Here is a 44,106-nt window from a genome sequence, read left to right on the forward strand (position 1 = left end):
CGCCGTGGCCGCGGTAGGGGCTGGGGTTGTGCCCGGCACGCGACCGCCGGGCTTAGGGCCGGGCGCTTCCGGCGACGCTCACTGCGTGGCGTTCGCGCGCAGCACCTCCAGGCGCGCGCGGTACTCGGTCTCGTCGATGTCGCCCTTGGCGAAGCGTTCGGCGAGCGTCGTCTCGGCCTGGCGGGCCGGCGTGCGCCCGTACGGCCCGTAGCCGCCGTCCGCGGCCGCGCGGCGCCAGCGTCGGCCGAAGACGGCGAACAGCACGACGATCAGCGTGATCCAGAACAGGGGGATCAGCAGGAACCACCAGCCGAACCCCCACGGTCCGACGAAGTGTGCGGCCACGATTCCCGTGGCGAGTGCAGCGGACATGCGGAATCCTCTCTCGGAGCCGGTCGCACCGGGATGGGCGAACGGATGCCTCCAGTCAAGGCAGGGCGAGGCATCCGCGAATCCGACCGGCGGTGTGTTCCGGACTGCTCCCCGAGGTGTACGCGCGGCACTCGCCCGACGGGCGGGCTACGACCCGACGAGGCCCGACTCGTACGCGATGATGACGAGGCGGACGCGGTCGCGCGCGTGGAGCTTCTGCATGATGCGCGACACGTGGGTCTTGGCCGTGAGCGGCGACAGGTACAGCCGTGCGCCGATCTCGTCGTTCGTGAGGCCTTCGGCGACCAGCCGCAGCACGTCCACCTCGCGTTCGGTGAGCGTCTGCAGCAGCTGCGCATCGGGCACCTGGCGCAGTCCCGAGGCCGCGCGGTCGAGCAGGGTGCGCGTCACGCCCGGCGACAGCAGCGCGTCGCCATCGGCGACCGCGCGCACCGCGCGGATCAGGTCCGCCGGCTCGGTGTCCTTGACGAGGAAGCCGCTGGCGCCCGCGAGCACCGCACGCACGACGTACTCGTCGAGCTCGAACGTGGTGACGATGACGACACGCACGCCCGACAGCGCGGGGTCGGCGGAGATCTGCTCGGCGGCCCACAGGCCGTCGCCGTCCGGCATCCGGATGTCGACCAGCGCGACGTCCACCGGCATCCGTCGGAGCGCGCTGAGCAGCTCCTGACCGCCCGACGCCTCGGCGACGACCTCGATGCCGGGCTCGGAGTCCAGCAGCGCCCGGAACCCGGCGCGCACCAGCTGGTGGTCGTCGGCCAGCGCGACGCGGATCATGCGGCCCCCGCCCACGGGAGGCGGGCGACGACGGAGGTGCCCCGCGCCCCGCTGTCGACGGTCAGACGGCCGCCGGCCAGCTCTGCGCGCTCGCGCATGCCGCGCAGCCCGCCGCGCTCGGAGGCGGAGGCGGGGATCCCCGCGCCGTCGTCGGCGATGGTCACGACGAGATCGGCGGCCTCGTGCGCCACTGTGACGGTGGCGTGGGAGGCGGCGGAGTGGCGCACCACGTTCGTGAGCGCCTCCTGCGCGATGCGGTACGCGGTGGTCTGCACGGCGCTCGACGGCTCGTCGCCGCTGAGCCGGTCGTCGAGCGAGACCGTGAGCCCCAGACCGGAGCGGCCCGCCACGAGGCCCGGAAGCTGGGCGAGCTGCGGCTGCGGGGTCAGGGGAGCGGTGTCGGGCGCGGCGAGCTCGTCGCCGCGCAGGAACGCGAGGACGCCACGCACCTCGTCGAGGCCGGTGGCGCTGAGCGCCCGGATGTTGGCGAGCGCCTCGCGCGCCCGCTCGGGCTCGCGATCGAACAGGTGCAGCCCGACCCCCGACTGCACGGCGATCTGGCTGAGCGAGTGGGCGAGGACGTCGTGCAGCTCCCGCGCGATGCGCGTGCGCTCGTCCTGCTCGGCCGCGCGGCGGCGGGCGGTCAGCTGCGCGCGGCGCTCCTGCGCGCCCCGAAGCCGTGCGCGCACCCCCTCGCCGATGACGAAGCACAGCGCGAGGCCGACGGTGGCCAGCGCGATACCGGCAGGATGCCACTGTGCGATGCCGGCGGGCGACGCGGCGAGCACCGCGGTCGCGAGCTCGGGTCCGACGACGGCGACGAGCCACGCCGTCCCCACCGAGATCAGCGCCCACACCCGCGCACCTCGGACCACGGCGCCGATGATCGCGAAGACCAGCGCGATCGGCGGCGGCCCGCCGATCGGCGGGACGAACAGGTCGACGAGGGTGAGCGCGGCGACGACGGCGACCGTCGGGCCGGGGAACCGTGGTGCCGCCAACAGGGTGAGCGCGGACGCCGCCGCCAGCAGGGCGCTGGTCACCGCCGCCCACAGCGGCACGTGCTGCCACCACGAGAGCCCGATGGTGCCGGGCACCTGCACCAGCAGCGACACGAACACCGGTACGAGGAGCACCACGGCGCTCGGCGGGCGGAAGCGAGCGCCCGGGCCGTCGCCGTCGGCGAGACGCTGCGCGGAGGCGGTCGCGCTCACGCCGAAGTGCCCTGGGCCAAGCATGCGGTCGATGCTACGCCGGGGCCCTCTGTCAGGAGTCTGACCGCCGGAGCGGGCTGCCTACTCCCGTGGGAGTACGCAGCGGGTGTCAGACGGCGTCGAGCGCGTCGACGATGCGGGTGACCGCCGTGCCGAGCGACCACTTCTCGGCGAGGGCGGCGGCCTCCGCCTTCGCTGCGCCGTCGAGCGGGCGCAGCCGGTGGTCGGGCACCTCGAGAGGCAGGTCGCGGACGACCGCCACGACCTTCGGTGCGACAGCCAGGTAAGGAAGCCCCGCCAGCACCTTCGAGCGCACGCCGGCCGACATGCCTTCGCCGGCCTCGGCGGCCGCGATGATCCCATCCAGGTCGCCGTGCGTCGCCAGCAGGCCGGCGGCGGTCTTCTCGCCGATGCCCGCCACCCCGGGCAGGCCGTCAGACGAGTCGCCGCGCAGCGTCGCGAAGTCGGCGTACTGCGAGGGCAGCACGCTGTACTTGGCGACGACCGCCGCGTCCGTGAGGACCTCGAGGTTGCTCATGCCGCGTGCGGTGTACACGACGCGCACGTCACGCGCGTCGTCGACCAGCTGGAACAGGTCGCGGTCACCGGTGACGATGTCGACGGGCATCGTCGCGGTCGTGGCGAGCGTGCCGATGACGTCGTCGGCCTCGTGCTCGGCTGCGCCGACGATGCGGATGCCGAGGGCACCCAGCACCTCGCGGATGACGGGCACCTGCACCTCGAGGGGGTCGGGCACCTCCTCGACGTCGGGTCCGCCGGCGACCACCTCGGCGACGCGGTGGGTCTTGTAGGTGGGGATGAGGTCGACCCGCCACTGCGGCCGCCAGTCGTCGTCCCAGCACGCGACGAGGTGCGTCGGACGGTAGGTCGTCACGAGCCTCGTGATGATGTCGAGGAAACCGCGCACGGCGTTCACCGGCCTGCCGTCGGGCGCCCGCACCGTGTCGGGCACCCCGTAGAACGCGCGGAAGTAGAGGGACGCGGAGTCGAGCAGCATCAGGCGGTCGGTCACGCGTTCATCCTGGCACGCACGTCCGACGCCGCGCGCGGAGGCGGGGCCGTCCCCTCCCGGGGCGGACACCCGCCGTTCATCTGCGCGACGGATGCCGGTCGCCCGTCGGCACCCGTCGCGTTCACGTCTCCCGCTCACCGTGGGGAGACAGCCGGAAAGGGGTGACGCGATGGGCCGTGACGATGTGCTGGCATGGGTGGAGTCGCCGCTGCAGCTCGTCGGCGCCGCGGAGTGGGCCGCTGCCCACTCCACCACGGTGCCGGTGGCGGGCCGACTGACGCCGCAGATCTCGGCGACGGCCGACGCGCTGCTCGCGCGCGGCGCGCGCTTCGGCGCCCTCGAGCCGTACGTCGGCATCCCGTGGAGCCTCCTCGCCCGTCACGGCCACTGGCTCGTGGGCGACGGGTTCTCGGGCCAGTTCCGGCTCGCCGCCGCGGTGCTCCGGCCACGCCGCGTCACCTTCCTCGACGACGGCGCACACGCGGTCGCCTACGCGGACACGCTCCTCGGCCGGCGTCCGTATGAGCGGCCGAATGTGGACGAACGCGGGCTCACGACCCTCGTGGCGCCCTTCGCGGCCGAACTCGTCCACCGGCGCGCGGGCGCGCGCCGTGCCGGCATGTTCACGGCGTTCGACCTCGGCGCCGACCGCCTGGACGCCCTCGCCGACCAGGGGTTCGAGATCCGGCGCCACGACTTCTCGTGGACGCGGGCGACCGCGCCCACCGCTCCGGAGCTCGGCCGCCGCGTCGTGCTGGGCAGCGCCCTGCCCGTCGACGGCCGCATGCTGCTCCTCGACTACGTGCGCTGGGTGCGCGGCGCTGCTGCTGACGGTGCGGTCTACCTTCCGCATCGCCGTGAGACCGCGGAGCAGCTCGGCGCCGTCGCGACCGTGCCCGGCCTCCGCATCCACGAGACGGGTCTGCCCGTGGAGCTCGTGCTCGCCGGCGCCCGGGAGCCGCTGGAGGTGCTGACGCTGCCGTCGAGCACCACGACGACGCTGCCGCTCGTGCTCGCGGGCACGGGCGCGACCGTGCGCACGGTGCGCGCGACCTCCAGCAGCGCTCCTCGAGGACACCGGGCCGTGGCATGAGCGAGGCGGTGGCGATCATCCCCGCGCGCGGCGGGTCGAAGGGCGTCGTGCGCAAGAACCTGCAGCGTGTCGGGGGAGTGCCCCTCGTCGCGCGCGCCGTCGCGGCCGCGCAGCAGTGCGAGGCCATCCGCCGCGTCGTCGTGACCACCGACGACGCGGACATCGCCGCCGTCGCCGCAGAGTGGGGCGCCGAGATCGTCGATCGTCCGGCGGACCTCGCCGGCGACGAGGCGAGCTCCGAAGGCGCGCTGCTCCACGCGCTCGACGAGCTCGAGCGTCGCGGGATCGACGTCGGCGTCGTGGCCTTCCTGCAGGCGACCTCGCCGTTCATCGACGTCGACGCGCTCACGGACGCCGTGCACCTCGTGCGTTCGCGCCGGCGCGACAGCGTCTTCTCGGCCGTCGAGACGTACGGCTTCCTGTGGGAGAAGGGCGTCGGCGGCGCCGCGTCCGCGGTGAACCACGACCTCGAGTTCCGTCCGCGGCGGCAGGACCGCGACCCGCACCACCTGGAGACCGGCGCCTTCTACGTGATGCGCGCGGCAGGGTTCCGTGCGGCGCGACACCGCTTCTTCGGCAGCATCGGCATCGCGGAAGTGCCGGCGCGCACCGCGATCGAGATCGACACCGTCGATGAGCTGGAGCTCGCACGCGCGATCGCTCCGCTCGTCGACCGCGCGGCACCGATCGACGTGGATGCCGTCGTCACGGACTTCGACGGCGTCCACACGGACGACACCGTGCGCGTCGACGAGGACGGTGTCGAGTCGGTGGTCGTCAGCCGGTCGGACGGCATGGGGGTCTCGCTGCTGCGGGCTGCCGGCATCCCTCTCCTCATCCTCTCGACGGAGGCGAACCCCGTCGTCACCGCGCGGGCGCGCAAGCTCGGCGTCGACGTCATCCAGGCCACGAGCGACAAGGCCGCCGCACTGCGCGAGTGGGCGGGCGCCCATGGCGTCGCGCTGACCCGCATCGCCTACCTCGGCAACGACGTCAACGACCTGCCGTGCCTCGACCTCGTCGGCTGGCCTGTCGCCGTGCCCGACGCCCACCCGCTCGTCCTGTCCGCCGCGCGTGCCGTCCTCGACCGCCCCGGCGGCGCGGGCGCCGTGCGCGATCTGGCCGACCGCGTGCTGGCGGGCCGGGAGGCGGCATCCACTCTTCTCACCGCACCACACCCCACCAGCCCCCAGGAGGCATCATGACCGTCACGATCGGATCCCGCGTCGTCGGAGGCGGACGCCCCGCGTACGTGATCGCCGAGATCGGCCTCAACCACAACGGCGACGTCGAGATCGCCAAGCAGCTGATCGACGTGGCCGCCGACGCCGGCGCCGACGCGGTGAAGTTCCAGAAGCGCACGCCCGAGATCGCCACGCCGGAGCACATGCGCGACATTCCGCGCGAGACGCCGTGGGGCACCATGAGCTATCTCGACTACCGCCGTCGCGTCGAGTTCGACCGCGACCAGTACATCGAGATCTCGGATCACGCACTGCTGCGCGGCCTGGAGTGGTTCGCCTCGCCGTGGGATGTGCCGAGCGTGGCGTTCCTCGAGGACCTCGGCGTCGCCGCGCACAAGGTCGCGTCGGCTTCGCTGACCGACCGCGAGCTGCTGGAGGCGCTGCGGGATTCGGGCAAGCCGGTCATCCTGTCGACCGGGATGTCGACGATCGACCAGATCGACGCGGCCATCGACGTGCTGGGCACCGACCGCCTCGTGCTCATGCACGCCACCTCGACGTACCCGATGGAGCCCGAGGAGGCCAACCTGCGGATGATTCCGTCCCTGCGGGACCGCTATCCCGGTGTACCCGTCGGCTACTCGGGACACGAGCGCGGCCTGCAGATCTCGCTCGCCGCAGTGGCGCTCGGCGCGGTCGCGGTGGAGCGTCACATCACGCTCGACCGCACGATGTGGGGCTCGGACCACGCTGCATCGCTGGAGCCGGCGGGCCTCAAGAACCTCGTGCGCGACATCCGCGTCATCGAGGCGGCCCTCGGCGACGGCGTCAAGCGCGTGTATCCCGGCGAGCTCGCGCCCATGGCGAAGCTGCGCCGCGTCCCGGCGTGACCGGCAGGAGCGGGCGCGCGCCCCGTATCGTCGCCGTCGCCGACACCGACTCGTACGTCAAGTGGGCGGCCGCCCTCCTGGGTGCCGAGGGCGAGGGGGTGGATGCCGCACTCCTCGTGCTCGACACGCCCCTCGTGGTGAGCGACGGGCAGCTGAGAGCGGCGCTCGCGGGCAGCGGGCTGCCCGCAGAGCGCGTCGAGCGCATCGCGTACGCCGGGCTGGCGGCACGGCTGACGCAGCTGCGGCCGGATGCCGTGCTGCTGGGCGCCCGCGGACCGCTCGTGCGCGTGCTCGCCCGCGAGATCGCGCAGCTCGACCCGAGGCCCGTGCTCGTGTCAGGCCTGCCGGGGATCTCCATCCCGGCCACCCGCAAGGCCGTCGTGTACCGCATGCAGTGCGACCTGTTCGTGGTGCACTCGCGGCGCGAGGTGCGTGAGTTCGGCGCGCTGTCGGCCCGCACCGGGTACGCGCACCGCTACGCGCTGGCGACGCTGCCGTTCGCGCGGGGCGCCTCGGCCACCGCGGACGGGGCGCGGGGCACGGATCTCGTGTTCGCGACGCAGGCGAAAGTGCCGGCCGAGCGCGAGGACCGGCTGCGCATCGCGCGGCTGCTCGTCGCCGCCGCCGAGGCGGACTCGACCCGTCGCGTGGTCGTGAAGCTGCGCGCCGCGGCCGGCGAGCACCAGACGCACCTCGAGGAGGACGGCTACCCCGAACTGCTCGCGTCGCTCGGGCCGCTGCCGGCGAACCTCGTGACGTCGACGGAGCCGATGAGGCGGGCACTGGCGAGCGCCGAGGGGCTCGTGACCGTGAGCTCCACCGCGGCCATCGAGGCGATCGCCCAGGGGATCCCGGTGATCGCGCTCGACATGTTCGGGGTGTCGCCGAAGCTCATCAACGAGACGCTCGCCGACGCCGACCTGCTGGCGGGGGAGCGTGACGTGATCGGACGGCGGTTCCGGCATCCCGATCCGGAGTGGCTCGACGAGAACTACTTCCACCCGCCGGCCGACGACGACTGGACCGCAGCCGTCGCGCGGCTCGTCGCGCGGCGGGCGGACGGCTCGCTGCCGCCGCGGGAACCGCTCGTGCGTCGCGGCGGGGCGCTGCGCGACGCGTGGGAGCGCCGGGTCGCGCTCGGGCGGAGCGACACGTCGGCTGCCGGCGCCGTCGCCTACGCCATCGGGATGCCGTCACGCGCGGCCGTGCGTCTCGCGACCCGCGCGCGGCGAGCCCTTTCGAGGACGGCCGATGCTGGAACGGGCGCGATCGCGAACGCGACGGCCGAGCGGACGGAAGAAGCCGGCGATCACGTCCGGGGGGATGCGGATCGCCGGCTCCGGGCGGGTCGATGAGACCGCCCCTCGTGCCCTCCGGGGGTCGGGCACGAGGTGTGGTCCCGGGCGACGCGGCGCCCTGCGGGGGGAATCGCAGGGGGACCGGGGGTTGCCCCTCCGCGATGTCTTGATCACCCTCCCAACCGAGTCTGTGAGAAGGCTATGCCGTCGCCACATGAAGGCTCGACGCCGGCCGTGCACCTGCTGGGACCGCTCTCACGGTCCCGCCGCGGCGCGACCGATCGCGCGCGGCACCGACCGTCCGAGCTGTTGCGGGCGTAGTCTCATGCGATGACCTCCGCCGCCGGCCGCACCGAGCTGCGCGCGCTGCTCGAGGAGCTGCGCGAGTCGGCCGCCGTGCGCCTCGCCGCGAACGAGCAGACCCTCGCCGAGCTGCGCGCCGACCGCGGAGCCGACGTCGCCGACGACGAGCACGATCCCGAGGGCGTGACCCTGTCGGGCGAGTGGTCGCGGGCAGTGGCCTTCGCCGACGCCGAGCGGCGCGAGCTCGCCGAGATCGACGGGGCCGTCGCGCGCTGGGAGACCGGCGCCTATGGCGTGTGCGTCGATTGCGGTCGCGGCATCCCCATCGCACGCCTGCGCGTTCGCCCGTTCGCGACCCGCTGCGTCTCGTGCGCGGAGAAGGCCGGCGCCTGAATGTCGTTCGGCCCTGGTGCGACGCCGTCCCGCGCGCGCGGTGACGGTTTCGTGCGTCCCGCGGCGGGCGATCCGTGCCCGTGCGGCAGCGGCGACGCGTTCGAGGGATGCTGCCGCCCCGCGCTGCGCGGAACCCCCGCGCCGACCGCGGAGCGGCTGATGCGCTCCCGGTACACCGCGTTCGTCGTCGGCGACGACCGGTACCTCGCCGCGACGTGGCATCCGGGCACGCGTCCCGACGACCTCGACCTCGATCCCTCGCAGCGGTGGACGGGTCTGCAGATCCTCGACGTCGAGGCCGGTGGCGAGGAGGACGTGCGCGGCGTCGTCGAGTTCCGCGCTGCGTGGCGCCACGGCGCTGATCGCGGCGTGCTGCACGAGCGCAGCCGCTTCGTGCGCCAGAGCGGGCGCTGGTGGTACCTCGACGGGCGCCTCGATCCGTCCTGACCGGCCCTGGCCGCGCCGGCCGCCGCTAGCGTGAAAGTCATGACCACTCAGGCTGAGAAAGCACAGACCCTCGCGCGCCTCCACGCCGCACCCGAGATCCTCCGTGTCGTGAACGTGTGGGATGCCGTGTCGGCGCGCGCCGTCGCCGCGCTCCCCGAGACGCGGGCGATCGCGACCGCGGGCCACTCGATCGCGGCGACGTTCGGGTACCCCGACGGGGGCATCCCGCTGGAGGTGACGCTCGACATGCTGGGACGCATCGTCGAGGCCGCAGGGGACCTGCCGGTGAGCGCGGATCTCGACGGCGGGTACGGCGACGCGGGCGAGACCGTCCGCCGCGCGATCGGCAAGGGCATCGTCGGCGCCAACGTCGAGGACCGCCTGCGCCCGCTGGAGGAGGCGGTCGCCGCCGTCGAGGCCATCGTCGCCGCCGGCGCGGCCGAGGGCGTCCCCTTCGTGCTCAACGCCCGCACCGACGCCTTCGCCCGCGGCGGCGGCCGGCCCGTCGAGGAGTCGCTCGCGGATGCCGTCGAGCGCGGCCGTGCGTACCTCGCGGCGGGAGCCGACCTGGTGTTCGTGCCCGGCATCCTCGACGCCGACATCACGCGTCGTCTCGTCGAGGGGATCGGCGAGCGCAAGGTGAGCGTGATCGGGCTCCCGGGCGCGCTCTCCTCCACCGAGTACGAGGCGCTGGGCGTGGCCCGCATCTCGTACGGGCCGATGACGCAGCGCGTCGCGCTGACCGCCCTGCAGGACGTCGCCGCCGAGCTGTACGCCGGGGGAGTCGTGCCCGCCGGCACGCGCGCCCTCAACTGACGCGGAGCACCTGGACCGGCCCGCGGGGAATCTCCGCGGGCCGGTCGCTGTTGACGCAGGCATGGAGCAGGTACCCGTCGACGTCGTCGTGATCGGCGCCGGGCAGGCGGGGCTGTCGGCCGCCTACCACCTGCAGCGTCGGGGCTTCCGGCCGCTGGGCGCCGAGTCCGCCGACCGGACGTTCGTCGTCCTCGACGCGAACCCTGTGCCGGGTGGCGCATGGCAGCACCGCTGGGCGTCGTTGCGGATGGCCACCGTCAACGGCATCCACGAGCTCCCGGGGCACGTGGTGCCGCCCGCCGACCCGACGGCGGCGAGCCGCGACGTGCTGCCGGCGTACTTCGCCGGCTACGAGGAGCGGTTCGGCCTCGACGTGCGGCGCCCGGTCCGTGTCACCGCGGTCCGTCGCGCCGATGACGATCCCCGGGGCCGACTGCTCGTCGAGAGCGACGCCGGAACGTGGGCGGCGCGACACGTCATCAACGCGACGGGCACCTGGACCCGCCCGTTCTGGCCGCGCTACCCCGGCCAGGAGCGCTTCCGCGGCCGCCAGCTGCACGTCGCCGACTACGTGTCGGCGGAGGAGTTCGCGGGCACGCGCGTCGTGATCGTCGGGGCCGGAGTCTCGGGGGTCCAGTTGCTCGACGAGATCTCGCATGTCGCCGACACGTTCTGGGTCACGCGCCGCGAGCCCGACTGGCGCGAGGACGAGTTCGACATCCCCGCACGGGTGGCTGCCATCGCCGGGGTCGAGGACCGGGTGCGTCGCGGTCTGCCTCCCGGAAGCGTCATCTCGGTCACCGGGATGCACTGGACGCCGTGGGCGCGGGCCGCGCAGGCTCGCGGGGTGCTGGTGCGGCATCCGATGTTCGCGGCGATCGAGGAGGACGGCATCCGCATGCCCGACGGGACCTTCGAGCCCGCCGACGTGATCCTGTGGGCCACGGGCTTCCGCCCGGCCCTCGATCACCTGGCGCCGCTGCACCTGCGGACGCCCGAGGGCGGGTTCCGCGTCGAGAACGGTCGCTCGATCGACGAGCCGCGCCTGTTCCTCATCGGGTACGGGCCGTCGCAGTCGACGGTGGGCGCCAATCGGGCCGGTCGCGACGCGGTGCGCGCGATCGTCGCGGACGAGGTGGCGGACGACGCGCTCGTCGCCTGACGGACGCGGCCGACACGCGTAGCGTGAGACGAAAGACGGAGGAACGCCCATGGCTCGCATCCTGATCTTCGGCGGACACGGCAAGGTCGCCCTGCTCCTCGAGCCGCTGCTCGTGGCCCAGGGGCACACGGTCACCGCCGTCATCCGCAACGCCGCGCACGAGGCCGAGGTGGCAGCCACGGGTGCGCAGCCCCTCGTCGCCGACATCGAGACGCTCGACGTCGACCAGCTGGAGAACATCGTCGCCGGCAACGACGCGGTCGTCTGGTCGGCCGGCGCCGGCGGCGGCGATCCCGCCCGCACGTACGCCGTCGACCGCGACGCGGCCATCCGCTCGATGGACGCCGCGTCCGCCGCCGGCGTGCTGCGGTACGTCATGGTCTCCTGGATCGGCTCGCGGGCCGATCACGGAGTCGACCGCGACGACTCGTTCTTCGCGTACGCCGACGCCAAGTGGGCGGCGGACGCGCACCTCGCCGCGAGCGATCTCGACTGGACGATCCTGGCGCCCGGCACCCTGACGCTCGATCCGCCGACCGGTCGCATCGCGCGGGACCCGGCCGGCCGGGGCGCCGTGCCGCGAGCCGACGTCGCGGAGGTGATCGCCGCGACCCTTGCGGACGACGCCACGATCGCGCGCACCATCCGGTTCGGCGGGGGCGACGAGGTCATCGGCCACGCGATCGCGTGACGGCGCCGGCGCGCATAGGCTCGGACCATGCTCGCCACCGTCATCCACGCCGCCCGCGACATCCGCGTCGAGGACGTGCCCGATCCCGTGCTGTCCACCGGTGCCGACGCGATCGTCCGCGTCGTCGCCGCCTGCGTGTGCGGCTCCGATCTGTGGCCGTACCGCGGCGTCACGCCGACCAAGCAGCCCCACCGCATCGGGCACGAGTTCGTGGGCGTCGTAGAGGAGGTCGGCCCCGACGTCCGCACGGTGCGTGCGGGCGACTTCGTGATCGCGCCGTTCTACGTGTGCGACGGCACGTGCGTCAACTGCCGCAACGGGGTCAGCACGTCGTGCCTCCACGGGGGCTGGTGGGGGAGCGACGACCGCTTCGGCGGCTTCGCGGACGGCGGTCAGGGCGAGCGCGTTCGCGTGCCGCTCGCCGACGGCACCCTGGCGGTCGTGCCCGGCCCCGTGTCCGACGACGAGATCCCGGGCCTGCTCACGCTCAGCGACGTCATGGGCACCGGCCATCACGCCGCTGTCTCGGCCGGCGTCGCCCCCGGCGATTCCGTCGCCGTGGTGGGCGACGGCGCCGTCGGCCTGTGCGCGATCATCGCAGCCAAGCGGCTCGGAGCGACGACGATCATCGCGATGTCGCGGCATCCGCAGCGTCAGGCGCTCGCGCGCGAGTTCGGCGCGACCCACATCGTCGAGGAGCGCGGCGACGCGGGCGTCCAGGCGGTGCGGGCGCTCACCGGCGGGATCGGCGCCGATCGGGTGCTCGAGTGCGTCGGCACCAAGGAGTCCATGGACCAGGCGCTGCGCTCCACCCGCCCGGGCGGCATGGTCGGCTACGTGGGCGTTCCCAACGGCGGCCCCGAGCTGCCGGTGCGGCAGATGTTCGACCGCAACGTCGGCGTCAACGGCGGTGTGGCCCCGGTGCGCGGGTACATCGAGGAGCTCCTGCCGGACGTGCGGTCCGGTGCGATCCGCCCCGGCCGCGTGTTCGACCTCGAGCTGCCGCTGCAGGACGCCGCGAAGGCCTATGCTGCGATGGACGAGCGCCGCGCGACCAAGGTGCTGCTCCGGCCCTGACCCGCTTCGGCGACGCGCCCGCGCGCCTGCGCGCGTGCGGGCTCGTGTGCGGTAGAACTGCAGAAGTCGAAGGGACCCCCGTGAAGATCGTCAAGCGCATCGTTCTGGTGCTCGTCATCGCGTTCGCGGCGTTCTACCTCATCACCCGCCCGCAGGATGCCGCCAACGCGGTGCAGGGTGCGATCAACGCCGTCGTGGGCGCTGTGATGGCCGTCGTCGACTTCTTCGTGGCTCTCGCCGCGGGCTGACCGTGTTCGATCCGCGGATCGACAAGCACCTGATCTCGGATCAGGGCGAGTACGTCGTCGATGAGGTGCGCAAGCACTGGGCGGCGACCGTGTCGGCGGCACTCGAGCTCCTCGGCGGCATCGTCGTCTTCCTCCTGGGCTTCGTCGTGCCCCCGCAGGCGTGGTGGCTTCCGGTGCTCGTGGGCGCCGCCATCGCCGTGCACGCCACGTGGCGCATCTTCGAGCAGCGCATGGACCGCTTCGTCATCACGAACATGCGGGTGTTCCGCGTGCACGGCATCCTGTCGCAGCGCATCGCGACGATGCCCCTCGCCCGCATCCTCGACATCTCCGTCTACAAGCCGCTCATCGGCCGGATCTTCGGCTACGGCCACTTCGTGTTCGAGTCCGCCGCGCAGGAGCAGGGGCTTCGCGAGATCCGGTACGTCGGCGATCCCGACCGGCGCGGCCTCACCATCCAGCGCGTCATCGCCCAGGCGGGCCTGCGCGGCGCGGCCGGCAGGGGCGACCCGACGATGGTGCCGTCGCCGGTGCAGCCGCCGCCGCAGCCCGAGGCGCCGGCATCCGTCACGGTCACCGCTGCACCGTACGACGAGAGCCGCGCCACGGCGCCCGTGCCGGGCATCGAACGGGGCGGCTCGTCGACCGGATGGGACTGGCTGGCCGACGCCCAGCGGCGCGAGGACGAGCGCCTGGCAGCGTTGCGCGGGGAGCCCACGGGCGCACCTGTGCCGTTCGATCCGGACCGCACGAACACGGCCCCGATCGACCTGCCGCGATGACCGCGGAACCCCGTTCGGGAACATCGCGGGCGACCCTCGCGTTCTGATACCCTGGAGTGTCACTCGTGTGGCTGTTTCGCCACGCCTGGAGCCGATCACGGCCTGGGACGCACCCCGTAGGGGGCATGAGGGGCATCGCAATGAAATCCGCTTCGCTTCGGTCTGAGGCATCCGTCCGCGTCCGCGCGACGGAGCCGATGAGGTCCGGAGCCTGATATCCCAACCCAACAAGGACAACCCACTACATGACTAGCGCAACGACCGCCACGGCCACCAAGCAGGTCGCGATCAACGACATCGGATCTGCTGAGGACTTCCTGGCCGCGGTCGAACTGACGATCAAGTCCTTCAACGACGGAGACCTCATCGAAGGCACCGTGGTGAAGGTCGACCGCGACGAGGTCCTCCTCGACGTCGGCTTCAAGACCGAGGGCGTCATCCCCTCGCGTGAGCTTTCCATCAAGCACGACGTCGACCCCAACGAGGTCGTCAAGGTCGGCGACGAGGTCGAAGCCCTCGTTCTCCAGAAGGAGGACAAGGAAGGCCGCCTCATCCTGTCGAAGAAGCGCGCGCAGTACGAGCGCGCGTGGGGCGACGTCGAGAAGATCAAGGAGAACGACGGTGTCGTCACCGGCTCCGTGATCGAGGTCGTCAAGGGTGGCCTCATCGTCGACATCGGCCTCCGTGGCTTCCTCCCCGCCTCCCTCATCGAGCTGCGTCGCGTCCGCGACCTCACGCCGTACCTCGGCCAGGAGATCGAGGCGAAGATCCTCGAGCTCGACAAGAACCGCAACAACGTCGTGCTCTCGCGCCGCGCCCTGCTCGAGCAGACGCAGTCCGAGTCGCGCACCACGTTCCTCAACAACCTCCACAAGGGCCAGGTCCGCAAGGGCACGGTCTCGTCGATCGTCAACTTCGGTGCGTTCGTCGACCTCGGTGGCGTCGACGGTCTCGTCCACGTCTCGGAGCTCTCGTGGAAGCACATCGAGCACGCGTCCGAGGTCGTCGAGGTCGGCCAGGAGGTCACCGTCGAGATCCTCGAGGTCGACCTGGACCGCGAGCGCGTGTCGCTGTCGCTGAAGGCGACGCAGGAGGACCCGTGGCAGGTCTTCGCCCGGACCCACGCGATCGGTCAGGTCGCGCCGGGCAAGGTCACCAAGCTCGTTCCGTTCGGTGCGTTCGTGCGCGTCGCGGACGGCATCGAGGGCCTCGTGCACATCTCGGAGCTGTCGGGCAAGCACGTCGAGCTCGCCGAGCAGGTCGTGTCGGTCGGCGAAGAGGTCTTCGTCAAGATCATCGACATCGACCTCGAGCGTCGCCGCATCTCGCTGTCGCTCAAGCAGGCGAACGAGTCGGTCGACCCCTACGGCACCGAGTTCGACCCGGCCCTCTACGGCATGGTCACCGAGTACGACGAGAACGGGGAGTACAAGTACCCCGAGGGCTTCGACTCGGAGACCAACCAGTGGAAGGAAGGCTTCGACGAGCAGCGCGAGAAGTGGGAGCAGGAGTACGCCGCCGCCCACGCTCGCTGGGAGGCCCACAAGGCTGCCGTCATCAAGGCCCTCGAGGCCGAGGCCGCCGCTCCGGTCGAGACCGGCTCGTCCTCGTACTCGTCCGACAGCAGCCCGGTGGGCACGCTGGCAGACGACGAGGCCCTCGCCGCTCTGCGCGAGAAGCTCTCGGGTCGCTGATCCTGAGCTGACGCTCGCGGTTCGCTGAACCGTCTGGTCCGAAAGGGGCCGTCGCCGAAAGGCGGCGGCCCCTTTCGCGTACCCGGGTGATGTCGGTGGGCGGGCGTATCGTCGCAGCGTGCCTGTGAGACCTGCTTCGCGTGTCAGCGCGGCATCGTCGCGCTGCCTGATGGACGAGGGATGCCGCGGCCCTGTGCCGTCCGACGCGCCGGTGCCGCTGTGCGAGCGTCACCTCGCGGCGGTCGCCGAGTGGGGCGAGGGCGCGTACGGCGTCACGGATGTGCTGCCGTCGCCGTGCCGGCTGTGCGGGTCGCGGCTGGGCGTCCGCTACCCCTCCGGCTGGCTGTGCGCGGTGTGCGAGTGGCGCCACGGCGAGGTCCCCGACGGCGAGATCGCTCCGCCGCGTGTCGAGGTGGTCTACTACCTGCGCTACGCCGACCGCATCAAGATCGGCACGACGGGCAATCCCCGGCAGCGGTTCGCTGCGATCTGGCACGACGAACTGCTGGCGTTCGAGCGCGGCGGACGTGCGGTCGAGCAGGCCCGGCATGTGCAGTTCGCCGAGGACCGGCATCCCGGCACCGAGTGGTTCCGCATCTCGGAGCCCCTCGCGGCGCACGTCGCGGTGCTGGCGGCCGGTGTCGACGACCCGTGGCGGCTCCACGCGCGCTGGGTCAGCGAGGCCGTCGCGGCGCAGCTGTGACTCACGGAGAAGTCTCGACGGCCGGCGCCTCCGCGCACGGCGGGAACGCGTCGTCGCGCAGGCCCGCCGGGTCGCGCACGAATGTGTAGCGGATGCCGTCCGCGTCGGCCGGGAGCATGACCACGACGCCGTACCCCGGGGTCCACTGGTCCGAGATGAGGAAGTAGTGGCCTCCGGTGGCCTCGAGCAGCCGCAGACCCCGGTAGTGGTACCGCGGCTGCTCGCCGGCGCCCGCGCACGAGGTCTCGACGCCGGGCGCGACGATGTCGAGGGGACCGTCACTGTCGATCTCGACACCGGGGAGCGTGTGCACCTCGTCGACGAAGCCGTGCGCGAGCTCCGTGCCCTCGACGGTCGCGAAGTTGGTGGCCGTCCAGAACAGCCCGACGGCGACGAGCACGGCGACGGCCCCGCGCAGCACGCCCTCTGTGAGCGGCTCGAGGCGTGTCGATCCGGGCAGGTAGCCGCGCAGCGAGACGGCGTACAGCAGCAGGAGGATCGCTCCGGCGCACACCAGCGGCGCCGCGATGAAGGTCGTCGCGGCGCCGATCAGCCACAACCCGATGCCGAGGGCGAACGCTCCGAGGGCGAACGCCCACAGCCACCGCGCCACGAACGCGACGACGGGATCGCCCATGCCACGACGCACCCGGCGACGCTGCCACCACTGATCGAACACGACCCACGCGAGGCCCGCTGCGGCGGCGTAGACCGGGATCAGCACGACCGAGCGGACGCTGCGTCGCACGTAGTCGTCGACGGTCATGCCGAGGATCGCCTCGTCGAGCCCGAGCAGGTCGGCCATGCGCTCGCTGCGCACCCAGCCGAAGTACACGAGCAGGGCGGTGAGCACACCGACGTTCACGACGACCGCGAGGAGGGTCTTCACGAGGCCGCCGCGCAGCGCGGACGCCTCCTCGGATTCCGGCTCCGCGGGCGGGGCGGGCGCGGGTGCAGGGGGTCCGTCCGGCTCCGCTGGTGCGCCCGGGGCCTCGGGGGTGGGCGCACTCATCCGTCGACCCCGCTCCGGGCGGGCGTGTAGGTGGCGAGGAGCCCGGCCTGCTGCAGCGGAGCGCACACGCTGAGCGCAGGCTGCAGCCCGTCCTCGGGGACGATCTGCGACTCGTCGACGTCGAACGTGCACGGGTCGTCGGCGAGGGTGAGGGCGCCGTCGACCCCCGCGCCGAACACGATGCCCGACTCAGGGAACGGACCGTCGGCGTCGCACGGGATCGTGTCGGGCGAGACCTGGTCGCGGGCGCTGACGATCGCGCGGTACAGGTCGCACTCGGGCTCGCCGTACCCCGGCGGCCGCGGCGGGGAGTAAGGCTCACCGGTCGCGGGGTCGATCGGGTCGGTCGGGCGATCCAGTCCGCCCTGGCCGTAGCGCTCGAGGGCGCCGGCAGCCAGCGCGTCCGCGAGGGCGGGGTCGCCGTCGCAGACGCGCACGAGGGCGCTCATGTACAGCACGGCGTATCGCGGGTCGACGAGTCCCCACATGACGGGGTTGGGGTCGGTCGTGTTCCCGAAGTCGGTGGGCCCGCCTGTCGCGACGGCGTCGAGGTAGGACGTGGCAGCGGCGCAGCCGGCGAGCAGCGCGGCGTACGCCGGTCCGTCGTTGCCGTACACGCTGGGGTCGCTCGGGGGCAGCGAGAACGGGTACTGCGGGTCGGCCTCGCTCGTCTCCGTGCCGCCGCCGCTGTTGTTGCCGTTGCCGTTGTCGCTGCTGCCGCCGTTGCCGCCGTTGTTGCTGCTGCCGCCGTTGCCGCCTCCGGAGCCGTCAGGCGTGACCGGTGAGTACTGCCCGCACGCGGCGAGACCGAGCCCCAGCGTCACGGCGAGGGCGATCGCGACCCCGCGGCGCGCGAGGGCCGGCCGCCCGGCGCGGTACGGCTTGCGGCTCACGTTCTCCATGACGGGAAGAGCCGTCCGCGGGCGCGCCTGATACCCCGGAAGTCCCGCCGGATGCCGCGAACCGGAGCGATGGTGGATGCCGCCGGGTCGCGGCATCCATTACGTTCACAGTGTGAGCGCCGCGACGCCGGGGGAAGCAGGGAGGCCCGGACCTCGCGCGCGCACGCACGCATCGCCTGACGCCGCGGACCGCACGCGCGACCGAACGGCGACCCTCAACCAGCTGCTGCTGGCGGCCGTCGTGTTCGTGCTCGGCGTGCTCGTGGCGCTCGGACCGTTCCGCGGCGACACCGTCATGTTCTTCGTCGGTCTCGTCGTGGTGGTCATCGTGACGGCGGCGACGCTCGTCGTGCCGTGGAACCGGCTGCCCTACGGGTGGGTCGCCGTCGTCCCCGCCGTCGACATCCTCGCCATCACGATCATGCAGATTGCCGCGCCCGACTCGGTGCTGGGGCTGCTCTGGATCTTCCCGACGACGTGGCTCGCCGGCGGGTTCGGGCTGCTGGGACTGTTCGGCGTGATCGTCGCCATCGCCGGCGTCATCAGCGTGCTCACCGTCCAGAACGCCACCGAAGTCACCTACCGCACGTTCCTGCTGCCGCTCGTGCTGATCGCCGTCGCGACCACGAGCCACCTGAACTCGCGGCGATCCGACGCGCAGCGCACGCTCCTGGCGAAGCAGTCGCAGCTGCTGCGCAGCATCCTCGACCGCACCCGGCGGCAGGAGCAGATCGTGACCGAAGTGCTCGATGCCGTCGACTTCGGCGTCGTGCGCATCACCCCCGACGGCCGCGTCACCGTGACCAACGAGGCGCACGGGCGCCTGCAGCAGGGGATGGAGTCCGACGACCCCGCCGAGGTCGCCGCGTTCCGTGACGACGGGACGACACCCCTCCCACCGGCGGAGCTGCCGCTCGAGCGGGCGCGCCGCGGCGAGTCCTTCGACGGCCAGGTGGTGTGGTTCGGCGTCGAGCCCGGCCCGCGCCGCGCGCTGACCACTGCCGCCCGACGCCTCACCGATCCGGACGGCGAGGACGCCGGCGCCATCGTCGTCTCGCGGGACGTCACGGCCGAGCTCACGGCGCTGCGTGCCCGCGACGACCTGGTGGCGTCGGTGTCGCACGAGCTCCGCACCCCGCTCACATCGATCCTCGGCTACCTCGACCTCGCGATCGAGGATCCTGACACGCCCGCCACGGTGCGCGACGGCCTCGACATCGCCGAGCGCAACGCCGAGCGCCTGCTGCGGATCGTCGCCGACATCCTCGCGGCCTCCAGCTCGTCGCCGTCGACGGTCGAGGCGTCCCTCATCCCGCAGCTCCTCGACATCCAGGCCCTCGTGCGATCTGCGGCCGCCGACGCCGTGACGCGTGCCGCCGCGCGGGCGATCACGATCGACGTGACGGGGCTGGAGCCCGCGACCGCCTGGGCGGACGCGCTGCGGCTGCGTCAGGTGGTCGACAATCTGGTGTCGAACGCGATCGCCTACAACAAGGACGGCGGGACGGTGTTCGTGGGCACCACGAGCGACGGCGCGTCCAGCTGGATCCTCGTGCGCGACACCGGTGTCGGTATCTCGGAGGCCGATCGCTCGCGACTGTTCGAGCGCTACTACAAGGCCGGTGCCGACCGGCGCGCAGGGACGGGGCTCGGTCTCGCCATCACGCGCGACATCGTGCGCGCGCACGGCGGCGAGCTCGGCCTGCACAGCGCGGTCGGTGTGGGGTCGACGTTCATCGTGAAGCTGCCCGCGACACCCCCGGAAGGTGGCACCGCATGATCCTCGATCTGGCGAGCGTGCTGGTCGTGACCGCTCTCGTCGTCAACGTCAGCGGGGTGCTGTTCATCCTCGAGACGCTGCTGCGCCGCGACGAGGGCGCCGGCCGCGTCTGGTCCGTCGCGTTCCTCTCCGCCATGCTCACGACCTTGGCGTACACGGTGTGGGCGCAGACCGACGGCGCCTGGTGGGCGGTCGCGGTCGGGAACGCCGCGTTCGTCGCGGGGACCGGTTGCATGTGGCTCGGGTGCCGTCGCTTCAACGCGCGCCGGATGGACTGGCCGTCCGCGCTCGTCGTGATCGCGGTTCTGGCCGCCGGGATCGCGGTGGCGGTGGAGGGTGAAGCCGGCGGCGACTGGGCCGGGGCGCTGTGGATGTTCGTGCCGCTCATCCTCTTCGCCGGGGCGGGGGCGGTCGAGTGCCTGCGCGGTGCGATGCGCGACTCGCGCACGGCATGGGTGCTGGGCGCCGTGCTGGGGTTCCAGTCGCTCTACTACGTCTCGCGGACGACGGCGTTCGTCACGTCCGGGCCCGACAGTGCGCTGTTCGAGACGGCGTTCGGCACGCTCACGACGAGCTACCTCACCGTGACGCTCACGATCGTGGCGGTGGTGGTCACGTCGGTGCTGCGCGCCTCGCGCGCGCCGGTGCGCGGCTATGTCCGCCGCCTCGACGACGCCGCCGGCGAGGACGGCGTGCTCAGCGCCGAGACGTTCGCCCGCGCTCTCGAAGGCAGCTGCCGTCGAGCCGCCCGTCGGGGCGAGACGATCGCGGTGACCGCCGTGCGAGTGGACGATCTCGACCAGATCTCGACGGCGTTCGGCAGCGAGGTGGCCGGCAACGTCGCCGAGACGTGGCGTGCCGGCGTACGCCGGCACGCGCCGACCAATGCCGTCGTCGCCGAGGACGGGCCTACCGGCATCGCGGTCGCGCTGGCGGTGTCGTCGGCGCAGGAGGCGCGACGGCAGGCCGGCGTCATCTACCGAGGTCTGTTCGACGACCTGGGCCGCGTCGGCGGGGGAGTGATCCCCGTCGTCGGCGTCGGCGTGGCGCTGAGCGACTCCGTCGGCTACGACCCGGTGGGCCTGCTGCGCGTCGCGCGCGAGGCCGCCAGCCGCGCCGCCGCTAACGTCGACACGTCGGTGCTCGTCGGCGACCCCGAATAGCCGGGGTCAGGCGGTCAGGCGGTAGCCGACGCCGCGGACGGTCTCGATCCAGCGCGGCTGCGACGGCGACTCGCCGAGCTTGCGGCGCAGATTCGCCATGTGGACCTCGATGGCGCGCGCGTCGCTGTCCGACACGTACGAGTTGGCGGCGAGCGGGTCGCCGCGCAGCATGAGCGCGAGGTCGGACTTCGCGCGCACGCGACGCCCCGCCGCGAGCAGATCCGCGAGCAGGTCGAACTCGCTGCGCGTGAGGTCGATGCCCGATTCGTCGACCTCGACGATGCGGGTGCCGACATTGAGCCGCAGCCCGCGGTGCTCCAGCCACGAGCCCTCGGCCGGCATCGCGGCCGCGGCATCCGTCGCCACATGATGACGCGGACGGCGCAGCATCGCGTCGATGCGCGCGCGCAGCTCGCGCGGGCGGAACGGCTTCGCCACATAGTCGTCTGCGCCTGCTTCGAGTCCCTGCAGGGCGTCGATCTCCTCGGTGCGGGCGCTGAGCATCACGATGTACGTCGAGCTGATGGCACGGATGCGCTTGGCGGTCTCGAAGCCGTCCATGCCCGGCATGTTGACGTCGAGCGTGGTGACCAGGGGCGAGTGCGCCCGCACGAGCTCGACGCCCTCGGCCCCATCGGCGGCGCCGTGCACCTCGAAGCCCGCCTGTGCCAGCACGACCGACAGCAGGGAACGGATGTCGTCCTCGTCCTCGATGACGACGGCGACGCGTGCTTCCTCCACCGATGCCCCTTCCGGTGCCGGCGAGGAAAGGGCCGACTCCTGGACGTCGGTCATGATATCCCACCCCTGCACGCGGATTCGAGAGCGTGCCCGCGGAGCGCAGGCCGCGCGGAGGGCGGGAGATCTCCCCAGATCCCGCCCCGCGCGCGTCCTCTGTGCTCCGACGTGATCGGCGCGAGCCCCCACAGCTGCCGATCCGTCGAGCCTGAGACGGGTACCACCACAGGCGCTTCCTCGTCTCTTCGGTGAACCGAGGCTATCGCGGGGCCCTCAGTGCGGCCTCAAGGGCGCCTCAGGAACCACGCAGGGTTCGGACTGCCGCCCGCCCGCGTTCCGGCGCCGACGTGGCATCCTCGAGGCATGCCCCTCGTCGCCCTCACCGGAGGCATCGCCTCCGGCAAGTCCACCATCGCCGCACGCCTCGCCGAGCACGGCGCCGTCGTCGTGGACGCCGACCGCATCGTGCGCGACGTGCAGTCGCCCGGGTCGCCCGTGCTCGCGGCGATCGCCGATGCCTTCGGCGAGGGGATGCTGCGCCCCGACGGCTCGCTCGACCGGGCGGCGCTGGGGGCCCAGGTGTTCGGCGACGAGGCGGCGATCGCCCGGCTGAACGCGATCGTGCACCCCGCGGTGCGCACCGAGTCCGCGCGCCGGTTCGCGGAGGCGTTCGCCGCCGAACCCGGCGCCGTCGTCGTGTACGACGTGCCGCTGCTCGTCGAGGCGCGCGTGGACGATCCGTGGGAGCTCATCGTCGTGGCCCATGCGCCGGCGGACGTGCGCGAGCGCCGGCTCGTCGAGCTTCGGGGTCTCACCCCCGGCGAGGCGGCCGCCCGACTGGCATCGCAGGTCCCCGACGAGGCGCGGCTGCGCATCGCCGACGTCGTGATCGAGACCGCCGGCACCGTCGACGACACGCTGCGCCAGGTCGACGAGCTGTGGGCGCGGCTGACCGAGCACCTCGACCGCCGGGCTGCGCGCGCCTGATCCCCGCCCACCCGCTCCACGACCCCGCCTCCGGGCATACCCTGGAACGGACGAGGAGGTGTCGCATGGGCGTGTTCTCGAGGTTCCGGCGGGGTCGCACCCCCTACCGTGCGACGACCGACGAAGAGCGCATCGCGCGCTACGTGTACCTGCTGGGGGCGCTTCCTGCCTCGGTCGTCGAGTCCGCGCACGCGACGGCGTTCGCCGACCTGCCGCCGGAGCGGCGGCGCGAGCTGTTCGAGCAGCTGCGGCCTTTCCTGGCCGAATCCGAGCGTGACAGCGCCGCTGAGGACCCCACCGTCATCGCCCGGCTCGTCCGCCGTGCCGAGGAGCACCGCGCGCGTCGCGCGAGCGCGGCGGGAGCGGATGCCGCGACCCGCCCGGTCGACGCGGGCACCGTCACCGCGGTCGGCGTGGACGACCCCCGCGACGGCGTCGACGTGCGGTCGATGCTGCTCAACGCCGGGGTCATGGTGCTCGTGGCGGACCAGTTCCTGGTGTCGAGCACGATCGCCGCGTACTACACGATGGGCGCCGGATCCCTGCAGCTCGACGCCGCGCCGGCGTGGGTCGGCGAGACGTACGATCCGGGGCCGGTCGGATTCGACGGCGGAGGGTTCGACGGCGGCTCCTACGACGGTGGCGGAGGCTTCGACGGCGGCGGGTTCGGCGGCGGCTTCGACGGCGGAGGAGGCTTCGGCGGCTGACCGGGCCGCGGGGTGCGGCATCCGCTCACCGCGAACCCGGCCCGGATGTCGGAGGGCCGTCATACGCTGGATCGGTGCAGACCACTCGATCCGTGCGGCCGTTCGAGGTCGTGAGCGAATTCGCGCCGTCGGGCGACCAGCCTCAGGCGATCGCCGAGCTCGCCGCCCGTGTCAACGCGGGCGAGACCGACATCGTGCTGCTGGGCGCGACCGGCACCGGAAAGTCGGCGACGACGGCGTGGCTCGTCGAGGCCGTGCAGCGGCCGACACTCGTGCTCGCGCACAACAAGACGCTCGCCGCGCAGCTGGCCAACGAGTTCCGCGAGCTCATGCCGCACAACGCGGTCGAGTACTTCGTCAGCTACTACGACTACTACCAGCCCGAGGCGTACGTCCCGCAGACCGACACCTTCATCGAGAAGGACTCGTCGATCAACGCCGAGGTCGAGCGGCTCCGGCACTCGACGACGAACTCGCTGCTCAGCCGGCGCGACGTCATCGTGGTCAGCACCGTGTCGTGCATCTACGGCCTCGGCTCGCCCGAGGAGTACCTCCGCGCGATGGTCGCGCTCCAGGTCGGCGAGGTGTACGACCGCGACGCCCTGATCCGCAAGTTCATCGGCATGCAGTACAACCGGAACGACGTGGACTTCTCGCGCGGCAACTTCCGCGTGCGCGGCGACACGATCGAGATCATCCCGGTGTACGAGGAGTACGCCATCCGCATCGAGATGTTCGGCGACGAGATCGAGGCGCTCTACATGCTGCACCCGCTCACGGGCGACGTCGTGCAGCGGCTCGAGAGCGTGCCGATCTTCCCGGCCACGCACTACGCCGCGGGCACCGAGACGGTGCAGCGCGCCATCGGCACGATCGAGGACGAGCTCGGCGAACGGCTGAAGGAGCTCGAATCGCAGAACAAGCTCCTCGAAGCGCAGCGCCTCCGCATGCGCACGACGTTCGACCTCGAGATGCTGCAGCAGCTCGGATTCTGCTCGGGCATCGAGAACTACTCGCGGCACCTCGACGGCCGCTCCGCCGGCGAGCCCCCGCACACGCTGCTCGACTTCTTCCCCGACGACTTCCTCATGGTCATCGACGAGTCGCACGTGACCGTTCCGCAGATCGGCGCGATGTACGAAGGGGATGCCTCGCGCAAGCGCACGCTCGTCGAGCACGGGTTCCGGCTCCCCAGCGCGATGGACAATCGACCGCTCCGCTGGGACGAGTTCAAGAACCGCATCGGCCAGACGGTGTACCTGTCGGCCACGCCCGGGCGCTACGAGATGGGGATCGCCGACGGCGTGGTCGAGCAGATCATCCGCCCGACGGGCCTCGTCGACCCCCAGATCGTCGTCAAGCCCTCCAAGGGCCAGATCGACGACCTGCTCGAAGAGATCCGCATCCGCGCGGCACGCGACGAGCGGGTGCTCGTCACGACGCTCACCAAGAAGATGGCCGAAGAGCTCACCGACTTCCTCGGCGAGCACGGGGTGCGCGTGCGCTACCTGCACTCGGACGTCGACACCCTGCGCCGCGTGGAGCTGCTCAGCGAACTGCGCGCGGGCGTGTACGACGTCCTCGTCGGCATCAACCTGCTGCGCGAGGGCCTCGACCTGCCCGAGGTCTCGCTCGTGTCGATCCTCGACGCCGACAAGGAGGGGTTCCTCCGCAGCGGCACGTCTCTGATCCAGACGATCGGGCGTGCGGCGCGCAACGTGTCGGGTGAGGTCCACATGTACGCCGACACGATGACCGACTCGATGGCCAAGGCGATCGAAGAGACCGACCGTCGTCGCGAGAAGCAGATCGAGTACAACAAGGCCAACGGCATCGATCCGCAGCCGCTGCGAAAGAAGATCGCCGACATCACCGAAGTGCTCGCACGCGAGGCCTCCGACACGGATCGCATGCTCCGTGGCAAGGCGTCGGCGAAGACGAAGTCGGGTGTCGGCAAGAGCCCGACGCCGCAGCTGCGGCGCGAAGGCATCGGGGCCGAGGGCGCGGAGCAGCTCGAGGCGACGATCGCCGACCTGAGCCAGCAGATGCTCTCGGCGGCGGGCGAGCTCAAGTTCGAGCTGGCCGCCCGACTGCGCGACGAGGTGCAGGACCTCAAGAAGGAGCTGCGAGCCATGGAGCGTGCCGGGCACGCGTGACGCGACGCCTCGACGAGTGCGTCCGGACTCCGCCGGGGATCACGGGCAGTGCATCAGTGGCTTCGGGCCCGATCGGTCGAAGGTGTGCTCCGTGATGGGTGCGCCGCACAACGGGCAGGCGCGTTCGGCGCGCTCCGCCGCCGTCGGCGGCGGAGTCGTCTCGTAGGGGCCTACGGCGGCGGGGCCGGCGAGGCGGATCAGCTTGGTGTTGAACCAGAGGTACCAGCCGCCGGCCTCGCGCACGCGCTCGCGGAGGGGACGGGAGGCGGAGGGGGTGGCATCCGCATCAGACATGTTCATTAGTGTACTAACGATTAGCGCACGATAGGATCACGGTGTGACGGTCCCCACACCCCCTTCACCCGCCGCCGGCGCGTCGCACGGAGCCTCCGCGCGCGTGAGCCCGGCCGCCGGACTCAGCCCCGACGACCTGCTCCAGCTCGACAACCAGGTGTGCTTCGCCCTGGTCACGGCCGCCCGCAACGTCGTGGGGCTGTACCGGCCGATCCTCGAGCCCTTGGGACTCACACACCCGCAGTATCTCGTGATGCTGGCACTGTGGGAGCAGTCGCCGCGGTCGCTGCGGGAGCTGTCCGGCGAGCTCGCCCTCGAACCCGCCACGCTGTCTCCGCTGGTCAAGCGGCTCGAAGCGCAGGACCTCGTCACCCGCGCGCGGCGCGACGGTGACGAGCGGGTGCTCGACGTCGGCCTCACGGCCGCCGGCAGGCGTTTGCGCGAGCGGGCGCTCGAGGTGCCCGGCCAGGTCATGGCGGCGGCCGGCACCGATGCGGACGCACTGTTCGCCCTGCGTGACGCCCTGCGGCCGTTCTCAGGCGCGCGCTGAGCAGACGCTCTTTGGCGCTCGTTCCCGAACCGTTGCAGGACCGTTCACCGTGCCTCTAGGCGAATGCTCAGGATTCTCCTAGTCTCGGAATCGGCGCGACGAGGTCCACCCGAACCCGGCCCGACCCCGGCGCACCGTCATGCATCGCATACGAGAAAGAAGCACGACCCATGCGCTCTGGTCCGCGTTCCGCACCCCCATCTCCCCGCCGCCGCCTCGCGCTCGGCGCATCGGCCGTCACGGTCGCCGCGCTGGCCACCGGCGGCCTCGTCGTCCCCGCGGCCTACGCCGCCACGACCGACGTCCAGATCCTCGCGACCAACGACTTCCACGGTCGCATCCTCGACAACACGAGCAACGGCGAGGCCGGTGCCGCCGTGCTCGCCGGTGCAGTCAAGCAGCTGCGCGCCGCGAACCCCAACACCGTGTTCGCCGCCGCGGGCGACCTCATCGGCGCGTCCACTTTCGAGTCGTTCATCCAGCACGACAAGCCGACCATCGACGCGCTCAACGCTGCCGGCCTCGAGGTGTCGGCCGTGGGCAACCATGAGCTCGACCAGGGCTACAGCGACCTCGTGAACCGCGTGATGGCGCCCTACGACGCCACCACGAACCCGTTCGGCGGCGCGCAGTGGCAGTACATCGCCTCGAACCTCAAGATGAAGGCGACGGGCGACCCGGCCGTCCCGGCGACGTGGATCAAGGACGTCGGCGGCGTGCAGGTCGGCTTCGTCGGCGCGGTCACCGAAGACCTGCCGACCCTTGTGAGCCCCGGCGGCATCGCGGACATCTCCGTCGAGGACATCGTGACCTCGGTCAACACCGAGGCCGCCGACCTCGTCGCCTCCGGCGCCGACCTGGTCGTCATGCTCGTCCACGAGGGCGCGCCTTCCACGGACTGCGCCACGATGGACGACTCCGGGACGTGGGCGAACATCATCAACAACGTTTCGCCGGACGTCGACGCGATCGTGTCGGGCCACACCCACCTCGCGTACAACTGCTCGTTCCCCGTGGCGGCCTGGCAGGGCCGTGCGGTCACCGACCGGCCGGTCGTCTCCGCCGGCCAGTACGGCACGAACCTCAACCAGCTGATCTTCTCGGTCGACGAGAACGGCAACGTCGCGGCCAAGACGCAGAAGATCCTCGCCCTCGAGCACTCGGTCACTGTCGGCAGCACGACCACGTGGGTCGCGGACTACCCGGCCGATCCGGAGGTCGCGGCCATCGCGGACGCCGCGAAGAAGCAGGCGGAGGTGCTGGGCGCCGTCCCGCTCGGCAAGATCGCCGGGCCGTTCAACCGCGCCAAGCTCGCGAACGGCACCACCGAGAACCGCGGTGGCGAGTCCACCCTCGGCAACGTGGTCGCCGAGGTGCAGCGCTGGGCGACCGAGCAGCCCGAGTCGGGTTCGGCGCAGATCGCGTTCATGAACCCCGGTGGTCTTCGTCAGGACATGGTCGGCAGCAACGCCGCCGGCTACCCTGCGACGCTGACGTACCAGCAGGCGGCAGTGGTCCAGCCGTTCGCGAACACCCTCGTGAACATGCAGCTCACGGGCGCGCAGATCAAGACCGTGCTCGAGCAGCAGTGGCAGCGCGATGCTCTCAACAAGCTGGCCACGCGTCCGTTCCTGCGCCTGGGCGTCTCGGACGGCTTCACGTACACGTACTCGCAGAAGGACGTGACGGAGTTCCAGAAGGACGACCCGAAGACGCCCGACGTCGATGAGTCCACGATCTCGTACACCGCGCCCAAGGGCACCGTGACGGGAATGTGGCTGAACGGCACGCCGATCGACGCTGCGGCGACCTACTCGGTCACCGTGAACTCGTTCCTCGCGACGGGCGGCGACAACTTCTTCGAGCTGGCCAACGGCACGAGCAAGCGCGACACCGGCAAGGTCGACCTCTCCGCGATGGTCGACTACATGGCCACCTTCGCCGCGTCGACGCCGCTGCCTGTCGACTACGCCCAGCACGCCGTCGAGGTCGGGTTCCCGGCGGACGCGCCGAGCGCGTACGACCCGGGTGCGACCGTCGCCTTCGGGGTGAAGTCGTGGGCTATGTCGACGGCCGCCGATCTCAAGGACACCCAGATCGCGGTGTCGCTCGACGGCGTCGCGCTCGGCTCGTTCCCGGTCGACAACACGATCGGCACCGAGGTGTACGACAACTACGGCACGGCGTCCGTCTCGGTGAAGCTGCCGGCGACCCTGAAGTTCGGCAGCACGGTGCAGCTGACGCTCACGGGGGCGCAGACCGGCACCACGGTCATCGTCCCGATCACGATCGACAAGGCCGACAGCACCACGATCGGAATCCCGAGCAAGCTCGTCGTGAGCGGCAACGGGGCGGTGCAGTACACGACGATCGTCCTCGCCGAGAAGCTCACCAAGGTCACCGGCGAGATCACCGTCTATGACGGCGACACGGCGATCGCGACGGCGACGCTCACCGACAAGAGCAAGGGCACGGTCAAGGTGAAGCTGCCGAAGCTCTCGAAGGGCCTGCACAAGCTGTCGGTCGCCTACGGCGGCAGCGACACGGTCAAGCCGTCGACGAGCGGGACCGTGACGGTCGTCGTCAAGTAGCCCGGACCATGAACGCGGCGGGGCCTGCGGCATCCACGGATGCGGCAGGCCCCGTCGGCGTCACCGGCGGGCTCTAGGGTGGGGTCATGACACCTGCCGTCCGTCCCCGCACCGGGCGGACAGGGAGCGTCGTGCGCGGGCTCGTCGCGGGGGCGATCGTCGTGGCCGTCGCCACGCTCCTGATGCTGCTGGCAGGCGTTCAGGGCACTCCGCAGTTCCGGTCCGCTCCGCCTCCGCAGACCACACCGACGGCCGAGCCGGTGCCGGAGCCGACCGCGAGCGCGACCGGCGAGCCGCTTCCCGAGCTGCCCGCCGATGCCGATCCGGGTGTCGTGCGCACCGTGATCCTGGTCCTGCTCGGGCTTGCGGCGGCGGCGCTGCTCGCGCTCTTCGTCGTCACCGTCGTGCGGGCGCTGCGCCGGGCCTGGGAGAACCGCGAGTTCGAGGTGCGCGAGGGGGCCGTGCTCGCCGCCGCATCCATCGGCGCGGCCGCGACCGAAGCGCAGCCCGACGCGGAGGTGATCCAGCGGGGGATCGCCGCGGCCCTGCGTCACCTCGACGTCCCGGCCGCTCCGCGCGACGCGATCGTCGCCGCCTGGGTGGGGGTCGAAGAGGCCGCCGCAGACTCCGGAGTCGCACGGGGCGTCAGCGAGACGCCGGGGGAGTTCGCCGTGCGGATCGTCGTGCGCCGTGCCGCCATCGACGAGGACGCGCGCCGGCTGCTCGCACTGTACGAGCGCGTGCGCTTCGGCGGGTACGTCGCCTCAGAGGCTGATCGCGCCGAGGCGCGCCGTCTGCTTGAGCGGATCGAACAGGAGTGGCGATGAGCGCGAAGCGGATCCTGCTCGTCGTGCTGGGCGTCGTGGCGGCTGCGGGGATCGTGTTCCTCCTGGACGGGCTCGGCGTGCCCGCGGCCTTCGCTGCCGCATGGCTGCTGCTGATCGTCGCGGTGGGACTCCTGTCCCGCGCAGGCCTGGTCGACGACGAATCGTGGCCACCTCCGCGTCCCGAGCGGCGGCCCCGCGGATCCGAGGTCTCGCGGCTCGCCTGGAACATCAACTCCCGCACGGGCGCGGCGGGCTTCGTCGTGGCGCGCCGTGTCGAGCGCGTGCTGCGCCGCCGGCTCGCCCGCCTCGGGATGGACCTCGACGATCCCGACCAGGGTCCCGCCGTCGACGCGCTCCTCGGCGACGGGGTGCGCGAGGTCTTCGCACGCCCCGTGGTGCAGCGCGCCGACCTCGAACGCGTCATGACCGCGATCGACCGCCTTCCGTCCCCCACGAACCAGGAGCGCTGATGCACCCGGAATCCACCCGATCCACCCCGTCCGCCGACGACGTCGCCGATCTCGGGCGCCGCGTCCTCGACAGCGTGCGCACTGCGATCGTCGGGATGGACGATCCCCTCACGATCGCGCTGGCGGCGGTGCTCGCGGGCGGGCATGTGCTGTTCGAGGACGTGCCCGGTCTGGGCAAGACGCTTGCCGCCCGGAGCCTCGCGACCGCGCTCGGGCTCGACTTCCGGCGGCTGCAGTGCACGCCCGACATGCTGCCGGGCGACGTCACCGGCTCGTACGTCTATGCGCCCGACACGGGGGAGTTCCTCTTCCGACCGGGCCCGATCTTCGCGGGGCTGCTGCTGGCGGACGAGATCAACCGCACGACGCCGAAGACGCAGTCGGCGATGCTCGAGGCGATGGCCGAGCGTCAGGTGACCGTCGAGGGGGTGCGCTTCCCGCTGCCGGCGCCGTTCCACGTGATCGCCACGTCCAACCCGATCGAGTACGAGGGCACGTACGCCCTCCCCGAGGCGCAGCTGGACCGGTTCATGGTGCGGCTGTCGGTCGGCTATCCGACCGCAGAGGGCGAGACGCGGATCATCCTCGATCGCATCCGCCGTCAGAGCCCGGATGCCGTCGTCGCGCAGGTCCTCGACGCGGACGGCCTGCTGCAGCTGCAGCACACGGTGGAGACCATCCACGTCGACCCCGACATCGCGCGCTACTGCACGGATCTGGCCCGAGCGACCCGTTCGGCGCAGCATGTCGCCGTGGGAGCCTCGCCGCGCGGTTCGCAGGCCCTCGTCCTGCTGGGCCGGGCGTATGCGGCGCTCGACGGGCGGGACTACGTGCGCCCCGACGACATCAAGCACCTCGCGGTCCCCGTGCTCGCGCACCGACTCACTCTGACGCCGCAGGCGTGGGCACAGGGTGTCGATCCGGCATCGGTGGTGTCGGCGGTGGTCGCGCAGGTGCCCGTCCCGCCCACCGTCGCGCAGCCGCGATGACGGAGGACGTCCGCACGACCACCGAGACGCCGGTGCGCTGGCAGCGCACGCCGGTCACGGCGTTGGGCCTGGCCGGCGCCGTGCTGCTCGCGGCGGCGGGGGTGGCGTTCTCGCGGCCGGACCTCGTGGCGGTCGGACTTCCGCTCGCCCTCGCGACGGCGTGGGCGCTCGCGCGGCGCCCGGCCGCCGGCATCCTGCGCCTCACGGTGTCGGCGCGCGCCGCGTCGGACGCTCTCCAGGACGGCGCGGTGGTCGGCGAGGTGGATGCCGTACTGCCCGCGGACTGGGTGCAGCTGGCCGTCGACCAGGGCGGGCTCCGCACGGGTCTGGCCGACGCCGATCCCGGCGCCGCGAGGGTGCGCACGCGCAGTCGGCTGCGGCACACGGGGCCGGCCGAGCTGATCGCGGTGACGGCGCGCGGGGTCGATCTCGACGGTGCATGGATCACCGAGGTCGGCCCGCGTACCGTGCTCCGGTGGAACGCCGTGCCCGAGACGGTCCCGCTGCAGCAGCTGCCGGTGGCACTGCGGCTCACCGGCCTGCACGGCGGACACGAGGGCGCACGCCCGGGGCAGGGCGGCGACTTCCGCGACATCCACCCGTTCGCGCCGGGCGACGAGCTGCGGCGCGTCGACTGGCGGGCCACCGCGCGGTTGGCACGGCGCCCGGGCGACCTGCTGGTGCGCCGAACCCAGGCGCTCAGCGACAGCACCGTCGTCATCGCGATCGACACCGCCGACGACCTCGGCGAGGCGGTCGTCACGTGGGGCACCGACGATCCCGAGCACAGCGGCGTGACGTCGCTCGACCTCGCCCGCCAGGCCGCGTTGTCGATCGCGACGTCCGCCGTGCAAGCGGGGGACCGCGTCGCCTACCACGTGCTCGCCCCCGACGGGAGGACGGTGCGCGCGGGCGCCGGCGCCCGCCAGCTGGCGCGCCTGCGGGACGTCATCGCCGCGACCGGCACGAGTGACATCGAGGTGCGGTACCGCCGGGCGCCGGTGATCGCGCACGGCTCCATCGTCTTCGTGCTGTCGACGTTCTTCGACGGCGCCGCCGCCGAGCTCGCCACCCATTGGCGCGCCGCGGGCCACGCCGTGGTCGCCGTCGACGTGCTCCCCGTGCCGCACGCGGAGCGCCTGAGCCGGGAACAGCTGCTCGCGATGCGCACCCTCCTTGCCGAGCGCGAGGATGTGTTCGCCGAGCTGCGGGCGACGGGGATCGACGTCGTGCCGTGGGCGGCGGGCGCGCCGGACTCCGCGCTGCGGGTCGCGGCGCGCGGTCAGCGCCGGCTCCGGGCGGTGCGGCGATGACCCGGCGGTCCCACGCCTTCCGCGTGCGCGCCGGCGTGCCCGCGGTGCTGCTGCGCGTGCTGCTGGTCGCGGTCACCGTGGCAGGCGCGTGGAGCCTCGTCCCCGTGCCGCTGTGGCGTGGTGTCGCTGTCGTCGCCGCCGTGATCGGCGCTGTCGTCCCGCGCTCCCTGGGCGGCTGGATCGGGGGAGCCTGCGTCGGGCTCGGGATGGTGTTCGCCGACCCGCAGCCCGCGCAGACCGCGATCGCCGTGCTCGTCGTGCACGCGATCCACGTGCTCGCATCGCTGACCTGGACCGTCCCCGCGCTGTCGTGGATCTCGGTGCGTGCGCTGGCGCCGACGCTGCGCCGGTTCATCGCGGTCCAGCTGGTTGCACAGGCGCTCGCCTTCGGGATCGCGGTGCTCACGACGCCCGAGACAGGAGCGGGCATCTCTTGGGCGGCACTCGCCGGCGCGGCGGTCCTCGTCGTGGCGGTGGGGTTCGGGCTGTACGCGCTCCGCCGGGCGGATTCCGGGGCCTCCGTCGCTCCCAGCGCACAGGCAGGACGATCCGGAACCGATGCGATGCGCTGAGCCGGGCCGAAGTGTCGGAGGCCCCGCCTAGACTTGTCGGGTGCCCATCGTCCCTGTCGCCCTGCCCGGAAATCTGACCGGAAGCACCCCCGGAACCGCCCTCGGCACCAGCGGGAAGCTCAGTGTCCGCGGTGCCCGCGTGCACAACCTGAAGGACGTCGACCTCGACATCCCGCGCGACTCGCTCGTCGTCTTCACCGGTCTGTCCGGTTCGGGCAAGTCGAGCCTCGCGTTCGACACGATCTTCGCCGAGGGCCAGCGTCGCTACGTCGAGTCGCTGAGCGCCTACGCCCGTCAGTTCCTCGGTCAGGTCGATCGCCCGGACGTCGACTTCATCGAGGGGCTCAGCCCGGCGGTGTCGATCGACCAGAAGTCGACCAACCGCAACCCGCGCTCGACGGTCGGCACGATCACCGAGATCCACGACTACATGCGCCTGCTGTGGGCCCGCATCGGCGTGCCCCATTGCCCCGAGTGCGGTGAGACGATCCAGCGCCAGACGGTGCAGCAGATCGCCGACCAGCTCATCGACCTGCCCGAGCGCACCCGCTATCAGGTCGTCGCACCCGTCGTCACGCAGAAGAAGGGCGAGTTCGTCGACCTCTTCAAGGAGCTCGGCGCCAAGGGCTACGCGCGTGCGATCGTCGACGGCGAGCTGATCCAGCTCGCCGAGCCGCCGGCGCTCAAGAAGAGCTACAAGCACGACATCGCGGTCGTCGTCGACCGTCTGGTCGCCGCGCCCGGCATCCTCGACCGCGTCACCGACTCGGTCGAGACCGCCCTGTCGCTGGCCGGCGGCGTGGTGCAGGTCAACTTCGTCGACGAGGAGGGGGATGCCGCGTGGCAGTCGTTCTCCGAGAAGCTGGCGTGCCCGAACGGGCATCCGCTGCAGCTGACCGAGATCGAGCCCCGCACGTTCTCGTTCAACGCGCCGTTCGGCGCCTGCCCTGCCTGCTCCGGCCTCGGCACACGCATGTCGGTCGACGTCGACCTGATGCTCGGCGACGAGGACCTCTCGATCCGCGAGGGCGTCATCATCCCGTGGACGACACAGGGCAAGGGCCTCTTCCAGTACTACGAGCGCCTGCTCGAGGGCCTCGCGACCGATCTCGACTTCTCGCTCGACACGCCCTGGAAGGATCTGCATTCCTCGGTCCGCGAGGCGGTGCTGCGCGGCGAGAACTACAAGGTCACGGTGCGGTGGAAGAACCGCTACGGCCGTGAGATGCGCTACTCGTCGGGCTTCGAGGGCGTCGTGCCGTACATCGAGCGCCAGTACACGCAGGCCGAGTCCGACACGCAGCGCCAGCGGTGGTCCGAGTACCTCCGCGAGGTGCCGTGCCCGGTGTGCGACGGCGATCGGCTGAAGCCCGAGGTGCTCGCGGTGCTCGTGCACGGCCACTCGATCGCGGATGCCTCCCGCCTGAGCCTCGGCGAGGCCCGCGAGTACTTCGCCAAGCTGACCCTGACCGACCGCGAGGCGACGATCGCGGCGGCGGTGCTGCGCGAGATCCGTCTGCGCCTGGACTTCCTGATCCGGGTGGGACTGGACTACCTGAGCCTCAGCCGCGCCGCGGCGACCCTCTCCGGCGGTGAGGCGCAGCGCATCCGCCTCGCGACGCAGATCGGCTCCGGCCTCACCGGCGTCCTGTACGTGCTGGACGAGCCGTCGATCGGCCTGCACCAGCGCGACAACCGGCGTCTCATCGAGACGCTCGTGGCGCTGCGCGACCTGGGCAACACGCTCATCGTGGTCGAGCACGACGAAGAGACAATCCACGCCGCGGACTGGGTCGTCGACATCGGCCCCGGTGCCGGCGTCAACGGCGGCGAGGTCGTGCACTCCGGCCCGGTCGGCGAGCTGCTCGCCGACACGGAGTCGATCACGGGCGACTACCTCTCGGGCCGCCGCGCCATCGCCACGCCGAAGAAGCGTCGCAAGATCGACAAGAAGCGGCAGGTGACGGTCGTCGGCGCGCGCGAGAACAACCTCAAGAACGTCACCGTGGACTTCCCGCTCGGGGTGCTGACCGCGGTCACGGGAGTGAGCGGGTCGGGCAAGTCGTCGCTGGTCAACGGCATCCTGTACCAGGTCCTCGCCACGCGTCTGAACGGCGCGCGTCGCGTCGCCGGCAAGCACACGCGCGTGACCGGCCTGGAGAACCTCGACAAGGTCGTGCACGTCGATCAGGCGCCCATCGGCCGCACGCCGCGGTCGAACCCGGCGACCTACACGGGGGTGTTCGACCGCATCCGGACGCTCTTCAGCGAGACGCCCGAGGCCAAGGTGCGCGGCTACCAGCCGGGGCGCTTCAGCTTCAACGTCAAGGGCGGCCGCTGCGAGGCGTGCTCGGGCGACGGCACGATCAAGATCGAGATGAACTTCCTGCCCGATGTGTATGTCGACTGCGAGGTGTGCCACGGCAAGCGGTACAACCGCGACACGCTGGCAGTGCACTACAAGGGCAAGAACATCGCCGAGGTGCTCGAGATGCCGATCGCCGAGGCGGCCGAGTTCTTCGAGCCGATCCAGGCGATCCACCGCTACCTCAAGACCCTCGTCGACGTGGGCCTCGGCTACGTGCGGCTGGGGCAGTCGGCGACGACCCTCTCCGGCGGCGAGGCGCAGCGCGTCAAGCTGGCGACGGAGCTGCAGCGGCGCACGAACGGCCGCTCCATCTACGTGCTGGACGAGCCGACGACGGGCCTGCACTTCGAGGACGTCCGCAAGCTCCTCGAAGTGCTGAACGGCCTCGTCGACAAGGGCAACACCGTGATCGTGATCGAGCACAACCTCGACGTGATCAAGTCGTCGGACTGGGTCATCGACCTCGGCCCCGAGGGCGGCTCGGGCGGCGGGCAGGTCATCGCGACAGGCACGCCCGAGCAGGTCGCCCGAGCCGAGGGCAGCCACACCGGCGCGTTCCTCGCCGAGGTCCTCGGGCTGCACGCTCCGACGCACGTGGTCCCCGAGCTCGTCGGGGCCCGCAAGGCCGGCTGAGCGGCATGGCACGCTCCGCCCCCACCGTCCCGTACAAGCCGAAGCCGGGGGAGATCCCCACCAACCCCGGGGTGTACCGGTTCCGCGACGCGGACGGCCGCGTGCTGTACGTCGGCAAGGCGAAGAACCTGCGCGCGCGACTGTCGAACTACTTCGCGCCGCTGCACACCCTCCACGAACGCACACGTCGCATGGTGACGACGGCGTCGTCGGTGGAGTGGACGGTCGTCGCCACCGACGTGGACTCGCTGCAGCTCGAGTACCAGTGGATCAAGGAGTTCGACCCGCCCTTCAACGTCCGCTACAAGGACGACAAGTCGTACCCGTTCATGGCGATCACCCTCGCCGACGAGGCGCCCCGCGTGATCGTCACGCGCAACCGCCGCATCCCGGGGGCGAAGTACTTCGGCCCGTACCCCAAGGTGTGGGCGGTGCACGACACGATCGACCTCATGATCAAGGTGTTCCCGATCCGCACCTGCAGCGACTCGTCCTACAAGAAGGCGATGGCGACCGGGCGGCCGTGCTTCCCCGGGCAGATCGGACGCTGCGGCGGCCCGTGCTCGATGAAGGTCACGATCGAGGAGCACCGCGCGATCGTCGAGGACTTCATCGCGTTCATGTCCGGTGGCGACCAGCGCTTCACGCGGGCGCTCACCGCGCGCATGCGGGAGGCATCCGCCGCCATGGACTACGAGGCGGCCGCGGGCTACCGCGACAAGCTGCAGTCGATCGACGCCGTGCTCAACAAGAGCGCGCTGGTGCTCGCCGCCGACACCGACGCCGACCTGTTCGGCATCGCGGAGGACGAGCTGGCCGCCACGGTGCAGCACTTCGTGATCCGTGGCGGGCGTGTGCGCGGTGTGCGGGCGACGACGATCGAGAAGGAGATCGACATCACCGGCGGCGACCTCGTCGACCAGGTGCTGCAGCGCACCTACGGCAACGCGGCCGCAGCCGACATCCCGAAGCAGGTGCTCGTCCCGGCGATGCCCGACGACGCCGCCGATCTCGAGGAGTGGCTGCGCGAGCGCCGCGGCAAGAACGTGACGATCCAGGTCGCGCAGCGCGGGGCGAAGGCAGATCTCATGCGCACGGCGAGCCTCAACGCGCAGCAGGCACTCATGCTGCACAAGACGCGGCGCACGAGCGACTACGTGGCGCGCACGCAGGCGCTCACGGATCTGCAGGAGGCGCTGGGGCTGGCTGAGGCGCCGCTGCGCATCGAGTGCTACGACGTCTCGCACCTGAGCGGCACGAACGTCGTCGCGTCGATGGTGGTGTTCGAGGACGGCCTGCCCCGCAAGGACCAGTACCGCTCGTTCGGCGTCGCCGAGACCACCGACGACACCGACTCGCTGTACCAGGTGCTGACCCGGCGACTGGCGTACCTCGATCGTCCGGAGGAGAACGAGGTGGATGCCGCACCGGATGCGACGGCGGACGGCGAGGTCGTGACCGAACGGCGCAAGCCGCGGTTCGCGTACCGGCCCCAGCTGCTGGTGGTCGACGGCGGGCAGCCGCAGGTCGCGGCCGCGGCCCGCGCACTGCGCGACGCCGGCCATGAGGAGGTCGCGCTGTGCGGCATCGCCAAGCGGCTGGAAGAGGTGTGGCTGCCGGACGAGGAGTACCCGGTGATCCTGCCGCGCACGTCCGAGGCGCTGTACCTGCTGCAGCGGCTGCGCGACGAGGCGCACCGGTTCGCGATCACCCACCAGCGCCGTCGTCGGCGCCGTGACATCCAGAGCGTGCTCGCCGAGGTGCCGGGGCTCGGCGAGGCCCGCATCAAGGCGCTGCTGCGCCACTTCGGGTCCGTGGCGGCGCTGAAGAAGGCGACGCCCGACGAGATCGCGGAGCTGCCGGGCGTCGGCCCGAAGCTCGCCGCCGCCGTGTACGCGCATCTCGCCGCACCCGTGGATGGGTAGGCTGGGCTCGACGACGGGGGTGGTCATGACCGAGGCGACACGGCACGAGGCAGCCGGCGAAGTGCTGATCGTGACCGGGATGTCGGGTGCCGGCCGCTCGACGGCGGCCAACGCGCTCGAGGACCTCGGCTGGTATGTCGTCGACAACCTGCCGCCGCAGATGCTCAAGCCGCTGCTCGACCTCACCGAGATGGCCGGGGGAGTGCTGCCGCGGGTCGCGGTCGTCGTCGACGTGCGCGGCCGCGACCTGTTCGCCGACCTGCCGGAGGCGATGCGCGCCCTCCGTGAGCGACGCCAGATCCGGCTGATGTTCCTCGACGCGTCGGACGAGGTGCTGGTGCGGCGCTTCGAAGCGGTGCGCCGCCCGCACCCGTTGCAGGGCGGAGGCACGATCCTCGACGGGATCCGTCTCGAGCGTGATCGCCTCGCCGCGGCGCGTGAGAGCGCCGACGTCATCATCGACACGTCGTCGTACAACATCCACCAGCTCGCGACGCAGGTCACCGACCTGTTCACCGAGATCGGCGCCGCGCGCCACACGCTCACGCTGCTGAGCTTCGGGTTCAAGTACGGGCTGCCGCCGGACGCCGACCTGGTCGCCGACATGAGGTTCCTGCCCAATCCGTTCTGGGACGAGCGGCTGCGCCCCTTCACCGGCGAGGACCCGGAGGTGCGCGAGTACGTCCTCGCCCAGGAAGGTGCGCTCGAGTTCCTCGACGCGTACACGCAGGCGCTGCGGCCCGTGCTGGAGGGCTATCAGCGCGAGAACAAGAGTCATTCCGTCGTGGCCGTCGGCTGCACCGGCGGCAAGCACCGGTCGGTCGTCATGGTGCGCGAGCTGGCCGAGCGACTGGCGTCCGTGCCCGGCGTCGCGGTGCGTCTGAGCGACCGCGACCTCGGCCGCGAGTGAGCCGACGCGGGGCGCGGAGCGATCCGGCCGAGTAGGCTGGACCGTCGTTCCCGAACCAACCAGAAGGAGACCCGTGTCGCTGACCGCTGACGTGAAGGCCGAGCTGATCACCGTGCGCGACCCGCGCCCGACGGCGCGGGTGGCCGAGCTCACGTCGCTGCTGCGGTTCTCGGGCGGGCTGCACTCCATCGCCAACCGCGTCGCGGTCGAGGCCGAGCTGGACTCCAGCGTGCTGGCCCGCCGCACCGCGCGCGACCTCGTCGAGCTGTACGGCGTGCGTCCCGAGCTCGTGCACGTGCAGGGTTCCGGCGCCCGCGCCGGCGGTCACTACGCCGTGCGCGTGATCGAGGGCGGCGAGACCCTGGCGCGCCAGACGGGGCTGCTCGATCAGCGTCGCCGTCCCGTGCGAGGGCTCCCCAACAAGCTCACCACCGGGTCGCGCGGCGACCTCGCCGCCATCTGGCGCGGTGCGTTCCTCGCCGCCGGCACCCTCAGCGACCCGGGCCGCTCGGCCGCGCTGGAGATCACCTGCCCGTCCTCCGAGGCCGCCATGGCGCTCGTCGGGGCCGCCCACCGGCTCGACATCGCCGGCAAGGCGCGCGAGGTGCGCGGCATCCCGCGCGTCGTCGTCCGCGAAGGCGAGGCGATCCGCGCCGCCCTGGCAGCCATGGGCGCCGTCAAGGCCGCCGCCGAGTGGGATCAGATGCGTCAGCGCCGCGAGGTCCGCGCCGGCGTCAACCGCCTCGTCAACTTCGACGACGCGAACCTGCGCCGTTCGGCCCAGGCCGCCGTCGCCGCCTGCGCGCGCGTCGAGCGCGCGCTCGAGATCCTCGGCGACGACGTGCCCGGACACCTCCGTCAGGCCGGCGAGCTGCGCCTCGCGCACCGCGACGCGAGCCTCGACGAGCTCGGTCACCACGCCGACCCGCCCCTCACCAAGGACGCCGTCGCCGGCCGCATCCGCCGCCTCCTCGCGATGGCCGACAAGAAGGCCGAGACCGAGGGTCTGCCGGGCACCGAGTCCGCCGTGCCCGCCGGCATCGAGGACTGACAGCGAGACCATGTGAGAAGGGGATGCCGCGGCTCGCGGCATCCCCTTCTCGCATGCCGGAGCACCCGTCACAGTGGGAAGCAACCCCCGCCCCGACGCGTTGCCGCTCAGTAGGATGAAGTGTCACCCTCGCTGCGCCGAGGTCTTCACGGCGCGCGCCGACAGGAAGAAGAGAACATGGCGAAGTACACCTTGCCCGACCTCCCCTACGACTACGCCGCGCTCGAGCCGCACATCAGCGGCAAGATCATGCAGCTGCATCACGACAAGCACCACCAGGCGTACGTCACCGGGGCGAACACCGCGCTCGAGCAGCTCGCCGAGGCCCGCGAGTCCGGCAACCTCGCGAACGTGAACAAGCTCGAGAAGGACCTCGCGTTCCACCTCGGCGGACACGTCAACCACTCCATCTTCTGGACCAACCTCTCGCCCGAGGGCGGCGGAGAGCCCGAGGGCGAGCTGCGCGCCGCCATCGACGAGTTCTTCGGCGGCTTCGACAAGTTCCAGGCGCACTTCACCGCCGCCGCGAACGGGATCCAGGGCTCGGGCTGGGCCGTGCTCAGCTGGGACCCGATCGGAGAGCAGCTCATCATCCAGCAGCTGTTCGACCAGCAGGGCAACACCGCGCAGGGCACGATCCCGCTCTTCCAGCTCGACATGTGGGAGCACGCCTTCTACCTCGACTACCTGAACGTCAAGGCCGACTACGTCAAGGCCGTCTGGAACATCGCCAACTGGCAGAACGTCGCCCAGCGTCTCGACGCGGCCCGTGAGAAGACCTCGGGCCTGCTGGTACTGTCATAGCAAGCGCGGCGTCCCAGCAGGTCGCCCCGCTGGGACGCCGTTGTCTCTGTCTGCATCGCAACAACCGCGCATTCGCGCACGACACATCTCAGGAGAAACTCCGTGACTGTCAAGATCGGCATCAACGGCTTCGGCCGGATCGGACGCAACTTCCTCCGCGCGGCTCTCGCGCAGGGTGCGGACCTCGAAATCGTGGCGGTGAACGACCTCACCGACAACAAGACGCTTGCGCACCTGCTCAAGTACGACTCGGTCGGCGGGCGCCTCGACGCCGAGGTCTCGTACGACGAGGACTCGATCACCGTCAACGGCAAGGCCATCAAGGTCTTCGAAGAGCGCGACCCGGCGAACCTGCCGTGGGGCGAGCTCGGGGTCGACGTCGTCATCGAGTCGACGGGCCGCTTCACCAAGGCGGTCGACGCCAAGAAGCACCTCGACGGCGGTGCCAAGAAGGTCATCATCTCTGCCCCCGGCACCGATGTCGACGGCACGTTCGTCATGGGCGTGAACGAGGACACCTACGACGCGGCGACGATGAACATCATCTCGAACGCGTCGTGCACCACGAACTGCCTCGCGCCGCTGGCCAAGGTCTTCAACGACGCGTTCGGCATCGAGCGCGGCTTCATGATGACCGCGCACGCCTACACGGCCGACCAGAACCTGCAGGACGGCCCGCACAGCGACCTGCACCGCGCCCGCGCCGCGGCGATCAACATCGTCCCGGCCTCGACCGGTGCCGCCAAGGCGATCGGCCTGGTCCTGCCCGAGCTCAACGGCAAGCTGAGCGGCTCGTCGTACCGCGTCCCGGTCCCCACGGGCTCGATCGTCGATCTCACGATCGTCACGAACACCGAGGGCCTCACCAAGGAGGCCGTCAACGCCGCGTACGCGGCTGCTGCGGCCGACGGGCGCCTCGCGGGCTACCTCAAGTACAACGAGGACGCGATCGTCTCGAGCGACATCCAGCTCGACCCGCACTCGTCGATCTTCGACGCCGGCCTGACCAACGTCAGCGGCAACCTCGTCAAGGTCTCGAGCTGGTACGACAACGAGTGGGGCTACTCGAACCGCCTCGTCGACCTGACCGAGTACGTCGCCGAGCGCCTGTAACCCCTCGCCATGGCTCTGCGCACCCTCAGCACTCTGGGTCCGCTGGCCGGCAAGCGCGTCATCGTCCGTGCTGACCTCAACGTTCCTCTCCAGGACGCGGTCATCACGGACGATGGCCGTGTGCGGGCCACGCTCCCCACGCTCAACGCTCTGATCAACCAGGGCGCCCGCGTCATCGTCTGCTCGCACCTCGGGCGTCCCGATGGCGCGCCCGACGCGAAGTACAGCCTCGAGCCGGTCGCGCAGCGGCTGTCGGAGCTGCTCGGCAAGCCGGTGGCGTTCGCCCGCGACACCGTGGGGGAGTCGGCCCGGGAGGCCGTCGCCGCCCTCGAAGACGGCGACGTCACGGTCATCGAGAACCTCCGCTTCAACGCGGGCGAGACCTCCAAGGACGACGCGACGCGTCGCGCGTTCGCAGAGGAGCTCGCCGCCCTGGGCGACGTGCTCGTCTCGGACGGCTTCGGCGTCGTGCACCGCAAGCAGGCGTCGGTCTACGACCTCGCCGAGATCCTGCCGTCGGCCGCGGGCTACCTGATCGAGAAGGAGGTCGACGTCCTCGACCGCCTCACCGAGAACCCCGAGCGCCCCTACGCGGTCGTCCTCGGCGGTTCGAAGGTCAGCGACAAGCTCGGTGTCATCGCGCACCTGCTGCCGCGCGCCGACAAGATCCTCGTGGGCGGCGGCATGCTGTTCACGTTTCTCGCGGCGCAGGGCCACAAGGTCGGCAAGAGCCTCCTCGAGGTCGACCAGATCGACACCGTTAAGGGCTACATCGCGGATGCCGCGGAGCGCGGCGTCGAGCTGATCCTCCCTGTCGACGCAGTCATGGCCTCGGCGTTCGCCGCGGACGCCGACCATGTCGTCGCCCCGGCGGATGCGCTGGAGGACACGCCGTTCGGTGCGGACGGGCTGGGCCTGGACATCGGACCGCAGACGGCGGAGCTGTTCGCCGCGGCGATCCGCTCCTCGACGACCGTGTTCTGGAACGGCCCGATGGGCGTGTTCGAGATGCCCGCGTTCGCCGCCGGCACCAAGGCGGTCGCCAGGGCGCTCACCGCGGTCGAGGGCCTGTCGGTCGTCGGCGGCGGCGATTCCGCCGCGGCGGTGCGTCAGCTCGGATTCGCCGACGATCAGTTCGGTCACATCTCGACGGGTGGCGGCGCGAGCCTCGAGTTCCTCGAGGGCAAGAAGCTCCCCGGACTGGAGGTCCTCGGATGGCAGTGAACAGCCGCACCCCGCTCATCGCGGGCAACTGGAAGATGAACCTCGACCACCTGCAGGCGGTCGCGTTCGTGCAGAAGCTGCACTGGACGCTCAAGGACGCCAAGCACGAGGACGGCTCGGTCGAGGTGGCGGTCTTCCCGCCGTTCACCGACCTGCGCACCGTGCAGACGCTCCTCGACGCCGACAAGATCCCGTTCGCCCTCGGCGCGCAGGACGTGTCGGCGCACGACGCGGGCGCCTACACGGGCGAGGTGTCGGGCGCGTTCCTGGCGAAGCTCGATGCGCGGTACGTGATCATCGGTCACTCCGAGCGTCGGCAGTACCACGCCGAGACCGACGAGATCGTGGCGTCGAAGGTCAAGGCGGCGATCAAGCACGGGCTCGTCCCCGTGATCTGCGTCGGCGAGACGCTCGAGCAGCGCGAGGCGTCCGGACCGACCGCGGTCTCTGTCGAGCAGCTCGAGGTCGCCCTCCAGGGCCTGTCCGCTGACGCCGAGATCGTCGTCGCGTACGAACCGGTCTGGGCGATCGGCACCGGCCAGGTGGCGTCGCCCGAGCAGGCACAGGAAGTGTGTGCCGCGCTCCGCGAGGTCATCGCCGCGAAGCTCGGCGCTGACGCGGCCGCTCGCACGCGCGTGCTGTACGGCGGCTCGGTGAAGTCGGCGAACATCGCCAGCTTCATGCGCGAACCCGATGTCGACGGCGCCCTGGTGGGCGGTGCGAGCCTCGTCGTGGACGAGTTCGCGGCGATCATCCGGTACCAGAAGCACGTCGGCGTCTGACGCCGCGCTTCGACAGGCTCAGCGACCCCGCGCAGAGCCTGTAG

42 protein-coding genes are annotated in these 44,106 nt (G+C 71.7%); 34 read left to right on the forward strand and 8 right to left on the reverse strand.

Annotation, left to right across the window (positions count from 1 at the left end):
- Positions 1 to 78: 78 nt before the first annotated feature.
- The 4 genes from ACFWJ8_RS19890 to ACFWJ8_RS19905 form a co-directional block, all read right to left on the reverse strand.
- Positions 79 to 372 carry an SHOCT domain-containing protein gene (locus ACFWJ8_RS19890; RefSeq protein WP_378814816.1) on the reverse strand — a complete coding sequence of 98 codons (294 nt, stop codon included), beginning with the start codon at positions 370 to 372 and terminating at the stop codon, positions 79 to 81.
- Positions 373 to 519: 147 nt separating this feature from the next.
- Positions 520 to 1,173, reverse strand: coding sequence for a response regulator (locus ACFWJ8_RS19895; RefSeq protein ID WP_378814818.1), 654 nt, complete (start codon positions 1,171 to 1,173; stop codon positions 520 to 522).
- On the reverse strand, positions 1,170 to 2,411 hold the full coding sequence (locus ACFWJ8_RS19900; protein ID WP_378814820.1) for a sensor histidine kinase: 1,242 nt from the start codon (positions 2,409 to 2,411) through the stop codon (positions 1,170 to 1,172). Before ACFWJ8_RS19900 ends, ACFWJ8_RS19895 begins: the two co-directional genes overlap by 4 nt.
- Positions 2,412 to 2,496: 85 nt before the next feature.
- On the reverse strand, positions 2,497 to 3,420 hold the full coding sequence (locus ACFWJ8_RS19905; RefSeq protein WP_378814822.1) for a 5'-3' exonuclease H3TH domain-containing protein: 924 nt from the start codon (positions 3,418 to 3,420) through the stop codon (positions 2,497 to 2,499).
- Positions 3,421 to 3,589: 169 nt separating this feature from the next.
- Here ACFWJ8_RS19905 and ACFWJ8_RS19910 point away from each other — a divergent pair, with 169 nt between their 5' ends.
- The 14 genes from ACFWJ8_RS19910 to ACFWJ8_RS19975 all read left to right on the forward strand — a co-directional run bounded on the left by ACFWJ8_RS19910 (position 3,590) and on the right by ACFWJ8_RS19975 (position 16,201).
- Positions 3,590 to 4,513, forward strand: coding sequence for a hypothetical protein (locus ACFWJ8_RS19910; protein WP_378814824.1), 924 nt, complete (start codon positions 3,590 to 3,592; stop codon positions 4,511 to 4,513).
- A complete protein-coding gene (locus ACFWJ8_RS19915; RefSeq protein ID WP_378814826.1) occupies positions 4,510 to 5,718 on the forward strand; it encodes a cytidylyltransferase domain-containing protein in 1,209 nt (402 codons plus the stop codon). The genes ACFWJ8_RS19910 and ACFWJ8_RS19915 overlap by 4 nt, the downstream gene beginning before the upstream one ends.
- Entirely contained in the window at positions 5,715 to 6,587 is an 873-nt protein-coding gene (locus ACFWJ8_RS19920) for an N-acetylneuraminate synthase family protein (RefSeq protein WP_378814828.1), read from the forward strand. Before ACFWJ8_RS19915 ends, ACFWJ8_RS19920 begins: the two co-directional genes overlap by 4 nt.
- Positions 6,584 to 7,942: a DUF6716 putative glycosyltransferase gene (locus tag ACFWJ8_RS19925; RefSeq protein WP_378814830.1), complete on the forward strand. Its 1,359-nt coding sequence runs from the start codon at positions 6,584 to 6,586 to the stop codon at positions 7,940 to 7,942. Before ACFWJ8_RS19920 ends, ACFWJ8_RS19925 begins: the two co-directional genes overlap by 4 nt.
- 273 nt (positions 7,943 to 8,215) lie before the next feature.
- On the forward strand, positions 8,216 to 8,581 hold the full coding sequence (locus ACFWJ8_RS19930; protein ID WP_378814831.1) for a TraR/DksA family transcriptional regulator: 366 nt from the start codon (positions 8,216 to 8,218) through the stop codon (positions 8,579 to 8,581).
- The gene (locus ACFWJ8_RS19935; protein WP_378814833.1) at positions 8,582 to 9,028 is read left to right on the forward strand and encodes a YchJ family metal-binding protein; all 447 of its coding nucleotides are present in this window, start codon (positions 8,582 to 8,584) and stop codon (positions 9,026 to 9,028) included. It begins immediately after the preceding gene.
- 39 nt (positions 9,029 to 9,067) lie between these two features.
- On the forward strand, positions 9,068 to 9,844 hold the full coding sequence (locus tag ACFWJ8_RS19940; protein ID WP_378814834.1) for an isocitrate lyase/phosphoenolpyruvate mutase family protein: 777 nt from the start codon (positions 9,068 to 9,070) through the stop codon (positions 9,842 to 9,844).
- A 61-nt stretch (positions 9,845 to 9,905) separates the two neighbouring features.
- On the forward strand, positions 9,906 to 11,006 hold the full coding sequence (locus tag ACFWJ8_RS19945) for an NAD(P)-binding domain-containing protein (RefSeq protein ID WP_378814836.1): 1,101 nt from the start codon (positions 9,906 to 9,908) through the stop codon (positions 11,004 to 11,006).
- Between the two features lie 49 nt (positions 11,007 to 11,055).
- Positions 11,056 to 11,697 carry an SDR family oxidoreductase gene (locus ACFWJ8_RS19950; protein WP_378814838.1) on the forward strand — a complete coding sequence of 214 codons (642 nt, stop codon included), beginning with the start codon at positions 11,056 to 11,058 and terminating at the stop codon, positions 11,695 to 11,697.
- A gap of 27 nt (positions 11,698 to 11,724) precedes the next feature.
- A complete protein-coding gene (locus ACFWJ8_RS19955; RefSeq protein WP_378814839.1) occupies positions 11,725 to 12,774 on the forward strand; it encodes a zinc-dependent alcohol dehydrogenase family protein in 1,050 nt (349 codons plus the stop codon).
- 80 nt (positions 12,775 to 12,854) lie between these two features.
- Positions 12,855 to 13,022: a hypothetical protein gene (locus tag ACFWJ8_RS19960; protein ID WP_191170428.1), complete on the forward strand. Its 168-nt coding sequence runs from the start codon at positions 12,855 to 12,857 to the stop codon at positions 13,020 to 13,022.
- A gap of 2 nt (positions 13,023 to 13,024) precedes the next feature.
- A complete protein-coding gene (locus tag ACFWJ8_RS19965) occupies positions 13,025 to 13,804 on the forward strand; it encodes a PH domain-containing protein (RefSeq protein ID WP_378814841.1) in 780 nt (259 codons plus the stop codon).
- Between the two features lie 245 nt (positions 13,805 to 14,049).
- Positions 14,050 to 15,498, forward strand: coding sequence for a 30S ribosomal protein S1 (gene rpsA, locus ACFWJ8_RS19970; protein WP_378814843.1), 1,449 nt, complete (start codon positions 14,050 to 14,052; stop codon positions 15,496 to 15,498).
- Positions 15,499 to 15,667: 169 nt separating this feature from the next.
- Entirely contained in the window at positions 15,668 to 16,201 is a 534-nt protein-coding gene (locus ACFWJ8_RS19975; protein ID WP_378814885.1) for a GIY-YIG nuclease family protein, read from the forward strand.
- A gap of 1 nt (position 16,202) precedes the next feature.
- Here ACFWJ8_RS19975 and ACFWJ8_RS19980 read toward each other — a convergent pair whose 3' ends face one another.
- Both ACFWJ8_RS19980 and ACFWJ8_RS19985 read right to left on the reverse strand, forming a co-directional pair.
- The gene (locus tag ACFWJ8_RS19980) at positions 16,203 to 17,213 is read right to left on the reverse strand and encodes a hypothetical protein (RefSeq protein WP_378814845.1); all 1,011 of its coding nucleotides are present in this window, start codon (positions 17,211 to 17,213) and stop codon (positions 16,203 to 16,205) included.
- On the reverse strand, positions 17,210 to 18,211 hold the full coding sequence (locus ACFWJ8_RS19985; protein WP_378814847.1) for a hypothetical protein: 1,002 nt from the start codon (positions 18,209 to 18,211) through the stop codon (positions 17,210 to 17,212). The genes ACFWJ8_RS19980 and ACFWJ8_RS19985 overlap by 4 nt, the downstream gene beginning before the upstream one ends.
- A gap of 16 nt (positions 18,212 to 18,227) precedes the next feature.
- On the opposite strand from ACFWJ8_RS19985, the gene ACFWJ8_RS19990 reads away from it, so the two are divergent.
- A complete protein-coding gene (locus ACFWJ8_RS19990) occupies positions 18,228 to 19,895 on the forward strand; it encodes a sensor histidine kinase (protein ID WP_378814849.1) in 1,668 nt (555 codons plus the stop codon).
- Positions 19,892 to 21,058, forward strand: coding sequence for a hypothetical protein (locus ACFWJ8_RS19995; protein ID WP_378814851.1), 1,167 nt, complete (start codon positions 19,892 to 19,894; stop codon positions 21,056 to 21,058). Before ACFWJ8_RS19990 ends, ACFWJ8_RS19995 begins: the two co-directional genes overlap by 4 nt.
- 6 nt (positions 21,059 to 21,064) lie before the next feature.
- On the opposite strand, the gene ACFWJ8_RS20000 is transcribed toward ACFWJ8_RS19995, so the two are convergent.
- On the reverse strand, positions 21,065 to 21,799 hold the full coding sequence (locus ACFWJ8_RS20000; protein WP_378814853.1) for a response regulator transcription factor: 735 nt from the start codon (positions 21,797 to 21,799) through the stop codon (positions 21,065 to 21,067).
- 360 nt (positions 21,800 to 22,159) lie between these two features.
- Between ACFWJ8_RS20000 and coaE the strand changes: the two genes are divergently transcribed.
- From coaE to uvrB, 3 genes are all read left to right on the forward strand, one after another.
- Positions 22,160 to 22,783: a dephospho-CoA kinase gene (gene coaE, locus ACFWJ8_RS20005; RefSeq protein WP_378814855.1), complete on the forward strand. Its 624-nt coding sequence runs from the start codon at positions 22,160 to 22,162 to the stop codon at positions 22,781 to 22,783.
- Between the two features lie 65 nt (positions 22,784 to 22,848).
- Positions 22,849 to 23,490: a hypothetical protein gene (locus ACFWJ8_RS20010; RefSeq protein ID WP_378814856.1), complete on the forward strand. Its 642-nt coding sequence runs from the start codon at positions 22,849 to 22,851 to the stop codon at positions 23,488 to 23,490.
- A 74-nt stretch (positions 23,491 to 23,564) separates the two neighbouring features.
- Positions 23,565 to 25,646, forward strand: a complete 2,082-nt coding sequence (uvrB, locus tag ACFWJ8_RS20015; protein ID WP_378814858.1) for an excinuclease ABC subunit UvrB — start codon at positions 23,565 to 23,567, stop codon at positions 25,644 to 25,646.
- Between the two features lie 39 nt (positions 25,647 to 25,685).
- On the opposite strand, the gene ACFWJ8_RS20020 is transcribed toward uvrB, so the two are convergent.
- Positions 25,686 to 25,946: a hypothetical protein gene (locus ACFWJ8_RS20020; protein ID WP_378814860.1), complete on the reverse strand. Its 261-nt coding sequence runs from the start codon at positions 25,944 to 25,946 to the stop codon at positions 25,686 to 25,688.
- A 97-nt stretch (positions 25,947 to 26,043) separates the two neighbouring features.
- Between ACFWJ8_RS20020 and ACFWJ8_RS20025 the strand changes: the two genes are divergently transcribed.
- The 15 genes from ACFWJ8_RS20025 (at position 26,044) to tpiA (ending at position 44,062) form a co-directional block, all read left to right on the forward strand.
- On the forward strand, positions 26,044 to 26,490 hold the full coding sequence (locus tag ACFWJ8_RS20025; protein WP_378814887.1) for a MarR family winged helix-turn-helix transcriptional regulator: 447 nt from the start codon (positions 26,044 to 26,046) through the stop codon (positions 26,488 to 26,490).
- 170 nt (positions 26,491 to 26,660) lie between these two features.
- Entirely contained in the window at positions 26,661 to 29,081 is a 2,421-nt protein-coding gene (locus ACFWJ8_RS20030) for a 5'-nucleotidase C-terminal domain-containing protein (RefSeq protein ID WP_378814861.1), read from the forward strand.
- Between the two features lie 86 nt (positions 29,082 to 29,167).
- Positions 29,168 to 29,908, forward strand: a complete 741-nt coding sequence (locus ACFWJ8_RS20035) for a DUF4129 domain-containing protein (RefSeq protein ID WP_378814863.1) — start codon at positions 29,168 to 29,170, stop codon at positions 29,906 to 29,908.
- Positions 29,905 to 30,378, forward strand: a complete 474-nt coding sequence (locus tag ACFWJ8_RS20040) for a hypothetical protein (RefSeq protein ID WP_378814865.1) — start codon at positions 29,905 to 29,907, stop codon at positions 30,376 to 30,378. Before ACFWJ8_RS20035 ends, ACFWJ8_RS20040 begins: the two co-directional genes overlap by 4 nt.
- Entirely contained in the window at positions 30,378 to 31,367 is a 990-nt protein-coding gene (locus ACFWJ8_RS20045) for an AAA family ATPase (protein ID WP_378814867.1), read from the forward strand. Before ACFWJ8_RS20040 ends, ACFWJ8_RS20045 begins: the two co-directional genes overlap by 1 nt.
- On the forward strand, positions 31,364 to 32,680 hold the full coding sequence (locus ACFWJ8_RS20050) for a DUF58 domain-containing protein (RefSeq protein WP_378814869.1): 1,317 nt from the start codon (positions 31,364 to 31,366) through the stop codon (positions 32,678 to 32,680). Before ACFWJ8_RS20045 ends, ACFWJ8_RS20050 begins: the two co-directional genes overlap by 4 nt.
- Positions 32,677 to 33,252 carry a hypothetical protein gene (locus ACFWJ8_RS20055; RefSeq protein ID WP_378814871.1) on the forward strand — a complete coding sequence of 192 codons (576 nt, stop codon included), beginning with the start codon at positions 32,677 to 32,679 and terminating at the stop codon, positions 33,250 to 33,252. The genes ACFWJ8_RS20050 and ACFWJ8_RS20055 overlap by 4 nt, the downstream gene beginning before the upstream one ends.
- Before the next feature lie 61 nt (positions 33,253 to 33,313).
- Entirely contained in the window at positions 33,314 to 36,253 is a 2,940-nt protein-coding gene (gene uvrA, locus ACFWJ8_RS20060; protein ID WP_378814888.1) for an excinuclease ABC subunit UvrA, read from the forward strand.
- A gap of 5 nt (positions 36,254 to 36,258) precedes the next feature.
- The gene (uvrC, locus tag ACFWJ8_RS20065; protein WP_378814873.1) at positions 36,259 to 38,178 is read left to right on the forward strand and encodes an excinuclease ABC subunit UvrC; all 1,920 of its coding nucleotides are present in this window, start codon (positions 36,259 to 36,261) and stop codon (positions 38,176 to 38,178) included.
- A 25-nt stretch (positions 38,179 to 38,203) separates the two neighbouring features.
- Positions 38,204 to 39,088 (forward strand): RNase adapter RapZ, encoded by an 885-nt coding sequence (gene rapZ / locus ACFWJ8_RS20070; RefSeq protein WP_378814875.1) that lies wholly within the window; start codon positions 38,204 to 38,206, stop codon positions 39,086 to 39,088.
- 73 nt (positions 39,089 to 39,161) lie between these two features.
- Positions 39,162 to 40,139 carry a DNA-binding protein WhiA gene (gene whiA / locus ACFWJ8_RS20075; RefSeq protein ID WP_378814877.1) on the forward strand — a complete coding sequence of 326 codons (978 nt, stop codon included), beginning with the start codon at positions 39,162 to 39,164 and terminating at the stop codon, positions 40,137 to 40,139.
- Between the two features lie 177 nt (positions 40,140 to 40,316).
- On the forward strand, positions 40,317 to 40,943 hold the full coding sequence (locus ACFWJ8_RS20080; RefSeq protein WP_378814878.1) for a superoxide dismutase: 627 nt from the start codon (positions 40,317 to 40,319) through the stop codon (positions 40,941 to 40,943).
- A 102-nt stretch (positions 40,944 to 41,045) separates the two neighbouring features.
- Positions 41,046 to 42,056, forward strand: a complete 1,011-nt coding sequence (gap, locus tag ACFWJ8_RS20085) for a type I glyceraldehyde-3-phosphate dehydrogenase (protein WP_378814880.1) — start codon at positions 41,046 to 41,048, stop codon at positions 42,054 to 42,056.
- A gap of 9 nt (positions 42,057 to 42,065) precedes the next feature.
- Entirely contained in the window at positions 42,066 to 43,280 is a 1,215-nt protein-coding gene (locus ACFWJ8_RS20090) for a phosphoglycerate kinase (RefSeq protein WP_378814881.1), read from the forward strand.
- A complete protein-coding gene (gene tpiA, locus ACFWJ8_RS20095; RefSeq protein WP_378814883.1) occupies positions 43,271 to 44,062 on the forward strand; it encodes a triose-phosphate isomerase in 792 nt (263 codons plus the stop codon). Before ACFWJ8_RS20090 ends, tpiA begins: the two co-directional genes overlap by 10 nt.
- Positions 44,063 to 44,106: the final 44 nt, after the last annotated feature.

The organism is Microbacterium sp. NPDC058389 (genome assembly GCF_042722305.1).
Taxonomy (GTDB): domain Bacteria; phylum Actinomycetota; class Actinomycetes; order Actinomycetales; family Microbacteriaceae; genus Microbacterium.

What these genes read in the sequence shown, in the direction of transcription:
- ACFWJ8_RS19890 (WP_378814816.1), bottom strand. Translation starts at nt 372, where the DNA reads ATGTCCGCTGCACTCGCCACGGGAATCGTGGCCGCACACTTCGTCGGA.
- ACFWJ8_RS19895 (WP_378814818.1), bottom strand. Translation starts at nt 1,173, where the DNA reads ATGATCCGCGTCGCGCTGGCCGACGACCACCAGCTGGTGCGCGCCGGG.
- ACFWJ8_RS19900 (WP_378814820.1), bottom strand. Translation starts at nt 2,411, where the DNA reads ATGCTTGGCCCAGGGCACTTCGGCGTGAGCGCGACCGCCTCCGCGCAG.
- ACFWJ8_RS19910 (WP_378814824.1), top strand. Translation starts at nt 3,590, where the DNA reads ATGGGCCGTGACGATGTGCTGGCATGGGTGGAGTCGCCGCTGCAGCTC.
- ACFWJ8_RS19915 (WP_378814826.1), top strand. Translation starts at nt 4,510, where the DNA reads ATGAGCGAGGCGGTGGCGATCATCCCCGCGCGCGGCGGGTCGAAGGGC.
- ACFWJ8_RS19920 (WP_378814828.1), top strand. Translation starts at nt 5,715, where the DNA reads ATGACCGTCACGATCGGATCCCGCGTCGTCGGAGGCGGACGCCCCGCG.
- ACFWJ8_RS19930 (WP_378814831.1), top strand. Translation starts at nt 8,216, where the DNA reads ATGACCTCCGCCGCCGGCCGCACCGAGCTGCGCGCGCTGCTCGAGGAG.
- ACFWJ8_RS19935 (WP_378814833.1), top strand. Translation starts at nt 8,582, where the DNA reads ATGTCGTTCGGCCCTGGTGCGACGCCGTCCCGCGCGCGCGGTGACGGT.
- ACFWJ8_RS19940 (WP_378814834.1), top strand. Translation starts at nt 9,068, where the DNA reads ATGACCACTCAGGCTGAGAAAGCACAGACCCTCGCGCGCCTCCACGCC.
- ACFWJ8_RS19945 (WP_378814836.1), top strand. Translation starts at nt 9,906, where the DNA reads ATGGAGCAGGTACCCGTCGACGTCGTCGTGATCGGCGCCGGGCAGGCG.
- ACFWJ8_RS19950 (WP_378814838.1), top strand. Translation starts at nt 11,056, where the DNA reads ATGGCTCGCATCCTGATCTTCGGCGGACACGGCAAGGTCGCCCTGCTC.
- ACFWJ8_RS19955 (WP_378814839.1), top strand. Translation starts at nt 11,725, where the DNA reads ATGCTCGCCACCGTCATCCACGCCGCCCGCGACATCCGCGTCGAGGAC.
- rpsA (WP_378814843.1), top strand. Translation starts at nt 14,050, where the DNA reads ATGACTAGCGCAACGACCGCCACGGCCACCAAGCAGGTCGCGATCAAC.
- ACFWJ8_RS19975 (WP_378814885.1), top strand. Translation starts at nt 15,668, where the DNA reads ATGGACGAGGGATGCCGCGGCCCTGTGCCGTCCGACGCGCCGGTGCCG.
- ACFWJ8_RS19980 (WP_378814845.1), bottom strand. Translation starts at nt 17,213, where the DNA reads ATGAGTGCGCCCACCCCCGAGGCCCCGGGCGCACCAGCGGAGCCGGAC.
- ACFWJ8_RS19985 (WP_378814847.1), bottom strand. Translation starts at nt 18,211, where the DNA reads ATGCCGCGACCCGGCGGCATCCACCATCGCTCCGGTTCGCGGCATCCG.
- ACFWJ8_RS19995 (WP_378814851.1), top strand. Translation starts at nt 19,892, where the DNA reads ATGATCCTCGATCTGGCGAGCGTGCTGGTCGTGACCGCTCTCGTCGTC.
- coaE (WP_378814855.1), top strand. Translation starts at nt 22,160, where the DNA reads ATGCCCCTCGTCGCCCTCACCGGAGGCATCGCCTCCGGCAAGTCCACC.
- ACFWJ8_RS20010 (WP_378814856.1), top strand. Translation starts at nt 22,849, where the DNA reads ATGGGCGTGTTCTCGAGGTTCCGGCGGGGTCGCACCCCCTACCGTGCG.
- ACFWJ8_RS20020 (WP_378814860.1), bottom strand. Translation starts at nt 25,946, where the DNA reads ATGAACATGTCTGATGCGGATGCCACCCCCTCCGCCTCCCGTCCCCTC.
- ACFWJ8_RS20030 (WP_378814861.1), top strand. Translation starts at nt 26,661, where the DNA reads ATGCGCTCTGGTCCGCGTTCCGCACCCCCATCTCCCCGCCGCCGCCTC.
- ACFWJ8_RS20035 (WP_378814863.1), top strand. Translation starts at nt 29,168, where the DNA reads ATGACACCTGCCGTCCGTCCCCGCACCGGGCGGACAGGGAGCGTCGTG.
- ACFWJ8_RS20040 (WP_378814865.1), top strand. Translation starts at nt 29,905, where the DNA reads ATGAGCGCGAAGCGGATCCTGCTCGTCGTGCTGGGCGTCGTGGCGGCT.
- ACFWJ8_RS20045 (WP_378814867.1), top strand. Translation starts at nt 30,378, where the DNA reads ATGCACCCGGAATCCACCCGATCCACCCCGTCCGCCGACGACGTCGCC.
- ACFWJ8_RS20050 (WP_378814869.1), top strand. Translation starts at nt 31,364, where the DNA reads ATGACGGAGGACGTCCGCACGACCACCGAGACGCCGGTGCGCTGGCAG.
- ACFWJ8_RS20055 (WP_378814871.1), top strand. Translation starts at nt 32,677, where the DNA reads ATGACCCGGCGGTCCCACGCCTTCCGCGTGCGCGCCGGCGTGCCCGCG.
- uvrC (WP_378814873.1), top strand. Translation starts at nt 36,259, where the DNA reads ATGGCACGCTCCGCCCCCACCGTCCCGTACAAGCCGAAGCCGGGGGAG.
- rapZ (WP_378814875.1), top strand. Translation starts at nt 38,204, where the DNA reads ATGACCGAGGCGACACGGCACGAGGCAGCCGGCGAAGTGCTGATCGTG.
- ACFWJ8_RS20080 (WP_378814878.1), top strand. Translation starts at nt 40,317, where the DNA reads ATGGCGAAGTACACCTTGCCCGACCTCCCCTACGACTACGCCGCGCTC.
- ACFWJ8_RS20090 (WP_378814881.1), top strand. Translation starts at nt 42,066, where the DNA reads ATGGCTCTGCGCACCCTCAGCACTCTGGGTCCGCTGGCCGGCAAGCGC.
- tpiA (WP_378814883.1), top strand. Translation starts at nt 43,271, where the DNA reads ATGGCAGTGAACAGCCGCACCCCGCTCATCGCGGGCAACTGGAAGATG.